The organism is Halomonas sp. E19, assembly GCF_052439355.1.
Lineage (GTDB): Bacteria > Pseudomonadota > Gammaproteobacteria > Pseudomonadales > Halomonadaceae > Halomonas.
Genome location: NZ_JBNFWU010000001.1, coordinates 3483328 through 3538221, shown reverse-complemented (window position 1 = coordinate 3538221; position 54894 = coordinate 3483328). Strand labels below are relative to the sequence as shown.

At 61.5% G+C, this 54894-nt stretch carries 60 protein-coding genes and 8 pseudogenes (2 of these 68 cut by a window edge); 35 read left to right on the top strand and 33 right to left on the bottom strand.

Annotated elements, in window-relative coordinates; all coding sequences use genetic code 11:
• The 3 genes from ACUDAL_RS18585 to ACUDAL_RS18575 all read right to left on the bottom strand — a co-directional run.
• A protein-coding gene (locus ACUDAL_RS18585) for a hypothetical protein (RefSeq protein WP_444679169.1) crosses the window boundary here: on the bottom strand, positions 1 to 348 show its 5' portion. 75 nt of this gene lie to the left of the window's left edge; the window shows 348 of its 423 coding nt (coding positions 1-348); the start codon lies at positions 346 to 348; its stop codon lies beyond the left edge, outside the window.
• Between the two features lie 62 nt (positions 349 to 410).
• Complete coding sequence (locus ACUDAL_RS18580) at positions 411 to 1490, bottom strand: hypothetical protein (protein WP_444679168.1); 1080 nt, start codon at positions 1488 to 1490, stop codon at positions 411 to 413.
• Between the two features lie 1100 nt (positions 1491 to 2590).
• The gene (locus tag ACUDAL_RS18575; protein WP_444679167.1) at positions 2591 to 3382 is read right to left on the bottom strand and encodes a helix-turn-helix domain-containing protein; all 792 of its coding nucleotides are present in this window, start codon (positions 3380 to 3382) and stop codon (positions 2591 to 2593) included.
• Between the two features lie 168 nt (positions 3383 to 3550).
• Here ACUDAL_RS18575 and ACUDAL_RS18570 point away from each other — a divergent pair, with 168 nt between their 5' ends.
• Entirely contained in the window at positions 3551 to 4528 is a 978-nt protein-coding gene (locus ACUDAL_RS18570) for an MBL fold metallo-hydrolase (protein WP_444679166.1), read from the top strand.
• A 123-nt stretch (positions 4529 to 4651) separates the two neighbouring features.
• Here the strand turns inward: ACUDAL_RS18570 and ACUDAL_RS18565 are convergent, their stop codons facing one another.
• The 14 genes and pseudogenes from ACUDAL_RS18565 to ACUDAL_RS18500 all read right to left on the bottom strand — a co-directional run bounded on the left by ACUDAL_RS18565 (position 4652) and on the right by ACUDAL_RS18500 (position 16876).
• The gene (locus tag ACUDAL_RS18565; protein WP_444679165.1) at positions 4652 to 5593 is read right to left on the bottom strand and encodes a tyrosine-type recombinase/integrase; all 942 of its coding nucleotides are present in this window, start codon (positions 5591 to 5593) and stop codon (positions 4652 to 4654) included.
• A gap of 19 nt (positions 5594 to 5612) precedes the next feature.
• Entirely contained in the window at positions 5613 to 6317 is a 705-nt protein-coding gene (locus ACUDAL_RS18560) for a conjugal transfer nickase/helicase domain-containing protein (protein WP_444679435.1), read from the bottom strand.
• 108 nt (positions 6318 to 6425) lie between these two features.
• Positions 6426 to 6796 (bottom strand): annotated as a pseudogene (locus ACUDAL_RS18555) (TraI domain-containing protein); the annotation flags it as partial.
• Positions 6796 to 7362 (bottom strand): TraI domain-containing protein, encoded by a 567-nt coding sequence (locus tag ACUDAL_RS18550; RefSeq protein ID WP_444679164.1) that lies wholly within the window; start codon positions 7360 to 7362, stop codon positions 6796 to 6798. The gene ACUDAL_RS18550 and the pseudogene ACUDAL_RS18555, both read right to left, overlap by 1 nt.
• A 318-nt stretch (positions 7363 to 7680) precedes the next feature.
• The gene (locus ACUDAL_RS18545; RefSeq protein WP_444679163.1) at positions 7681 to 9945 is read right to left on the bottom strand and encodes an SNF2-related protein; all 2265 of its coding nucleotides are present in this window, start codon (positions 9943 to 9945) and stop codon (positions 7681 to 7683) included.
• A gap of 91 nt (positions 9946 to 10036) precedes the next feature.
• Positions 10037 to 11545 carry a DUF6094 domain-containing protein gene (locus ACUDAL_RS18540; RefSeq protein ID WP_444679162.1) on the bottom strand — a complete coding sequence of 503 codons (1509 nt, stop codon included), beginning with the start codon at positions 11543 to 11545 and terminating at the stop codon, positions 10037 to 10039.
• A gap of 61 nt (positions 11546 to 11606) precedes the next feature.
• Positions 11607 to 12200 carry a hypothetical protein gene (locus tag ACUDAL_RS18535; protein ID WP_444679161.1) on the bottom strand — a complete coding sequence of 198 codons (594 nt, stop codon included), beginning with the start codon at positions 12198 to 12200 and terminating at the stop codon, positions 11607 to 11609.
• An 82-nt stretch (positions 12201 to 12282) separates the two neighbouring features.
• Positions 12283 to 12906 (bottom strand): DUF3275 family protein, encoded by a 624-nt coding sequence (locus tag ACUDAL_RS18530; protein ID WP_444679160.1) that lies wholly within the window; start codon positions 12904 to 12906, stop codon positions 12283 to 12285.
• A 91-nt stretch (positions 12907 to 12997) separates the two neighbouring features.
• Positions 12998 to 13537 carry a RadC family protein gene (gene radC / locus ACUDAL_RS18525; protein WP_444679159.1) on the bottom strand — a complete coding sequence of 180 codons (540 nt, stop codon included), beginning with the start codon at positions 13535 to 13537 and terminating at the stop codon, positions 12998 to 13000.
• 77 nt (positions 13538 to 13614) lie between these two features.
• Positions 13615 to 13980, bottom strand: coding sequence for a hypothetical protein (locus tag ACUDAL_RS18520; RefSeq protein ID WP_444679158.1), 366 nt, complete (start codon positions 13978 to 13980; stop codon positions 13615 to 13617).
• Positions 13981 to 14297: 317 nt separating this feature from the next.
• Positions 14298 to 14759 (bottom strand): DUF6998 domain-containing protein, encoded by a 462-nt coding sequence (locus ACUDAL_RS18515; protein WP_444679157.1) that lies wholly within the window; start codon positions 14757 to 14759, stop codon positions 14298 to 14300.
• A 166-nt stretch (positions 14760 to 14925) separates the two neighbouring features.
• The gene (locus ACUDAL_RS18510) at positions 14926 to 15291 is read right to left on the bottom strand and encodes a hypothetical protein (RefSeq protein ID WP_444679156.1); all 366 of its coding nucleotides are present in this window, start codon (positions 15289 to 15291) and stop codon (positions 14926 to 14928) included.
• Between the two features lie 132 nt (positions 15292 to 15423).
• Entirely contained in the window at positions 15424 to 16140 is a 717-nt protein-coding gene (locus tag ACUDAL_RS18505) for a hypothetical protein (RefSeq protein WP_444679155.1), read from the bottom strand.
• A 376-nt stretch (positions 16141 to 16516) separates the two neighbouring features.
• Positions 16517 to 16876 (bottom strand): hypothetical protein, encoded by a 360-nt coding sequence (locus tag ACUDAL_RS18500; RefSeq protein WP_444679154.1) that lies wholly within the window; start codon positions 16874 to 16876, stop codon positions 16517 to 16519.
• A 784-nt stretch (positions 16877 to 17660) separates the two neighbouring features.
• On the opposite strand from ACUDAL_RS18500, the gene ACUDAL_RS18495 reads away from it, so the two are divergent.
• Together ACUDAL_RS18495 and ACUDAL_RS18490 are read left to right on the top strand one after the other, a co-directional pair.
• Positions 17661 to 18101: a LexA family protein gene (locus ACUDAL_RS18495; RefSeq protein WP_444679153.1), complete on the top strand. Its 441-nt coding sequence runs from the start codon at positions 17661 to 17663 to the stop codon at positions 18099 to 18101.
• A gap of 14 nt (positions 18102 to 18115) precedes the next feature.
• The gene (locus ACUDAL_RS18490) at positions 18116 to 18616 is read left to right on the top strand and encodes a Y-family DNA polymerase (RefSeq protein ID WP_119023417.1); all 501 of its coding nucleotides are present in this window, start codon (positions 18116 to 18118) and stop codon (positions 18614 to 18616) included.
• Between the two features lie 144 nt (positions 18617 to 18760).
• On the opposite strand, the gene ACUDAL_RS18485 is transcribed toward ACUDAL_RS18490, so the two are convergent.
• Positions 18761 to 18961: a hypothetical protein gene (locus tag ACUDAL_RS18485; RefSeq protein ID WP_444679152.1), complete on the bottom strand. Its 201-nt coding sequence runs from the start codon at positions 18959 to 18961 to the stop codon at positions 18761 to 18763.
• A 203-nt stretch (positions 18962 to 19164) separates the two neighbouring features.
• Here ACUDAL_RS18485 and ACUDAL_RS18480 point away from each other — a divergent pair.
• The 7 genes and pseudogenes from ACUDAL_RS18480 (at position 19165) to ACUDAL_RS18450 (ending at position 22987) form a co-directional block, all read left to right on the top strand.
• Positions 19165 to 20066 (top strand): annotated as a pseudogene (locus ACUDAL_RS18480) (cation diffusion facilitator family transporter).
• A 101-nt stretch (positions 20067 to 20167) separates the two neighbouring features.
• A complete protein-coding gene (locus ACUDAL_RS18475; protein WP_086509374.1) occupies positions 20168 to 20845 on the top strand; it encodes a DsbA family protein in 678 nt (225 codons plus the stop codon).
• A complete protein-coding gene (locus ACUDAL_RS18470; RefSeq protein ID WP_444679455.1) occupies positions 20842 to 21789 on the top strand; it encodes a hypothetical protein in 948 nt (315 codons plus the stop codon). The genes ACUDAL_RS18475 and ACUDAL_RS18470 overlap by 4 nt, the downstream gene beginning before the upstream one ends.
• Positions 21720 to 22100, top strand: coding sequence for a M23 family metallopeptidase (locus tag ACUDAL_RS18465; RefSeq protein WP_444679151.1), 381 nt, complete (start codon positions 21720 to 21722; stop codon positions 22098 to 22100). Before ACUDAL_RS18470 ends, ACUDAL_RS18465 begins: the two co-directional genes overlap by 70 nt.
• Positions 22101 to 22207: 107 nt before the next feature.
• On the top strand, positions 22208 to 22381 hold the full coding sequence (locus ACUDAL_RS18460; RefSeq protein WP_444679150.1) for a hypothetical protein: 174 nt from the start codon (positions 22208 to 22210) through the stop codon (positions 22379 to 22381).
• Positions 22382 to 22544: 163 nt separating this feature from the next.
• A pseudogene (locus ACUDAL_RS18455) lies at positions 22545 to 22760 on the top strand (hypothetical protein); the annotation flags it as partial.
• Positions 22761 to 22861: 101 nt separating this feature from the next.
• The gene (locus tag ACUDAL_RS18450; RefSeq protein WP_444679149.1) at positions 22862 to 22987 is read left to right on the top strand and encodes a hypothetical protein; all 126 of its coding nucleotides are present in this window, start codon (positions 22862 to 22864) and stop codon (positions 22985 to 22987) included.
• Here the strand turns inward: ACUDAL_RS18450 and ACUDAL_RS18445 are convergent.
• A complete protein-coding gene (locus ACUDAL_RS18445; protein WP_444679148.1) occupies positions 22984 to 23466 on the bottom strand; it encodes a MerR family transcriptional regulator in 483 nt (160 codons plus the stop codon). The genes ACUDAL_RS18450 and ACUDAL_RS18445 overlap by 4 nt on opposite strands.
• A gap of 85 nt (positions 23467 to 23551) precedes the next feature.
• Here ACUDAL_RS18445 and ACUDAL_RS18440 point away from each other — a divergent pair.
• The 9 genes and pseudogenes from ACUDAL_RS18440 (at position 23552) to ACUDAL_RS18400 (ending at position 31479) form a co-directional block, all read left to right on the top strand.
• Positions 23552 to 25744: pseudogene (locus tag ACUDAL_RS18440) on the top strand (heavy metal translocating P-type ATPase).
• On the top strand, positions 25741 to 26244 hold the full coding sequence (gene lspA, locus ACUDAL_RS18435; protein WP_444679147.1) for a signal peptidase II: 504 nt from the start codon (positions 25741 to 25743) through the stop codon (positions 26242 to 26244). The pseudogene ACUDAL_RS18440 and the gene lspA (ACUDAL_RS18435) overlap by 4 nt, the downstream one beginning before the upstream one ends.
• Before the next feature lie 4 nt (positions 26245 to 26248).
• Positions 26249 to 27750 (top strand): annotated as a pseudogene (lnt, locus tag ACUDAL_RS18430) (apolipoprotein N-acyltransferase).
• A 100-nt stretch (positions 27751 to 27850) separates the two neighbouring features.
• Positions 27851 to 28270, top strand: coding sequence for a hypothetical protein (locus tag ACUDAL_RS18425; protein ID WP_444679146.1), 420 nt, complete (start codon positions 27851 to 27853; stop codon positions 28268 to 28270).
• Complete coding sequence (locus tag ACUDAL_RS18420; RefSeq protein WP_444679145.1) at positions 28267 to 28839, top strand: L,D-transpeptidase; 573 nt, start codon at positions 28267 to 28269, stop codon at positions 28837 to 28839. Before ACUDAL_RS18425 ends, ACUDAL_RS18420 begins: the two co-directional genes overlap by 4 nt.
• A 235-nt stretch (positions 28840 to 29074) precedes the next feature.
• Complete coding sequence (locus ACUDAL_RS18415) at positions 29075 to 29368, top strand: hypothetical protein (RefSeq protein WP_086509367.1); 294 nt, start codon at positions 29075 to 29077, stop codon at positions 29366 to 29368.
• 29 nt (positions 29369 to 29397) lie between these two features.
• A complete protein-coding gene (locus ACUDAL_RS18410; protein WP_086509366.1) occupies positions 29398 to 30141 on the top strand; it encodes a cytochrome c biogenesis CcdA family protein in 744 nt (247 codons plus the stop codon).
• 23 nt (positions 30142 to 30164) lie between these two features.
• Entirely contained in the window at positions 30165 to 31028 is an 864-nt protein-coding gene (locus tag ACUDAL_RS18405) for a YCF48-related protein (protein WP_086509365.1), read from the top strand.
• 52 nt (positions 31029 to 31080) lie between these two features.
• Complete coding sequence (locus ACUDAL_RS18400; protein WP_086509376.1) at positions 31081 to 31479, top strand: c-type cytochrome; 399 nt, start codon at positions 31081 to 31083, stop codon at positions 31477 to 31479.
• Between the two features lie 28 nt (positions 31480 to 31507).
• Here the strand turns inward: ACUDAL_RS18400 and ACUDAL_RS18395 are convergent, their stop codons facing one another.
• The 3 genes from ACUDAL_RS18395 to ACUDAL_RS18385 form a co-directional block, all read right to left on the bottom strand.
• Positions 31508 to 31975: a hypothetical protein gene (locus tag ACUDAL_RS18395; protein WP_140162521.1), complete on the bottom strand. Its 468-nt coding sequence runs from the start codon at positions 31973 to 31975 to the stop codon at positions 31508 to 31510.
• Positions 31972 to 34881, bottom strand: a complete 2910-nt coding sequence (locus ACUDAL_RS18390; RefSeq protein ID WP_160113392.1) for a site-specific integrase — start codon at positions 34879 to 34881, stop codon at positions 31972 to 31974. The genes ACUDAL_RS18395 and ACUDAL_RS18390 overlap by 4 nt, the downstream gene beginning before the upstream one ends.
• A gap of 115 nt (positions 34882 to 34996) precedes the next feature.
• Positions 34997 to 35584: a hypothetical protein gene (locus ACUDAL_RS18385; protein WP_444679144.1), complete on the bottom strand. Its 588-nt coding sequence runs from the start codon at positions 35582 to 35584 to the stop codon at positions 34997 to 34999.
• An 81-nt stretch (positions 35585 to 35665) separates the two neighbouring features.
• On the opposite strand from ACUDAL_RS18385, the gene istA reads away from it, so the two are divergent.
• Together istA and istB are read left to right on the top strand one after the other, a co-directional pair.
• Positions 35666 to 37189 (top strand): IS21 family transposase, encoded by a 1524-nt coding sequence (istA, locus tag ACUDAL_RS18380; protein WP_234247281.1) that lies wholly within the window; start codon positions 35666 to 35668, stop codon positions 37187 to 37189.
• Positions 37182 to 37955 carry an IS21-like element helper ATPase IstB gene (gene istB, locus ACUDAL_RS18375; protein WP_444679118.1) on the top strand — a complete coding sequence of 258 codons (774 nt, stop codon included), beginning with the start codon at positions 37182 to 37184 and terminating at the stop codon, positions 37953 to 37955. Before istA ends, istB begins: the two co-directional genes overlap by 8 nt.
• A 6-nt stretch (positions 37956 to 37961) precedes the next feature.
• Here the strand turns inward: istB and ACUDAL_RS18370 are convergent, their stop codons facing one another.
• Positions 37962 to 38714, bottom strand: a complete 753-nt coding sequence (locus tag ACUDAL_RS18370) for a hypothetical protein (protein ID WP_444679143.1) — start codon at positions 38712 to 38714, stop codon at positions 37962 to 37964.
• Between the two features lie 153 nt (positions 38715 to 38867).
• Positions 38868 to 40187, bottom strand: a complete 1320-nt coding sequence (locus tag ACUDAL_RS18365) for an IS1380 family transposase (protein ID WP_444677628.1) — start codon at positions 40185 to 40187, stop codon at positions 38868 to 38870.
• 338 nt (positions 40188 to 40525) lie between these two features.
• On the opposite strand from ACUDAL_RS18365, the gene ACUDAL_RS18360 reads away from it, so the two are divergent.
• The gene (locus ACUDAL_RS18360) at positions 40526 to 40822 is read left to right on the top strand and encodes a hypothetical protein (protein ID WP_444679142.1); all 297 of its coding nucleotides are present in this window, start codon (positions 40526 to 40528) and stop codon (positions 40820 to 40822) included.
• 92 nt (positions 40823 to 40914) lie between these two features.
• Entirely contained in the window at positions 40915 to 41412 is a 498-nt protein-coding gene (locus ACUDAL_RS18355; protein WP_444679141.1) for a sodium:calcium antiporter, read from the top strand.
• A 206-nt stretch (positions 41413 to 41618) separates the two neighbouring features.
• On the opposite strand, the gene ACUDAL_RS18350 is transcribed toward ACUDAL_RS18355, so the two are convergent.
• From ACUDAL_RS18350 to ACUDAL_RS18315, 8 genes are all read right to left on the bottom strand, one after another.
• Positions 41619 to 41951 (bottom strand): DUF411 domain-containing protein, encoded by a 333-nt coding sequence (locus tag ACUDAL_RS18350; RefSeq protein ID WP_444679140.1) that lies wholly within the window; start codon positions 41949 to 41951, stop codon positions 41619 to 41621.
• A gap of 269 nt (positions 41952 to 42220) precedes the next feature.
• Positions 42221 to 43327, bottom strand: a complete 1107-nt coding sequence (locus ACUDAL_RS18345) for a YncE family protein (protein WP_253444271.1) — start codon at positions 43325 to 43327, stop codon at positions 42221 to 42223.
• 131 nt (positions 43328 to 43458) lie between these two features.
• Positions 43459 to 43731, bottom strand: a complete 273-nt coding sequence (locus tag ACUDAL_RS18340) for a hypothetical protein (protein WP_444679139.1) — start codon at positions 43729 to 43731, stop codon at positions 43459 to 43461.
• A gap of 107 nt (positions 43732 to 43838) precedes the next feature.
• Positions 43839 to 44021, bottom strand: coding sequence for a hypothetical protein (locus ACUDAL_RS18335; RefSeq protein WP_119022638.1), 183 nt, complete (start codon positions 44019 to 44021; stop codon positions 43839 to 43841).
• On the bottom strand, positions 44018 to 45613 hold the full coding sequence (locus ACUDAL_RS18330; RefSeq protein WP_444679138.1) for a heavy metal translocating P-type ATPase: 1596 nt from the start codon (positions 45611 to 45613) through the stop codon (positions 44018 to 44020). The genes ACUDAL_RS18335 and ACUDAL_RS18330 overlap by 4 nt, the downstream gene beginning before the upstream one ends.
• A gap of 23 nt (positions 45614 to 45636) precedes the next feature.
• Positions 45637 to 46521 carry a copper ion binding protein gene (locus ACUDAL_RS18325; RefSeq protein ID WP_444679137.1) on the bottom strand — a complete coding sequence of 295 codons (885 nt, stop codon included), beginning with the start codon at positions 46519 to 46521 and terminating at the stop codon, positions 45637 to 45639.
• Between the two features lie 80 nt (positions 46522 to 46601).
• Positions 46602 to 47216 carry a Spy/CpxP family protein refolding chaperone gene (locus tag ACUDAL_RS18320; protein ID WP_444679136.1) on the bottom strand — a complete coding sequence of 205 codons (615 nt, stop codon included), beginning with the start codon at positions 47214 to 47216 and terminating at the stop codon, positions 46602 to 46604.
• A 123-nt stretch (positions 47217 to 47339) separates the two neighbouring features.
• Positions 47340 to 47699 (bottom strand): hypothetical protein, encoded by a 360-nt coding sequence (locus ACUDAL_RS18315; RefSeq protein WP_444679135.1) that lies wholly within the window; start codon positions 47697 to 47699, stop codon positions 47340 to 47342.
• A 650-nt stretch (positions 47700 to 48349) separates the two neighbouring features.
• Between ACUDAL_RS18315 and ACUDAL_RS18310 the strand changes: the two genes are divergently transcribed.
• The 8 genes and pseudogenes from ACUDAL_RS18310 to ACUDAL_RS18275 all read left to right on the top strand — a co-directional run bounded on the left by ACUDAL_RS18310 (position 48350) and on the right by ACUDAL_RS18275 (position 51256).
• Positions 48350 to 48469: a multicopper oxidase domain-containing protein gene (locus ACUDAL_RS18310; protein WP_119023476.1), complete on the top strand. Its 120-nt coding sequence runs from the start codon at positions 48350 to 48352 to the stop codon at positions 48467 to 48469.
• An 81-nt stretch (positions 48470 to 48550) separates the two neighbouring features.
• A complete protein-coding gene (locus ACUDAL_RS18305) occupies positions 48551 to 49414 on the top strand; it encodes a F510_1955 family glycosylhydrolase (protein ID WP_444679134.1) in 864 nt (287 codons plus the stop codon).
• Positions 49415 to 49428: 14 nt separating this feature from the next.
• A pseudogene (locus tag ACUDAL_RS18300) lies at positions 49429 to 49620 on the top strand (prolipoprotein diacylglyceryl transferase family protein); the annotation flags it as partial.
• A gap of 38 nt (positions 49621 to 49658) precedes the next feature.
• Entirely contained in the window at positions 49659 to 50024 is a 366-nt protein-coding gene (locus tag ACUDAL_RS18295) for a cation transporter (RefSeq protein WP_444679133.1), read from the top strand.
• 148 nt (positions 50025 to 50172) lie between these two features.
• Positions 50173 to 50574: a hypothetical protein gene (locus ACUDAL_RS18290; protein WP_444679132.1), complete on the top strand. Its 402-nt coding sequence runs from the start codon at positions 50173 to 50175 to the stop codon at positions 50572 to 50574.
• Positions 50575 to 50691: 117 nt separating this feature from the next.
• Complete coding sequence (locus ACUDAL_RS18285) at positions 50692 to 50934, top strand: hypothetical protein (protein WP_444679131.1); 243 nt, start codon at positions 50692 to 50694, stop codon at positions 50932 to 50934.
• Positions 50913 to 51116, top strand: a complete 204-nt coding sequence (locus ACUDAL_RS18280) for a hypothetical protein (protein ID WP_444679130.1) — start codon at positions 50913 to 50915, stop codon at positions 51114 to 51116. Before ACUDAL_RS18285 ends, ACUDAL_RS18280 begins: the two co-directional genes overlap by 22 nt.
• The gene (locus ACUDAL_RS18275; RefSeq protein WP_444679129.1) at positions 51083 to 51256 is read left to right on the top strand and encodes a hypothetical protein; all 174 of its coding nucleotides are present in this window, start codon (positions 51083 to 51085) and stop codon (positions 51254 to 51256) included. Before ACUDAL_RS18280 ends, ACUDAL_RS18275 begins: the two co-directional genes overlap by 34 nt.
• Positions 51257 to 51337: 81 nt before the next feature.
• Here ACUDAL_RS18275 and cadR read toward each other — a convergent pair whose 3' ends face one another.
• Entirely contained in the window at positions 51338 to 51745 is a 408-nt protein-coding gene (gene cadR / locus ACUDAL_RS18270; RefSeq protein WP_004364961.1) for a Cd(II)/Pb(II)-responsive transcriptional regulator, read from the bottom strand.
• A 250-nt stretch (positions 51746 to 51995) separates the two neighbouring features.
• Between cadR and ACUDAL_RS18265 the strand changes: the two are divergent.
• From ACUDAL_RS18265 to ACUDAL_RS18250, 4 genes and pseudogenes are all read left to right on the top strand, one after another.
• Positions 51996 to 53263 (top strand): annotated as a pseudogene (locus ACUDAL_RS18265) (IS256 family transposase).
• Between the two features lie 29 nt (positions 53264 to 53292).
• Positions 53293 to 54114 (top strand): annotated as a pseudogene (locus tag ACUDAL_RS18260) (cation transporter); the annotation flags it as partial.
• Between the two features lie 3 nt (positions 54115 to 54117).
• The gene (lspA, locus tag ACUDAL_RS18255) at positions 54118 to 54630 is read left to right on the top strand and encodes a signal peptidase II (protein ID WP_004863699.1); all 513 of its coding nucleotides are present in this window, start codon (positions 54118 to 54120) and stop codon (positions 54628 to 54630) included.
• A gap of 21 nt (positions 54631 to 54651) precedes the next feature.
• On the top strand, positions 54652 to 54894 hold the start of the coding sequence (locus tag ACUDAL_RS18250) for an ISL3-like element ISPpu12 family transposase (RefSeq protein WP_444679128.1). 1047 nt of this gene lie beyond the right edge of the window; 243 of the gene's 1290 nt are visible here — the first part of the coding sequence; it begins with the start codon at positions 54652 to 54654; the stop codon falls past the right edge of the window.

Sequence of the window (54894 nt, the reverse complement as noted above, 5' to 3'; positions counted from 1 at the left end):
TACCGAACTTCTTTGTGACGTGGGGACGGAAAGTATTCCCGGCCAAAGCTTTTCGCATACGGCCTGGTGCATGCGATCGGTCAGCCTATCCGCGAACGTAGGAATCAGGAACTTGTCCAGCAACAAGCGGTTATTCATCAATGCCGATGCATCATGGTAGAAGTCGTGGTCCTGCATGCCCAGCGACACGCAGCAGGCCGTGCGATGTTCCCAGAAAAACATGTCGTAATCGTTGTAGCCTAGTCTTGAGAAACCGAACCCTCCTTCAGCAGAGAAAGATTCGAAGCAGCTATCTATGCGCTTCAGCAAATGCCGAGGGTAGAGCACGCGCTTATAGAGATTGCTCATGGCACGAACATCAATCTCAGGGAAATTTCTAATTCCCGTTCGCTTGGAATAGGTAGCCCTGCCTATTTCCGACGCCTCCCCTTGATTTCTATCGCCCCCGCCGGATACCAATGCGACATTGCAACCAGCTTGCGTATTTCCGACACCTTGTGCTTGCGCATGTAAGCCGTCGAGCGATCCAGCAGACCTGCCAACAAACGACACTCCTCCTCGCCGACCTCATCCGTTCTAATTACTTCATGCCTTACCCCAACCTGACCCGCAAAATAATGCACCTTGCGTGCTTCATCTGTTTCAACGGAATTGCCGCAATAAGAATACGTACCAATTCTCTCGTTCCAGTCATGGAAGGCTGAAAGGGATATTCGACTATCCTGCCCCAACGAGAGGCTGACCAGCACCTGCCGACTTTCTAGATAGAGAAGCGCCGACCTCTTCAAGATATCGGCCGACTCCTCGACCAGCTCTTCAAAACTCAACGCATCCGGGACCAATGGCTCACAGGGGTAGAACCTTACTCGCCTCTGTTCCCGCGTGCTGTAATAAACATTGGCGCCGACCAACTCCACATTCTTGTAAGGGCTCTTGTATCCAGGCAGATGCCTGCGCCCCAAGGAGTAGAAAGAGGACTCGATAATCTCCTGCATCTCATGGTCGCGCTCCGCCCCGAGAAGCTCTGCCATCAGCTGGGAGTGCGAGGAGAAACAACAGCCTTTCTTGCTGGCATTGAAATACAAGGGCGCGAGGGCCGCCGCATCGCAGAGAGCAAAAACTTCCTTGCCTTTAAGGAGAAGCAGCTGGAAACGACCCGTCAACTGGTTAATGTAACCGATGACCTCTTCAGCAAGACGAGGCCCCTCCGGCATTCGTTGCACAAACTCCAGCAGACGCCTTCCTATCTCAGGCTCCAGCTCCTGGGTATAGGGATTGACCGCGTTGCCCACAAGAATTACCGCGGCCCCATCATCTGCATGGATTGTTAATTTCGCCTGCGGGTGACAACAAAGCGTGTACGGCCCCAATGACTGAACATGCCAACCTTGCAAATCACGCCACACCGCACTGGAACCGCCAACACCGCTAGGGTACAAGGCAAAGCCACGGGAAAACAAAAGCTCCCCTGCGTTTATAGTATTTTTCATTTTCGCCCCAGTTGTATATCTATGACAACCAGTCCATTGACTGCCATCACGCTTGCAGCATTCTTCTTGACAACAGGCTTACGGATCCATGCCAGAGGTCCAGGCCCGCTGATTTATCCTGTTACCGTAGCCAAGCAGCATGCCACGGACAATATCGACAAAAGCCTATAAGAAAGATGCACCCTGACGGAGTGAAAATACTGCACAGCAAACAGGCGCTCGAAACCTTATCCACGAGACCGCGAGGAAAGCCAGCAGAGCTTTATCACCATGATTCTTATAGCTTATAAGAAATCATCCCGCTGTCGGCACCTGCCGCTCCAGCCGAAATCGCCTATCGTGATGCTGAACAAATATTTAAAACTTTTTTCTGATTTTCCAGCGCCTTCCGGAAAACAGCATTATAAGAACCATAAGATAGAACCGTTCAAAAAGAGCAAGGAACCATTTTTCTAACTTGCAGCGATGATTCCCTTGGTTTCAACTATGCAGGAATTTGTTGTCCGCATAAAAATTTCTACCCAGTCACTCGTCTTTGTCCCCGTTGGGGCTGAGCACTCTTGAGCGAGGGCAACGGAGAAGCATGTCCGGTCAAGGCTTGGTGTCGATGCCGGCTCACCAGCACGTTAGCTGGGAAGCTGGGAAGCTGGGAAGCTGGGAAGCTGGGAAGCTGGGAAGCTGGGAAGCTGGGAAGCTGGGAAGCTGGGAAGCTGGGAAGCTAGGAAGCGAAGGCTTCGGATACCGTTGTAGTGCCCATGCGAAGAGCACAAAAAAACCGCCTGATGGGCGGTTTCTTGTTCTGCAATTCGGCGCTGATCCCGTTGGTGCCGGCACCAGGAGTCGAACCCGGGACCTACTGATTACAAGTCACACCACCAAAAAACCGATAAAAATCAGCACATTACGCCTAACGCAAGGCTTCGTGAAATGCGTATGGGGACAGCCTGGGAGATCAGGAATTATCACCAGCATCACACGGCATCATCGAGTAGCTATTGAAGAGGATGAGGCTGCCAGTGTCAACCTGCATCAGGGCGGGCTAATTCAGACAATCGTATGATGCAGGTGAGTTGACGGATTGTGCGGCTCCCCCGATGTCTCTACCTGATGCCAAAAGCCCTTCGCCACTCCCTGGGACTCACGCGGAAACGTTGCTGGAAGTGCTGTCTGAGCGAGGTCGCCGTGTTAAAGCCGCTGCACTCTGCCACCTGATCGATCGGCAAGGTCGTAGTTTCCAGCAGCTCACAGCTTCGCCTCAGGCGCTCGTTGATCAACCACTCCCCCACCGTCATGCCAGTGGCGCGGTGAAAATGGCGGGTGAAGGAGCGACGACTCATGTTGGTGCGAGCGGCCAGTGCATCGATGCTGTGCGATTCCGCCAAGTGTGTGCGCAGGTAGTCGAGCAGTAGGTTGATCTGGGAGTCTTGGGTGGAGGCGGCCATCGGCTGCTCGATAAACTGCGCCTGCCCGCCCTCCCGGTGGGGCGGCACAACCAGCAGCCGGGCCAGTTGGTTAGCGACCCGAGCCCCATGGTACTCGCGCACCAGGAACAGGCAGCAGTCCAGCCCGGCGGCCGTCCCAGCAGAGGTCACCAGGCGATCGTCTTCCACATAGAGGGCATTGGTATCCAGCGCAATGGCGGGGAATCGATGGCTGAAATCTTCCTCGGCCAGCCAGTGGGTCGAGGCTCGCCGACCATCCAGCAGCCCCGCATAGGCCAGGGCATAGGCCCCATAGCAGAGCCCTACCACATGGGCGCCCCTCTCATGGCAGCGTACCAGGGCCTCGAGTAACTCCGGCGCCGGTGGCTCACCCAGGTCGTGCCAGCCGGGAACCACAGCGATATCCACCTTCTCCAGCAGCTCAAGACCACCATCGGGACGCACCGTCATGGCTCGCTCGGCTTCTAGCTGTTGTCCCGTCGGTGCCACGATGCACAGATCGAACAGGGTCCCTCGGGGGACGGCGTGCCGAATACCATATAGGGTACCGAGAAATGGAAGGGGCTGAAGTGCGGATAGAGAATCAGCCCCACGCGGGGAAGCGACATAATGCCTCTCTTGGCCCAATTCTTTCGATTATTGTCTCCTGGGCCGATTATCTGGCCAAGCAGATTCTCCTACAGTGTGCTCCATCCAACACCATACGCGGAGAACCTCGATGTCATTCAAGACGCTTGTCAGCCCCTGCTTCTGGCCGCCGCCCTCGCCAGCGGCGCGTCCTACGCCGCACCGCTAGCAGAGGACACAGCCCTGCAGGTGCAACATATCCGCAATGCCACGGTGAAGATCACCTATGGTGAGACCACCTTCCTGATCGATCCCATGCTGGCCGAAAAGGGTGCCTATCCCGGCTTCGATGGCACCTATCGCAGTGAGCTACGCAACCCCTTGGTGGAGTTGCCGATGTCAGTGCAGGAGGTGATCGATGGCGTAGACGCGGTCATCGTCACCCACACCCACCTGGATCACTGGGATGATGCTGCCCAGGCCCTGCTGCCCAAGGATATCCCGCTGTTCGCCCAACACGAGTCCGATGCCGAACTGATTCGCTCACAAGGCTTCGAGGACGTGCGAGTCCTGGATGGCACTGCCGAGTTCGGTGGGGTCGATCTACACCGCACTGGGGGCCAGCATGGCTCCGAAGCCATCTATGCCATCCCCGAGCTTGCTGAGACTCTCGGCGAAGTAATGGGCGTGGTCTTCGAGGCACCGGGCCACCAGACCACCTATGTGATCGGGGATACGGTATGGCATGATGCTGTCGACCAGGCACTGGCAAAGTACCTGCCTGAGGTAATCGTGCTGAATGCCGGCGCCGCCGAGGTCAATGGCTTCGAGGGCGACCCAATTATCATGGGCAAGGAAGACACCCTGCGCGCCTATCAAGCGGCTCCGAATGCCACCATCATCGCAGTGCACATGGATGCTGTGAATCACATGACCCTGACCCGTGAGGAACTGGGCGACTATGTGCGGGAAAAAGATTTGGAGGATCGCGTGCTGATCCCTACCGACGGCGAAGTCATGTCGTTCTAATCAGCCATTGGGACTAGAGAAGCCCTCTTCCAACATAGCGGCAGATATCCACCCAGCCCTTGGCAGCACCAAGGGCTGGGTTTGATGCGGAGAAGTACAAGATCAGTCTTGACGTCAACCGCTCTAGAGACGCCCTTCCAGAGCACTTCGCAAGCTGCCGATATCAACCTCGACATACTCGAGCGTCGTGCTGATGTTGCTGTGGCCGAGCAGCGCCTTGACGATGTGCAGGTTGCGATCCGGCTCTCTCATCAGCTCAGTGCCCAGGGTATGGCGGAATCGGTGCGGACTCATCTGGTAGCCGCAAATCTGGGACAGCTTCTGATAGAAGCTCTCCACCTGCCAGGAGTCCATCGTCTCCATTCGGTGCCGAACGCTGAATCGGTTCACATTGAAAATCTGCTCACCACGCTTGATCCCCACCATCTTGGCCGAGTTCATCAAGTTCTCCAGGTGCGGGTAGAGAGCATTGGAGATGGGAACAAAGTGTTCACGGTTGTTCTTGGCCCCCTGCCAGGTAGCGGTAAGCACACGACTTTTTAGGTTGATATCCTCTGGCTTCATCAGCAACAGCTGAGTCAGACGGATGCCCGTATGGTAAAACGTCTCGAACACGATCTCCCAGAACCATACAGGGTGAAGTGCCGTAGGCTTTTCTCGGTAGATCTCCATCTTTTTATACAGGCTGATGGCTTCACGTGCCATCTCGACCTGCCGCTTGCTCAGTGTCTTCTTCCGCTTTCTGGGAGAGCTGACCTCCATCTTGGCAAAAGGGTTGTAGGAGATATCGATCAAGGCATGATCAATCGCATGCTTGAAGAGGATTCGGTTGTGCCGGCAGTAATTATTCCAGCTTGAGTGCGCGAGGTTTCTACCCGCCTCCGAGAAGCAGAACTCCCTCCACTCCCTGACATCATCACGAGTCACTTCAGCAGGCAGCTTATCCTGGCCCACGAACCTGCGGAATAGCTTCACCGGAACGCCATAGGAAATACGGCTCCTTTCGGTCAGCCAGCGCTCAGAAAAATAGGATTGCAGCAAGTCGTCAAAGGTAAGTGTTTTCATTCTTCAGGCTTCCCATCAATCAGGTCAATAAAGGGGTTATCAAACACCTCCTTACCCCCTCCATCAGGTCATCTTTACCCACAAGATACCCAGAAAGCGTGCTCGATTTCTTATTTGGGCCGACCACCTTTACCTTGTGAAAACTTCCGCCATCCTTGTTTTTCTTGTGCAGCTTCAGCTTCTGGAATGAATCCTGAACTTCTTTCCAGCCTTTCTCTTCTCCGCTCACCTCCTGACAATAGCGCTTGAACACCTTGGGGCTGACCACCATCAGCATCCCATCCACGGCATGCACCAGGGCCTTGGAGTCGTTCATCAATACCTTGTGAGTCTTCAGCCCGTCTCGCAGCCAGGCGAGAAACACTTCCCCGGATGATGGCTGTCCGAGCGGTGCCTGCTCCGCAAGCTTCTCGGCACCCGTATCAGGGTTACGACTTGGCTGCCGCTCCAAATCTGGCGCTGCTTTCTCATCGCCGCCTGTGGCGATATCAAGAATGGAGGCTTCCAGATCATCCTGGATTTTCTCGGTGCGACTCGATTCAGTCCGCTCGCTTGAAGTTTCTGGAGTTTCAGGCTTGTCACCTGACTCCTGATCTTCACGCTGTTGCCTAGCTGGCTGACTACCTTCACCACTCTCACCAACGTCAAGGGACTCGACACTCCCCGAGAAAATCTCAGGCTCCTCATCACCGCTCCAAACGAGCGACTTATGAACCTTGAGCATGGAGAGATCGGTTCGCCATTCCCCCATCTCGACCCTACACTTCCAGACCGAACGCCCCTCTGGATTCTCTATAATCAGGCCATGGGACTGCATTTCGTCATAGAGGCGAGACTCATTGGATGGCACACCCTCGATACCATGGGAAAGGAGGTAGCTCTTGATCTCTCGGGGTACCAGCGGCGTCACCAGCCACAGCGCCTCGGCGGTGACAAACCCCTGAGCGCCTTTTTCATTCAGGCGGATCTTTTCTGTGACGATATGGCGGATGGCGCCCTTGAGCTTGCTCTGTAGAGATTCCTGGGCGCCTTGTCGATATTCGAGACCTTGCCACCCAGCGACTTGGCGACGCTGGCCCTGTCGGCCTGGCTGACGATTTCCCCTATCACCCCGGAGCGCTCCGCGTGCCCACTGATGGCGTACATCACCAGTCCAAACAGCTCCGGCTGGCTTTTCAGCCACTCGAGGCCGGCATTGCCCATCACCTCCTTGCACAAGAGGGGTTGGCCGCAGCGTGAAGGAAGTAGTCTCGCCCCTTGATATAGCGAACGCGATACTGGTCGGGAATGATGCCCTCCCACAGGCACCACCTTCGGCCGGATTTCAGGTGTATATCGACGTCGACGATGACCTTGGCGATATCGTGCAGCAAGCAGGCATAGATGACCGCCACGCTCCACAGCTCCCCCGTAGAGGACTGTTTTTCGGGTGACTCCTTCGGAGGGAGCAGGTGCTGTCGTCGGAGCCTGAGGCCAAACACACAGGTTTCGAGGCCATGGTCCAGCATGCCACCCGGGTAGCTATGGTGGTAAGATTCCGAGGCTGGCAGCAGCTGGACACGCTCGGCGTATCGCTGCAGCGGCTCCTTGACGTAGGCCTCGAACACCGGCGCCGTCAGCGAGGTGCTTTCCTGTATTGCCCGGAGCAACTGCTGCCGATAGGGCGTGGCCAGAAGCTCAGCGCCGGTGCGCGGGCTTTCCCAGCCTGCGTCATCCTGGACGCTGTCGGTCGCGCTGCGGCGGCCGCGTAGAATATTGAGAATCCGCAATTTTCGCTCCTCTGGATGCAGTCCGTGCATCACAACGCTGAGCCCTGACGGGCACCAGCAGAAACGCTAAATGCGATGAGAGAGGTTTACTCCGGGGCACTCCTTGCCCTGGTGCAATAGCCGTGGGATGCGACCCAAGCGCGCACGATTATAATTATCGGGCAATCAATCTCATCCAGGTTATGCCCATATTATTTATAAGCGATGTATTAACTTACCGTCTCAGCAGGCTTACAACCAAAGTCTCATCCAGCAAGCAGTCTCCTGCCACAGTGACAAAAAGCCCCCTCCGAAGAGGGGGCATAGGTTGGGTAGCGGTCAGCTGACCAGCTGCCTGGCCAAGGCCATCTCCACGGAGTCTCCATCCGTGTTGAGGGCATCCAGACCAGACTCAGGCACGTCTCCCGACGTGCTCTGGGCCACGGCAATCTTCTTGGCCATCAGCGACAGGCAGGCGATCTGTGACGATCCCGCATAGCCGAGGTAGAGCACCTTCACCGGCTGCTGCTGGCCGATCCGCCAGGAGCGGCGGGCGGCCTGCTGCAGGGTGTAGACGTTCCAGCCCGTCTGCATGAAGACGATGGTGGGGAAGTCCAGCAGGTCGAGCCCGGTCTTCACCAGGTCCGGATTGGTGATCAGCAAGTCGACACCGCGGTCGACCTGATCGGCAATCCAGTCCTCGCGCCGCTGGGTCTCCACGCTGGAGCGCAGCACCGCGACCTTGAAGCCGGCCTGGGTGAGCATCGCCTTGAGTCGGCTGCTGGTATCGCGTTTGCCGGTGTAGGTCGTGTAGACCAGCACCTTGCGACCCTCGGCCTTCTCTCGCCGGCAGATCGCCACCAGCTCGCGCTCCTTGGGCATCGGCTGCTGCTCGCCATAGAGGCTCTTCACGAACGCCAGCAGGCTGCCCGAGCGCGGGTGCTTGACCGTCTCCGGTCGGAAGCAGCAGTCCGGCCAGGCCAGCAGCGCATTGAGCACCACGCCCAGCAGGGTGGTGTCCTTGCGTGCCAGCGCCTGTCTAAGCTCGGCGGTCAGTTGCCCCTCGAGCCGCCGGTAGGCAAAGGCCTGCTCGTCGTCCATCGGCACCTCGATGAAGTCTTCATCGTAGGGCGGTAACACGTTGCCACCGATGTCCTTGAGCTTGAGGAAGACGGTGAAGGGCAGCACGTAGCGCATGATCCCCTTGGGGCCGAAGCCCGGGGCCTTGACGGTCCGCACCGACAGCTTCTTGCCTCGCGCTGTCTTGTGCGAATCGCCATCGCGCTCGGTGTAGATGTCCTTCAGCACCCCGTGGTCACGCAGGAACGACATGGCCGCAGGGCCCATCGATCCGCGCCCGTTGGGGCGATAGCCATCCTCGAGCATCTTTGGCGTGAGGATGCGGAACAGCAGGTGGAACAGGTCGTCGGCGTAGCCACCCATCAGGGTGCCGGTCAGCAGCAGCGACTTACGCGCCTTGGCTGCCAGCACGCCCATGGCCTGGCCCTGGGCGGATCCGGCGTTCTTGTACTCATGCCCCTCGTCCACGATCAGCAGATCGAAGGTGTGATCCGGCAGCTGCCGTTTGATGAACTCGGTCGGCTGATAGCCGCCTTCACCAAAACCGAACTCCATCGTGGCCATGGCGCGCTCCATGCGGGCCGCCTGCCGGTCGGAGAACACCAGCTCCCCGTTCTCATCCATGAGGTTGATGAACTCGTGGATGTTGTCGCCCAGCAGCGTGGCCAGGAATTCCTCGCCAAACTGCTGCACCAGGCGCTCCGAGGAGACCTTGCCGATGGTGGGCAGCTTGCGCAGCGCCTTGAGTACCAGGTCGCGCTGCAGGCTGCCCGTCGCCCGTTGGGGTCGCATCAGCGTCCAGAGAGGGCTGTGACAGTGCCGGCACTTGTGGCGCCGCTCCTCACGGAGAAACTGCGACAGCGATACCACCTCGTTGTCGCAGTCGACCACCGTGCCACCGCACTGGGGACAGGCCGCCAGCTCGCCGCCCGGCACGCGCTTGCGCGCCGCGACGGGACGCCAGTGGAAGCCCATGCGCATGCGCACACGCCCCAGGATGAAGAACTCCGGCCGCCCATCGGACGGCTGGCCCAGGGCCTCACGGAGCTTGAGCAGCTTGACCAGGGTATCCGGGCCGTTCAGCACCCAGACCCTGGCCTGATTGACTGTCTCCAGGATCTCCCGCCGCCACTTGTAGACCAGGTGGGGCGGTGCGATCACCAAGAAACGCCGATAGCCCTCGCCATGACAGACCGCCGCGGTGGCGATGGCCATCATGGTCTTGCCGGTGCCCATCTCGGCGTTGATGATGCCCGCCGGCTCGTGCCGATCGAGCAGCAGCGCCGAGATGGCCTGGACCACCTCGGCCTGCTCGGGGAAAGGCGCCCGCTTGAGGGCATCCATGATGGCCTGACGACGAGGGTTGGCCTCGCCGTCATAGACCGGGGGATGGGAGCGGTTGAGCGAGGCCAGCAGGCCATCGCCAAATTCCTCCACGAAGGCGTTGAGGTCCACCTGAGGCCCGAAGACCTCGCCAGACTGCGCCATGCCGGCCGGCGCCGGCAGCTGAGTGATGTCGTTCATGTCCGTCTCCTTGTTCACAAGAAAACGGCGGACACTCCCCTCCTGGCGGGTTGGAAAGGCCCGCCGTGGGGAATGGCGCCCGGGGCGCCGGTCAGTAGTCGTCTGGCAGCAACAGCGTGGTGGCGCTGCGGTCCGCCTCGGTGATGATCCAGACCGTGAGCGACTCACCGATCCGGTAGGACGAGAGCAGCCTGTCACCGTGAACCAGGGCCTGCTCGTTGCTCTGGCGGTCCTCCTCAGGCACGTCACCCCAGTCGCCGGTGACGTGTCGTCGGAGCAGCGCCATGGGCGAGACCTCGCCCTGCTCCACCAACTCGTTGACGGCCCGGGTCATCACCACTCGCCCCACCTCGAAGCGGCGTGGATCCGGCCTCGCGGCACGTTCGGCGACCCGGTTGAGCGGCTCAGGGGCATCGCCTGCCTCGGCGTCTGCCATCTGATCACCCTCTTCCGGCTCGCCATCATTGGCCGCCGGCGTCGAGGTAATGGTCAGCAGCTGCCCACAGCGAGGCGAGTCTGGCGTCATCTCCCAGGCGCGGATCACCGGCACAAAGCGGTCGGTGAGCACGCGGGTCTCGGTGATGGAGCCATCCTCCCGCTCGGTGAACTCGGTCTTGGCGACCTTATCCTTGTGGGTGTTGCCCTTGACCACCAGGCAGCGGCCGCTGGGCGCGGTCACCACGCCGGAGATGGCCCCGGCCGCCAGCGACAGGGCCAGATGCCAAGAGGAGAGCCGGCGCACCGGGGGACGCGGCGACAGGCCGGTCTTCCCGAACACGCTGCCCACCTCGGGCCAGAGCCCCTGCAGCTTCCCGACCTCATCGGCCAGCTGATCGGCATCGAGCGACACGCGGTAAAAGTGGCGCAGCTCGCCCTGAGCCGCCGGTACCGCGTAGGGTTCGAAGGGCCACACCGCCGGGATCACCTCGGGTATGACCTCCTTGCTTCCCACGCGCAGCAGCTGGGCGCGCATCGCCTTGACCTCCTGGCTGCGCTGCGCCTCGCGGCGTCGCACCCGGCGGCCCAGGACCACCACCTGCTGAAAGTCATCCACGGCGGCGCGGAAGACCCGCAGCTCGGTGAAGTGGTTGACCAGCCAGCCGGTCAGCTCCTTGTCCAGGGCGTAGTCGGGAACGATCAACACCATCACGCCCCCGACCTGCAGGGTGCCAACGGTGCGCTGGTAGAACAGCTTCTCCAGGCGCCTGCGCCCCTTGCCCTGATAGCTCTCGTAGCCGGCGTGGTCGGCCAGCAGGTCGCCATAGGACGGATTGAGCCACAGGCAGCCCATGCTGCGCGGTGAGATCACCGTGTCCATCAGGTCGCCCTGTAGGCCTCTATCCACCAGGCCATGCATCGAGGCGGCCCGCTCGGCGTGATACTCCACGGCGCAGGCCTGAACGCGTTCGCGCCCCAGGTGGTGGGCAAGCTCAGCGATGGCAGCGCCCTCCCCGCACAGGGGTCGAGCACTCGCATCCGGCCGGCGCTTGCCGGGCTCAGCGCCTGAAGCACCCGCTCGAGCGACGCTTCGTCCGTAGGGAAGTAGCCATTCCTGGCGAAGTTGCGCGCGATGCGCTGAAACATCAGTGCCATGCGACATCTCCTGTCGGTTGGGTATGGTAGGCGCGGCCAGAACGGCCGCACCGTGGTGGAGCGAGCGCTCAGGGCTCGGGGGTGAGCACGCCGGCGCGGATCATGCCGCTGAGGCGCAGGGCCATGTCGTTCTCATCGAGAGAGATCTCCCAGGCCTGAATCGGCCCCTGTGAGAACGAGGCCGGCAGTACCGCCTGCTGGGCATGCAGCAGCGTCATCACCGGCCCCTGCCAGTGATCCAGCAGGGGCAGCGGGCAGAGCTCGCGCACGCGTGGCCACAGCTGGTCATCCACCGGGCGGGCGCCCTCCTCGTTGTCGAGCAGGACGATGCTGTGCAGGTTGGCGCGATCCGGCGTGATGCAGCGCTGATCGAAGAGCCATACGTGCACCAGGGTGCCGAAGCGCGTCTGGCGCAGCCGGGCGGAGCGCCGGGAGTAGCGGTCCATGTCGCCAAAGATCATGGGGTGGCGAGTGTCCCCCTGGCAGAGATGCAGGGCATCCAGGCCGTTGTCTGCCGCTGGCAGCGTCAGCCTGGCCAGCAGCTCCTGCAGCGCCGTATCCCGCCCCCACAGGGAGAGGAACAGGCATTCGCGCTGCCGGCCAAGGCAGAACGCATCGGCGTACAGGTCCAGGCACTCTTCGAGGGTGTAGAGCTCGGGCATGGTGGCCTCCATCGGTTAGCGAAGAGCGATGGGGACATCCCGAGCCCAGGGCATCGAGATGCCCCGGTGGGGAGTGGCTGCCTCAGGCAGCGGCTTGCCAGGTCTGAGTCGGCGCCTGGAATCGGTAACCCAACTCCTTCAGTCGACTCACCTGACGGCGGAACAGCGCCCGGTCCACAGTGGGATCGAGCTTGACGCTCTGCCCCAGCGGCCAGAGCAGGCCGAAGAGCTCGGCGTCGGGGTTGGCCTCTTGGCCAGCGGCGTGGGTCTCCGGGGCTTGGGGCCCTGGCCCCTCACTAGCATCAACCTGAGGCGACGGCGTGGGCGGTGCCATCGGCTCGCCCGACCCAGGCGCAGGCGGGGCTGGCGGCACGGGTGGCGCTGGAGCGGCCTCCTCCTCCAGCGGATCCATCTCCGCGGAGTCGAAGCGCGGCCCATGCTGGGTCACCAGCATGCCGTCCTCGGTCAGCAGCATCTCGCCGACCTTGGCGCGAACCTCCACCACCAGCCGGCCACTGGCGAAGTAGCTCGCCGGGCGAATCTCGAGCAGCAGAAACTCGCCCTCAAACACCCCTTCGCTGAACTGGTCCAGCTGAGGATCCTTGATGACGAACTCGCCGATCGAGGCCGCCAGCCGGCCCACGTTGAAGGGGCCGTTGCGGCCATGAATGGTGCGGACGGTTAGCCGTCCGGGGATCTTGATCATCACCAGACTCCTGTTCGACAGGATGCAAAGAGCGGACGGGGCCGGCAGCGCCGGCACCCGTCCAAGAAGTCACGGGCAAGCGCCCGAGGTGTCAGAGATAACCCCGCTCCGCGAAGGAGACCGAGTCCGAACCGCCCACCACGATGTGGTCGAGCACGCGTACCTCGATCAGACCCAGCGCCTCCTGAAGGCGCTGGGTGATGCGTCGGTCCGCATCGCTCGGGTCGGGCTCTCCGCTCGGGTGGTTGTGGGTGAAGATCACCGCTCCGGCGTTGTGGTGCAGCGCCGCCTTCACCACCTCCCGCGGATAGACCGAGGCGGAGTCGAGGGTGCCGTGGAACAGCTCGCTGAACTCGATCACGCGGTGCTGGGTGTCCAGGAAGATGGCACCGAACACCTCATGGTCATAGCCGGCCAGCTTGAGCCACAGGAACTCACGTACCCGATTGGGCGTGTTGAGCTTCATGCCTTTGGAGACGGAACGCTCCACCAGCTGCCGCGCCGCATCGATGACGCGATCATCGGGGGCCGCCAGGTAGTTGCCGTCGCTGTCGCGCACGAACAGCTGAGGCGCATTGGATGGGGAGTAGCGAGACTCTGCCGGGAGGGCAGCTGCTGAAGTGTGTGTCATGACCAGAACCTCCGGACATGACCGAGACCGCCCCCTCCGGGAGCGATGTCCCGGTCGGGGTGGATAGTGAGGAAAGGTTACGCGGCGAAAAGCTGCGCGTGGTTTAGCTCGTCGTGGCGTGCCACCAGCAGGTAGTCACCGTGCTGACGGTCGTTCTGCACAACGAGAGCCTCGAGCTCCAGGGCCAGAGGCTGGTGGGAGTTCCCGCTGGGCGGAATGCGATGGTGAGTCAACCGCACCGCCTGGGTCCCTGCCGGGTACCCGGACAGCTGGCTGGCCACGTTCTGCAGCAGCAGCTGGAATCGTTCGATGGGGCTGACCCCATGTCCCGAGACAACAAGCTCTGCGACATACATGCAGTCGTCCATGACCCGCTCGCTGATGCGGACCTTGCCCACAAAGCCATGGTCACGAGCCAGAGACGACATATCGTAGGATTTCATGGTGGATCTCCTGTGGTAATGCACACAGGGGACACACCTTCCCCACCGGGGATGTGGATCCCCTGGTGGGTGATGGCACATGAGTGCCGAAGACGAGATGCGGCATCCAGCCCGGATGGGCGGCCTCGTCTCGGGATGCGCGAGGCCTTGGGAGGTGGCGTACCGCCAAGCGGCGCACCCTCAAAACGCCTGGGTGCCGGGGTGCCTCGGTTGGTGCCGGTCGAGACCACCGGGCCGCCATGGGCGGCGCTTGCACCAGTGAGCTTACGACACGAGCATGGGGAGTCAAGCAAGCCTATCACATGCGAAAGCGCAGACTACTCACCGATCGGCACGACCATCGGAAGCCGTGCGTCAGCCGCCACGCTGCCAATCAGCTTCGTGAGCCGGGCCAAGGACACCTGGTACTGGCCGTTGCGAGGCAACGGCTTATCGGCGAGCTCTTGCCAAACCAGCTCCCCAGGGCCGTTGTAGGCCTCCGTGAAGCCGCCGTGCCGATCCAGCTTCAGCACCAGAAGATGTTCAGGGCAACTTCTTAACGCGACTCGGCCACCCTGCGTGGCCTTGATCTCCACGAACCGCCCATCACATACAGCATCGACTCCGGGTGACGACGCTGGCAGTAGCTCCAATCCATAGTGATGCGCCGCCAGGCACTCGCCAAGGCTGCCAACCAGGTGGCCATCCGGGGTGAAGTGCCTACCCGGGAACATCGCCTCCAGCTCATTAACAACTCGATATAGCTCGGCAACAAGCTGAGGTAAGCGTTCCTTATTCACTCAGACTCTTCTCCCTAAAATGGCTCGCGATGGCAGCTCACGGCCAAAAGCGGTCTTTGAGTGAGTGCTGATGTAATGCCCCAATTTGCCGCGCAGCAAGCGCTTTGAGGCCTGTTGTTCAAGGGCGATGCTTGTTGTGTCGGCCAACATTATCTTGTTAAGACTCTTAATCAATCCTTCGCCCCAATATTTTGGCAACCACACCGACTATACCTTTTTCAGTACGCTGAGCATTGGCACCAAAGAAGTGGTTGCGGACGGCGAAAAATGCACCCACTAATAAACACGCGTGCCCGACCCAGCTCGTGAGCCGAATGATTCGAGCGTAGCGCGCCTCAACAACAGGATAGAAATGGCTGCCCTCTTGTGCCGCAAGCTGCCCTTCAAGATAGCCGCCTATGCCAATATAAATTAGCAAGTAAGCCACAGCACCGAAAAGTAAAGCACCCCACCAGGGAAGACGAGAAGCGATTTGAACGACATCAATTACTACAGACCCTAGGCTGTTTTTTCTTCTATATCTGCGACCCATGACTCCCCCTATTGATATTTAACGTCCGAGTTCAGGTGCTTTTGGAGCGACTGCCGTTTTCTCGGTAGAAAAAATGGATGACGGATCAAACGTCACCTGCATCGACTGGTTAGGCGCATGCCAGACCATAGCTCAAAACACCACCAAAAAAGCAATAATAACAACTATTACGATGATTGTGATCTGAGAAATAGAAATCCCCGATTTTCCGGCAGGTGCCAACGGCGTTGCCGCAGTGCAAGAACGAGAGGGCTCTCTGGGCGACTTTTCGGTGGCGGCCTTCAATCCGAACTCGGCGTCAACTAAATCCGCAGCATATTTGTACGCAGCAGTTCTTTTGCTTCCGCCTTGCCGTGTATAGCCGTCGCGGTCGGTTCTCTCCCCAAACCAGAGCAGAGTACTGTCCGAATAGCGCTTTATTGATTTCATGGCCTTCGTATCGGCCACAAGCTTAGACGCCACTGCATTTATTTTCGGGTCATTTAACGAAGCAACTGCTGTAGATTGGGAACCTAAGCGATCTTGAAGGACATTGAACGCAAACCAAGCGGCCAGCTCGTGTTCACGGCTGGAGGCCGACAACGCTGTGAAGATACGACCATATACGGCCCCCTCACCTGAGTATTGAGTGGTTTCAATGCCGTATTCATCAGCAAGCTTTAAAAGCTTCGGCGAAGCCTTGGAATCTTCATCGACCTTGCAAGATAGAAGGTCGCTGAGTTCAGCTTTTGTCGCTTCAGCTGGGATTCTTATCCCTAATTCCTTGGCATATGCAATCTGCCGTTCGGTCGGCGACTCGGGAGGAAGCTCCTCAATGCCGTCCACTGCCGTCCCGTTGGTCTCTGCCATTTTCCGAGCCGAGATTTCGTCTTTGGCCGTATAGGTTCGCGTTCTTGAACGTCCTGACTCTTTACCTGTGCCTCGGACCTGGTATTTCGGCATCTCAATCTTCTCCCAAGCGCCTAACTGTTCAACCTATGAATCTAGTGAGAATTAAGTATAGCTTGCCAGCATAACAAAGATGAACATCACTGCAGCATTTGGCGGAACGGCCGCTCAGGGTCGTCAACTGCCATAGACGTCTTATCAGTATTATCTAGGGTTACAGTTCCGGCCAGGAGCAATATCAGCTCTGACACAACGCGACGGCACGCGCGGTTACACCATGGAGATGAAACAGCAAGGCAGTTGCCATCGCCGTGACTGGCATTGTTAGCGGAAAAGCTTAATCATCAATATCTTCGCCTCTATATAATTTGTCTTCTTGTATTTCTTCAAGGTCTTCTTCAGTTAGCTGCCTTTCGGAGAGGGGGATAATTATATTCGCCTGATCTATAACAGCTTCTATTGCAGACTCAAATCTTGGTTTGTCAATATCGTTCAAAGGCGACCTGAGAAAATCATCAGGTAGCTCGCTCTTTAATCCCAAATGATCGTCGTGGCGAGCAAAGACTTTATCGGTATTTCCAAGTTCAACTAGAGCATCGACAAGCTCTTCCACTGTCTCGTATTCGGTATTTGGGCTGAAGGGGCCGCCATCTCCCAATGTCTGCGCAACAACCTCTAATTCTTCAAATTTTTTCATGAATCGACACCTCTATTGGATTCTTACTCATCATAGATTTACCAAACCGACCGAAATTGCCTCATCAGCTACTTTTGCCATTATAGGTATTGAGATTTTGCTATCGGAATCGACGAGCGCCCATTTGTAAGTTCCAACGAATTTTAGTTCATAATTTTCTACAAGTTTTAGATTTGGGTTCGCGCGTATAGCTATAAGAAGTGCGTGGACAGAGGCGATTATTGAGCATCTGTGTTCCGGAGGCAATATCTTCTCGTTGCGCATAAAAGTTTCACCGCACGCATTGCAAATATTGTCTCCGGTCTTCTGCCCAAACATCACTTCTTTTGATAAATATGAGTGAGGACAAACTGCTTGCTCTTCTAGTTTTTTTGAGGTCGACATACTTTCTCCCTAAAGTTTTTACAGCTATTAAGCCGCGCGTCATGATCATTAACGAACACCCAAGCGCATCCAATAATATTAACCGCCTCCAGCTTACCAGCCACTTCACTGAAAAATTTATAGTAAGTATAGCTCGCCGGCATGGCACCAATGAGCAAGCTAACTGCATTTTCAGAACCGTCCGCTTTGGGTCGTGAGCCGACTTCCCGCCGGAGCCAGTAGAGAGGTCCTGCATTGACGAGTATGAGTTTCCATTTCGCACTCCCTTGCTATGCCTAATCCTCAGTCAGATTAGCAGCATCATGCTGCGCCTGCTCGCGACCTTCGTGGTGCAAGGGCTTGGCAGGTTGGGTCGCCTGCCTGATACTGTATAAATATCAGGTATAGAAAGGAGCTCGTCATGCCACACCCCAAGCTCATCCCCGCGGACCCGGCGCCGCCGGCGCAGCCCCTGCCCTTCCCTCTGCCCCTGACGCGCGCCGGGCTGTCGGGCTTTCCGAGCCCTGCCCAGGACTACGAGGAGCGCACCCTGGACCTCAACGAGCGGCTGGTGAAGCGCCCCTCCTCAACCTTCTTCATGACCGTCACCGGCGACAGCATGGAGGCACTGGGCATCGCGGAGGGCGATCTGCTGGTGGTCGATAGCGCCATCGAGCCGCGCCCCGGGCACATCCTGGTCGCCACGGTGGAGGGGGAGCTGGTGGTGAAGCGCTACGAGCTTATCGGCAACCGCCCCTACTTCACCTCGGCGAACCCCGCCTACCGCCCCATCCCCGCTGCGGACCTGGAGTGCCAGGCCTGGGGCGTGGTGCGCGCGGTGGTTCACGAGTACACCGTCTAGCCGGGGTTGGGCCCATGATCGGATTGATCGACTGCAACAACTTCTACGTCAGCTGCGAGCGGGCCTTCCAGCCGCGGCTGGAGGGCGTGCCCGTGGGCGTGCTCTCCAACAACGATGGCTGCGTGATCGCCCGCTCCAACGAGCTCAAGGCGTTGGATGTGGCCATGGGCACACCTGCCTTCGAGCTGCAGCCACTGCTCCGCCAGCGGCGCATCGTGCTGCTGTCGTCGAACTATGAGCTCTATGGGGATATGTCCTCCCGGGTGCAGCAGGTGCTGGAGGAGTTCTCTGCCGGCGTGGAGCCCTACTCCATCGACGAGATGTTCGTGCGCTTCGACGGCTTTGCCCCTGAGCAGATGCACCGTCACGCCCAGGAGCTGTTCACCAAAGTACGGCGCTTCACGCATATCCCGGTCAGCGTGGGGATTGCGCCGACGCGCACCCTGGCCTTATCCGTAGAAAAGCAAACCTGGCTGGAAGCTCGATCAAGTCTGTTTCCTGACTTGTGCAAGTAGTGATATTCAATAGAGTATCCTGTCCTGGCCGTTCACCCGGCACAGCAGGACAACTGCGTCACGTCCTTGGGGAAAGTCTGAGCGCAGAGATTGAGCCACTCCACCATGGTCAGGTAGGGAAACAGTGATCTTGCTCAGTCGCGGTCAGTCACCATTGAACTCACGGAAGACCTCCGGTATCTCCTGCCCCCCAAACTGCCGAGAGGACGTCATGGACATCTCGACTTCCCGGGAGGTCGAGATGTTGACGACGGCCGGCGCGGCCTTGTCGACCAGCTCCGTGAAGTCTGGCAGTCGTGGCTCGGCGAGGGCTGGCGTCACCATCAATAGTAAAGCTAGGCTCATCAGCCAGGCGTGCGAGTGCGGCTTGGGTATCAAAATGGGCTCCTTCCGGGGCATGGAACATGGTAACCGTGTTTGGTACGGCGCCCACTACGCAAAGTTCCATACGCCTAGCCCCGGCTCGGTCTTCATTAGAATTCGGGCTTGAATCTTGAGTTGCTATAGGTTTTATACTGCTGGGTCATCAGGTGACACTAGGATGACGCATGGGACATCATCACGATCATCCCCATCTTGACCCCACCTCTGGTGACCGTCGGATGAGCATCGCCATCTGGGCCAACGGGATATTGACTGTTGCTCAGATCGTTGGGGGTATCCTGGCGGGAAGCCTCGCGCTGATCGCGGATGCGCTGCATAACTTTCCGACATGGCTGCCCTTATCATTGCATTTGCTGCCCGCAAGATCGCGAGACGGCCGCCAGACTCTCAGATGACGTTCGGCTATGGGCGAATCGAGATTGTCGCAGCGCTGATCAACTACACGACCCTCATTCTCGTTGGGTTTTATCTAATTTATGAAGGCGTGATGCGCATGATCGACCCGCCAGAGATTCAGGGCTGGATAGTCGTCATCATCGGCATTGTCGCTCTTCTTGTCGATGCGCTAACGGCCTTGCTCACCTGGTCGATGCAAAAACATAGCGTCAACATTCGGGCTCTCTTCCTGCACAACCTGTCTGATGCGTTTGCGTCCATCGCTGTGATCATTGGCGGCTCGCTGATTCTGCTATACGACATGCGCTGGGTAGACCCCGCGATTACGATCAGTATTGCACTCTATATTCTCTATCTTGCCTTTACGGAGATAGGTGGCCCCATCCGGACACTGATGCTGAGCTCGCCACCCGATGTCGATGGTCAATCAGTCATTGATGCCCTGCGTAGCGTCGAAGGGGTTGAGGATGTGCATCATGTTCACCTATGGCAAATGCAGGAGAATACCGCCGCACTTGACTGCCACGTGGTGACGACGGAAGAAGGCTGGCAGCAGCTCGAGGCGATCAAGGCGGATATCAAAGCACGCTTTGACATTGGCCACTCCAGCTTGGAATTCGAGCATATTGATCATGCGCATCAGGGAGCCAATCTTTATGGGCATGGATAACACGCCACTATTCGCCGACTTGGGCACCCATCAGCGGTTGAGATCCACTCAGCAGTCCTCTCGTCGTGCTTTTCGCTTAACCATTTGAATTGGAGAAGTAAATGTACAAAAAAGCGACTTTTATCCTGGCCGGTGCGTTGATGCTGATCGCCATCATCGTGATCGTATCGAGACCCTCGCTGTTGGGCATGGGCGCCGAGGCGGCCAACCAGGATGGAGCTCAGGTCGAAAACTCTCTGGTGCGCTCACACTCGCCTATTCTGGGGCCGGAAGAAGCACCGGTGACCATCGTGGAGTTCTTCGACCCGGCCTGTGAGGCCTGCCGTGCCTTCTACCCGCTGACCAAGCGCATCCTGGAAGAGTACCCCGACCAGGTGCGGCTGGTGGTGCGCTACACGCCCTTCCACGGAGAAGTGTCCGAAACCGCCATTCGCGTGCTGGAAGTCGCCAGGCACCAGGACGTCTTCCAGCCGGTGCTGGAGGCGTTGCTGGCCCGCCAGAGCCAGTGGGCGGCTCATGGCAGCTTCGATGAAGCTGCTATTCTGGATATCGCCAGCCAGGCCGGTCTAGATAGAGCTGCAGCAGAGGAACAACTTGATTCACCCGAGGTACAAGCGGTCTTCGACCAGGACAAGGCTGACGTCAAGGCCAATCAGATCCGCCAGACGCCGACCTTTTTCGTCAATGGCGAGCTGGTGGACCCCTTCGGCATGCAGGAGCTGGTCGACGCCGTCAATCGTGAGGTGACCGAGGCCTCTGGCGAGGACGATGCGTCATGACGCGACGCTGGATGCTGGTAGGGTTGATGGGGCTGGGCCCTCTGCTGGCCGAAGCCCATTGGCAAGACAATGCCTCGCTATCACCGAGCGAGCCGACATCGGCCAGGGCACAAGCTATCCCGCAGGAGGGATCATCACCCTCGGCTGTTCAGCCGCCCGAGCGCGTCGCCCAAGAGCTAACCGTGGCACCAGGGGATACCCTGAATGCATTGCTGCAGCAGCTTGGCGCGGATTCCGACACGCGCACCCAAGCGTCGAAATCGCTGGCGGAGAGGTTCGACCCGAGACGCTTGCGGCCTGGAGACCGTCTCACTTTCACCTCTCTGACGACCGGACAGCCGGTGTCGGTGACCATCGAGCGTGATTCGGGTATTCAATACGTCGTCACGCTTGGGGAGCGGCCGTCGACGCGGATTGTCCCGCCTCGTCTCGACACCCTGACTCTGGGCCGTGAAGTGGACGTCGAAACGTCACTCTATGCCGCCTTGGCGGCAGAGGGGATACCCACGCGTTTCGCCGTGGACCTCGAGGTGCTGTTAGGCGGACTCATGGACACAGCCCGAGATATTTCGGGCGCGGAGCGCCTGCAGTTACTGTGGGAAGAGGATCGCCGAGAGGATGGCACGCGAGTTGGGCCTCCCCGTCTGACCTATATGGGGTTGGCTGACCAGTCGGCACGACTGGAGATGGTATGGCCAGCGGACCAGAGAGCCACCGTGATGCTCTACAAGGACGGTAGCCTTGTGGAGACGAAGCGGTTCCCGGTGGTCGGCGCACGCCTGACGTCCGCCTTCGGCAATCGACGCCATCCCGTATACGGGGGGTACGTCGTCATGACGGCGTCGACCTTGCCGCGCCTCGCGGCACCCCGGTCATGGCGACGGCGCCGGGGCGGGTCTCCTTCATCGGTCGCCGTGGAGGTTATGGTCGTGTCGTGGAGGTAGAGCACGAGATGGGCACCCTCAGCCGCTATACGCATCTCAGCCGCTTCGCCTCCGGTCTGTCGGTCGGGGACGTCATCAATGCCGGCGACACGCTGGGGGAAGTCGGGGCCTCCGGACTCACCACGGGTCCCAACCTGCACTACGAAGTGAGAGTGGGTGACCGACCTGTCGATCCTCTGGAGGAGGGGCAGCGCATCATTCTGGGGGAGTCACCGGCACCCCAGGATTATCGAAGCGTGCTCTTCGAGGCTCGTGGTCGTCTGCAAAAAGCCATCGGTACGTCCGGTCTGGTCGCCTTGGATAATCGATAGGCCGACAGGCAGGCTTGTTGTATGACACGCATCGGTGGCCATGTAATGGCTATTGTCGTGTGACACAACATTCCCTGCAGTACCAATCCTCCAGAAGGGAAGGGTCTATGGAAGGTGTCTCTCCGGTCACACTGGGGTTCCTGGGTAGTCTTGCCGCCGGTTCGATGACCGCCATCGGAGCGCTACCTGTCCTGATCAGCAAGGCGCCCGATCGTGCCGTTCGCGACCTGGCACTCGGATTCGCCGCCGGTGTCATGCTGGCGGCGTCCTTCTTTCACTGATCATTCCCTCCCTGGAAGCCTCTGGACTGCGCTATGGCGGTAGCGTCTTGCCTGCCGCCATTGCCTGCGCGTCGATACTGATGGGGATCGGACTGGTCGCCCTGCTGAATGAGCGACTCCCCCACGAACATTTCGAACAGGGGCGTGAAGGGCCGGAGGCTGCATCGTTGCGCCGAATCTGGTTATTCATCTTCGCCATCACGATCCACAACCTGCCAGAGGGTCTGGCGGTGGGTGTGGCCTTCGGAGCAGGGGGAAGCGAAGGGGGACTTCCCTTGCTATCGGTATCGGCCTGCAGAATGCGCCGGAAGGCCTGGCGGTGGCAGTGGCATTGCTGGGTGAGGGGTATTCACGCTGGCGATCCTGGACCATTGCCTCCCTCACCGGGCTGGTCGAGCCGTTGGGTGGCCTGCTGGGAGCGGGAGTCGTCAGCATGTCGCAAGTGCTGCTCCCTGGGGGCTGGCCTTCGCCGCCGGCGCCATGCTCTATGTCATCAGCCATGAGATCATTCCCGAGACCCACCGAAGCGGCCACCAGAACAAGGCGACGCTGGGGCTCTCGGTGGGATTGGTACTCATGCTGTTCCTGGATGTCTCGCTGGGCTAGCATGCCGACCCGTCCAGGCGCCTACCCCAGATCGTGAGCGCCTCCGTGGGCCTGGTCGCTGATACAAAGCTGATGATCGCCCAACACTTCAATGATCCGGCAGCTTTCGACCTTCCCCCGGCACACTGGCTCACCATCCGTCTGAGCTCGTCACGCAGAGCGGAGAGCCGCTGCAGCCGCGCCTCGATCTCCTCCAGGTGGTGCTTGGCAATGGCGTCGACCTCCTGACACGGCATGTCGGGTTGGTCTGACATGGCCAGCAGTTCACGCACCGCATCCACCGAGAAGCCGAAGTCCCGGGCATGGCGAATGAAGGTCAACCGCCTGACAGCCTCCTCGCCGTAGCGTCGCTGCCCACCCACGGTGCGCGACGCATCGCCCACCAACCCGATGCGCTCATAGTAGCGCACCGTTTCAGGCTTGCAGCCGGCGCGCCGTGCCAGCTCGCCGATGCCGATGGCAGGGCTAATCTCCGGCATCCTGATGTTCCTCCCGTATGGCTTGAATCTATAGTTGCTATAAGGTTTATACTGCAAAGGATAACGCATCGCCAGGAGTGTCACCATGAAGAATTCAGCACCCATAGCCACGGCCACAGCCTCGACGCTACGGGTGGAAGGCATGGACTGTGGTGGGTGCGAGCGCAAGGTCGAAGCTGCGCTGGGCCGCCTGGAGGGCATCGAGGAGGTGTCGGCCAGCTCGGTCACCGGATCGGTGACGATTCACCCTCAGCAGAGCACGAGGTCCTCTCATGAGGCGATCGAGCGGACCCTTAACGAGCTCGGTTACCGCCTTGCCGGCGAGGATGAGGGAGGTAAGTCGGATGCCTCCCCAGCCTCTTGGTGGCAGACCGCCAAGGGACGCCTGGTAATCGTCACCGGGGGCCTGCTGACTCTGGCCTTCGTTCTCCGCCTGACCTGGCCGGCCCTGGGCAACTGGCCCTTCGTCGCCGCCACCCTGGTGGGGCTGGTGCCCATCGCACAGAGTGCCTGGGGCGCGCTGAAGATGCGCAACCCCTTCACCATCGAGATGCTGATGAGCATCGCCGCCCTGGGCGCCCTGGCCATCGATGCCGCCGCCGAGGCGGCGGTGGTGGTCTTCCTGTTCGCCGTGGGCGAATTGCTGGAGGGGGTGGCCGCCTCAAGGGCGCGACGCAGCATTTCGGCCCTCGCGGACCTCACCCCGTCCACGGCGAGGCTGATGGAGGATGGGGAAATCCGGGAGGTCTCGGCCGCCACGCTTACGCCCGGGCAGCGAGTCCTGGTGCGACCGGGCGACCGCGTCCCCTGCGATGGGCGTATCCTGACCGGCGAGTCCGATGTGGATGAGTCACCGATCAATGGGGAGTCCGTGCCCTGCTCGCGTGCCCCGGGTGACGACATCTTCGCCGGCACGGTCAACCTCGATGCCGCCCTGGAAGTGGAGGTAACCCGCGGTGCCGAGGACAACACCATCGCCCGGGTCATCCGCCTGGTGGAGGAGGCCCAGGCCGCCAAGGCACCGGTGGCCCGCTTCATCGATCGCTTCGCTTTCTACTACATGCCGGCGGTGGTGGGGCTCGCCCTGCTGATGGCGGTGGTGCCGCCGCTGGTCTCGACCATGGCCTGGTCGGAATCGGTCTATCGCGCCCTGGCCCTGCTGTTGATCGCCTGTCCTTGTGCCCTGGTGATCTCGACCCCCGCGGCGATCGCTGCCGGCCTCTCGGCGGGCGCCCGCCGTGGGCTGCTGATCAAGGGCGGCGCGGTGCTCGAACAGCTGGGTAAGCTCCGAACGGTGGCGCTGGACAAGACCGGCACCCTCACCGCCGGTACCCCCAAGGTCACCGACGTGGAGGATTGGGCCACCGGCCAGGGCGCGCAGGAGATCCTGAGGCTGGCCGCCGCGCTGGAACGTGACTCCAGTCATCCCATCGCCACCGCCATCTTCTCGCATGCACAGCAGCTGGGCCTTTCCATCCCCCAGACGAACGGCAACCGAGCCCTTCGGGACGTGGCGTCGCTGGTCAGGTCGAGGGGCGTGAGCTGAGCTTGGTCTCCCCCGGCAACTGACAGAGCAGGCTGCACTCGATGACGATCTGAGCGCCCGGATCGCCGAGCTGGAACACGCCGGCAAGAGTCTCGCCCTGCTGGTCGAGAGCGAGCGTCCGCTGGGGCTGATCGCAGTACGCGATGAGCCGCGTGAGGACGCCCAGGAGGGGCTGACGGCGCTGTCACGCCTGGGCGTGCAGGCGGTGATGCTCAGCGGTGACAATGCACGTACCGCCGCTGCCATCGGTGGCTCTCTCGGCATCGAGGCGTATGGCGAGCTGATGCCCGAGGACAAGGCCCGGCGCGTGCAGGCGTGGCAGGCCGCCGGCCGGGGCCTGTAGGGAAGGTGGGTGACGGGATCAACGATGCCCCGGCGCTGGCAGCAGCCGATGTCGGCATCGCCATGGGGGGCGGCACCGACGTGGCACTGGAAACGGCGGATGCGGCCCTGCTCAAGAACCGCGTCACCGGCATCGCCGAGCTGATTGACCTGTCTCGGGCCACGCTGCGCAACGTCAAGACCAACGTCGCCCTGGCGCTGGGTCTGAAGGCCATCTTCCTGGTGACCACGGCATTGGGCATTACCGGCATGTGGATCGCGGTGATGGCGGATACCGGCGCCACCGTGTTGGTGACCCTGAACGCCATGCGGCTGCTGGGCTATCGCTTCTCGCCCGTCACCGCCACGAGTGGCTCGGCAAGCCCGCGCTACCAGGAAGCCACGTCATGAGAACGAAACGGATAGCGATGGCGCGTCAGGGCCTGTACTGGTTGGCCCTGGCGGGCCTGGTCGGCCTGGCCGACCAAGTCATCAAGTGGCTGGTGCAGGCGCTGATGCCGTATGGCCAGACCGTCCCGCTGACCCCATTCTTCAACTGGGGTCACTGGTGGAACACGGGGGCAGCCTTCAGCTTCCTCGCCGATGCGGGTGGCTGGCAGCGCTATCTTTTCCTGGGCCTGACGGGGATGGTGGCTATCGTTCTGACCATCCTGTTGTGCCGGCCCAGGCCCCGTCTGGAGGCGCTGGGGTACAGCTTGATGCTGGGTGGCGCGTTGGGTAATGGCATCGACCGCCTGGCACGAGGGTATGTGGTGGACTACCTGGACGTTTACTGGCGTGAATGGCATTGGCCCGCCTTCAACCTGGCGGATATCGCTCTGTTCCTGGGCGTAGTGGCCTTCGCCATTACGACCTTGCGTGAGCGTCCCTCCTCCAGATTGTCTGAGTGACGGCATGGTTGCAGACAACCTGTCAGTCCCGCACAAGACGCTTGCCGGACGGGTCACGCCGGCTCTCGGCTGTTTGCTGGCCCTGGTCGCCGGAGGGCTGACCACCCTGAGCGCCGCGCCCTTCGCGCTGTGGTGGCTGGGCCCGATAGCGGTGGCCCTCGTCTATGTCGGCATCCATGCTCTGACACCCTCTCAGGCCGCCCTTCGCGGCTGGTGCTATGGGGTAGGCCTGTTCGGCTCGGGGACCTCCTGGGTCTTCGTCGCGATCCACGACTATGGCTATACCGGGGCGCCCCTAGCGCTCTTCCTCACCGGTCTGTTCGTGGCCGGCCTGGCGCTGTTCTTTGCCGTGCCCTTCTGGTTCTATCGTCGCATAACGGGCCGGCGGCTGGCCTTCCTCAGCTTCGCCGGCGTCTGGGTGCTGAGCGAATGGCTGCGCACCTGGCTGTTTACCGGGTTTCCCTGGCTGCTGCTGGGCACCTCCCAGGTAGACTCGCCATTGGCGGCCTGGGCTCCGGTCGGTGGGGTCTACCTGCTATCGCTGATCACTGCGCTGACCGGCACCCTGGGCGTGGAGTTTCTGCGCCGACGCTGGTGGGCCATAGTGCCCATCGCCGCTCTTTGGTTGACTCCCTGGCCCTGCCGGCCCAGTGGACCTCCCCGGCCGGCGAGCCGCTGCGGGTCGCCTTGCTGCAGGGCAACCTGGATCAGGCGATCAAATGGACGCCCGAGGGCCAGCGCGAGGCGGCCAGTATCTACACGGTGTTGACCCTTGCCCAGTCCGGCGACCTCGACCTGGTTGTCTGGCCCGAGGCGGCCCTGCCGATGTTCGAGCAAGAGGCGCGACCGATCCTCGAGCGGGTGCAGTCCAATCTCGCGCCCGACACCGCCCTGCTCACCGGCATTCTGCAGCGCGACGGAGGCGACTACTACAACAGCGTGATCGGCCTGGGGAACGCCGAGGGCCAGTATCGTAAGGCGCGCCTGGTGCCCTTCGGCGAATACTTGCCGCTTGATCGTCTGCTCGCCGGTACCATTGCCTTCTTCGACCTGCCCATGCCAACCATGACGCCCGGGCCCGAGGCTCAGGGGCCGATCCACGCCGCCGGGACCACCATCGGCAACGCCATCTGCTACGAGATCATCTATGCCGACCGGGTCGCCGAGCAGGCGCGCGATGCTGAGCTACTGCTGACGGTCTCCAACGACACCTGGTTCGGCCGTTCCATCGGCCCCCTGCAGCATCTGCAGATGGCCCGCCTTCGCGCCCTGGAGAACGGCCGGTACCTGATCCGCGCCACCAGCAACGGCGTGACCGCCATCGTCGATCCTCAGGGCCGCGTCACGGCCCGCGCACCACAGTTCCAGGCGACGAGCCTTCGCGGCGAGGTGATGCCCATGGTGGGAAACACGCCGTTCACCCGAACCGGTAGCTGGCCGACCTGGCTGTTGGCCGCCTTACTGGTGCTGCTTGGATGGCGATTCAACACACATCGGTCTGGATGATAAGGGTCCAGCCGAAAAGGGAGAGGATGATGGCGTTGTCGAAACCTCACTCAGGTACGGCGGGGAAGCTTCGTTGTGGCAACTCCGAACACGCACACTGGTGGGAGTGCTGGCAGGCTGGCTCGCGCTCATCGGCGTTGCTCAGGCCCAGGAGGAGAACGAGTGGCCCCGCGGCCACTATCCATTGCCTGAGGAAGGCAATGTGATCGGCGACACCTACCGCATAACGGTGGAGGATCGAGAAGATACCCTGCTCGATATCGCCAGGCGACACAACCTGGGGTACAGGGAGATCGTGCGCGCCAACCCGGACGTGAGCATCTGGATTCCCGGCGAGGGTACCGAGGTGACCATACCCGGGCGCTTCATCCTGCCCGCCGGAGAGCGCACTGGCATCGTCATCAACATCGCCGAGCTGCGCCTATATTACTATCCCGAGGTGGATGACGACGAGACACCACGTGTCGAGACCTATCCTATCGGCATCGGTCGCGAGGGCTTCGATACCCCCTCGGGGTGACCAAGACCACCATGAATATCAAGAACCCCGCCTGGTATCCCCCCGAGTCGGTGCAGCGTGAAGCCAGGGCACGCGGTGAAGAGGCACCCAGTGTAGTGCCCCCAGGCCCGGACAATCCGCTGGGAGACCATGCCATTATCCTTGGATTCGATGGCTACTTGATCCATGGCACCAACCAGCCGGATGGTATCGGCATGCGTGCCAGCCGTGGCTGTATTCGCATGTTCCCTGGGGACATCGAGTCGATTTTCGACCGCGTGCCCGCCGGCACCCAGGTCCAAATCGTCAACCAGCCCATCAAGATCGGCTGGTATGAAGGGCAACCGCTGATTCAGGCATTCTCGCCTCTGGAGGGAGAGGGGCACAGCATGTCCACGTTGGTAGAGACCGTCACACGCCTCAACCAGCGCAAGGCCGAGGGCTGGAGCTTCGATTATGAACAGCTTCGCGGCCTGCTGAATGATCCCAGCGATCGAATAGTAGCCCTGAATCCCAGGCCGGAGCCGGATAAAACGCATGATACTGATTACAAGGGGATCTACGCAGAAATCGCGCTGCGCAGACTATGACAACGACAAGGCGAGTCTTGTCGGTCTCGTGACACTGGGTATTCGGTCGTGGCTGATCCAGGATCTATAGCGCTCTACATGACCATTGGCGTTGCGTTTATAGCCCCACCTTGCCGCATGGAACGGTAGGTTCCTAGGCTTGCTTTTGGCATACCGATTCTGGGGAGGGAAGGGCTATTGACCTCGACGTTGCTCTGGGCTACCTACTGCCTTGGGAGTTCTCGCTGGCCTGGCCATGGGCTGGGAGCAACTGGTCCTGTTGGGTATCGCCCCCCTGCTGGTGAGCCTACTGCCCTGCCTCATCATGTGTGGGCTGGGGCTGTGCATGATGAAATGCCAGGACAAGAAAGGGAAAGCGACCGACCAGGGCGAAGTCTCCAACGTACAGGCCAAGGCGGAATCCTCTGAAATACAAGCCGAGGTAGAAGCCTATCCGGCAGCGCCCAAGCAAGCGGAAGCCGCTATTCCCCACGAAGCTGACCAGCAGGTGTCATCATCAGAGCACCCCCTGTCCAAGCTTCAAGCCTAGCCGCGGGATAAGGAGGGGGATAAGGAGGGATGTGGGAAGTCGCCAACATCGGCCTGATCACGGCGTTTCTGGCAGGCCTGATCTCATTCGCGTCGCCCTGTGTCTTGCCGCTCGTACCCGGGTACCTCTCCTTCGTCGCCGGCCGCTCGCTGGGGCAGCTACAGGAAGCGGACCGGCGCGAACGGTTCCGGGTGTTGACCCAGTCGATATGGTTCGTGCTGGGGTTCTCTACGGTCTTCCTGATGCTGGGCGCCAGTGCCACGGCCATCGGTCGCTTGCTGCTGGCCTATCGCCAGGAAGCCAATCTGGTCGGCGGTATCATCGTCATCCTGTTTGGTGCCTTCATGACCGGCCTCATCCCGCTGCATGGGCTACAGCGAGAGTGGCGCTTTATCGGCCGGCTCAAGGCAGAGGGTGGCGGGCGTAGTGCGGCGTATCTGCTGGGCGTGGCGTTCGCCTTCGGCTGGACTCCCTGTATTGGCCCGATCCTGGGCGCCATCCTGACCGTCAGCGCCTCGACGGCCAATGCTTCGAGCGGCATGGCGTTACTCGGCATTTATTCGCTAGGCCTGGGGGTGCCCTTCCTGCTGAGCGCCGTTTCGCTCGATCGCTTCTTGCACCACCAGAAATTCTTGCGCCGCTGGGGCCGAGCCATGCACCTGGCGGCAGGACTGATCATGATCCTGATGGGCATCTTGATGATGACCGGAAAACTGACCGAGCTCTCGTATTGGCTATTGCGCACCTTTCCCGCCTTAGGTGCCATCGGCTAACCGTTATCCAGGGAAATAGTGATATGAAAAAAATGATGAGTCGCTTCTGGCATACCCTATCAATCACGAGCGGGGCCATCATCGGCCTTGGCATCGCCTCCGTGGCCGCAGCGGCCGAAGATGTCTTGCCGGCGCTGGAGTATGACCTGACCGGAGCTCGTCTGCTCAAGGTGAATTCCAGCCAGCTGTTTGAAAGCACGAACGGTGGCGACTCCTGGCAGGCCATCCCGTTGCCCGAGGCCGTAAGGACCGGGCAGTTGGTGGTGGCGCCGGCTGCCGCTGAGCAGACGCTTTATATCGCCGGCCCATCGATTGGAGTGCAGCGTAGCGACGACAATGGCGACAGCTGGTACCGGGTCGATGAGGGCCTGCCCAGCCGGAACGTCATCGCTTTCAGTGCCCACCGACATCAAGTCGAGACGCTCTACGCCAAGATCGCTGACGACGGCATCTACCAAAGTGACGATGCCGGCGAATCATGGCGGAAGAAGGATAGCGGCCCTGTCCAACCTGTTCGCCGGCTCGTCCACTCCGATATGGAGGGCAGCATGCAGACCGGTTGGCTCTATGCGGTGTCTGACGATGCGGTGCGCCTGTCGATGGATTGCTTTTGCGGCTGGCGACCGACCGGAGAGCTCGATGCCGATACCGTCTACGATGTGGCCTACGAGTTCGACGAGCCCGAACGTGTCTATGTGGCCACGGATCGAGGCCTGTGGGTCAGCGACAATGGTGGCAAGGCGTGGCTACGGATAGAAGGCGACGCTCCTGAACTCGTCGCGATCACTCTGGCGCCAGAAGGTACCCTCTATGGTTTGGATCGCGTGGGGGAACTCGTGCGCAGTAATGACCAAGGCCGGAACTGGAGGGCGATTCCCGATGCGTAACCGCGGGGTCCTCGTCACAACCTGGCTGCTGTTAAGTACTGCCGGGCAGGCCATGGCGGATGATGCCCCTCTTTCGCACGATGCCTCTCAGCCGATAGAGGGGGAGCAGATTTACCAGCAGCATTGTGCCAGCTGCCACGGCATCGATGGCGAGGGGATGCCGAACTGGCAGCGACCCAATGCGATGGGTGAGTTGCCGGCCCCACCACATGGGCCAGAAGGGCATACCTGGAAGCACTCCGATGCCATGCTGTATCGGATGGTCTCCGAAGGGTGGCGCGACCCCTGGAACGAGACCGAACGACTGACCATGCCGGCCTTCGAGGACGTGCTCACCCCTGCCGAGATCCGCTCCGTAATTAATTACCTCAAGACGCTATGGACGCCAGAGCAACAACGTCATCAGGCGGAAGAAAGCGAGGGAGCCTCATTTCCGATGCAAAGTGAGTAGCTGTGGGGTCTAAGTATTGAAAAGGTGATTATAGACCCAAGTTTTCCCGAAGAATCTGATCGCGCAGGACGCCATTCGATTTTTCCGATAAAGCCAGCTTCCGCTCAACAGCGAGAATGCGAGCGGCCAGCTCAGCCTTTGTCAGGCGCATCAAATAATGCATACGTCGCCGCTCCGCATCGGTGGGTCTTTCCACATCGCTGTTCAGTAGGCGTCCAATGGTACGCCGCCTTCGAACGGGTTGAGCAGCTTCCTCGTATAATTGGCAGCATTCAGGATTTCGAAGAATGGTGGATTCGGAAATCCCCATTCCCGTATCGGAGAGTTCACGCGACATTCTCGCAATCCGTCCCAGCGTCACAGGACTGCCGGTCTCCTGTAGCCGGCTGATTGCTTGACGCACGATCGCCACGCTTCGATTGCGACGTTGCTGATGACTGCGTTTCAAACCGGCCATTGCAGCCTCGGAACGTGCCTTACTGGATTGTCGCGTCATCCCTCCTTCCTCCCGATGGTCAGTATGACGGGGTCTGCTGCCGCCTGATCAGCTCGCTCAAGAAGTTCCATCTCGGCCAGCACATCATTGCAGCTCGCCATGGCTTCCTTTGCCTTGCGCTCTTCAGCGGGCAGATTCTGTGCTTCCGCCATTTCCGCCATCTGCGCACAGGCCTGCCGGTAGATGATGACTTGGTCACGCTTGCGCCAGTCGGGCGCATTCCCGGCACAGCCGATGCAGGCGAACTTGATGGGACACTGACTGGCCACTGTGCAACGTCCACCGATAACCGGGATCAGTGCACCCACCTGCTCCTGCGCGGCTTCGACCTGCCGCCGGATTTGCGCTGGGGATCGTATGTGGGTACGGGACAGGTCCACACGGCTTTCAAAGATCTTCCGTTGCAGCTCCACCAGCCTGGCCGGCGTCGGCTGGGAATAGTATTCGGTCACTCGTATATCTCGCTGCTTCATGAGGAGTGCGATCACATCCACAGGCGTGTTCAACGCCCGCATCTCCGTGGCAAAGCCGTGACGCAGCAGGTGGGAAGTGACCCGCACGGCCTCACCGTCAGGCGTTTGCAGCGAGATACCGTGCAGCATGATGGACATCGTCGCATTGATGTCCTTATGGCTGAAATGTCTTCCGGCGTGCTGCCATAAGTAGGGCGCCGGTCGAAGTTTATGCCGCAAATTCCTAGTAGCAGGGATGGTCTCCAGGCTCTGCTCCCGCTCTCGCTGGAACTTCCACCAAGCGTGTAGCGCTCTCATGCAGCGCTCGTCAATATAGTAGGGCTCTTCTGCCCGGCGTCCCTTGGGAATTGCGCGAAAGGCGATCGCTTCACGGCCCTTGGCGAGCAGCACTCGTGATAGATGCTCCTGACTCAACCTGATTTGCAGGAACTCGTTCATGCGAGCCCCGGTCTTGGTCATGATCTGAATGGCCGCATGCCCGACGAGAGCGCCAAGCTTGAGCGCATCAAGTGGAATAAAGAGCATGCCAATATCTCGCGAGATACGTTCCAACCAGTTATTGGTTGATGCTCCCCAAGTCGATTGTGGAGGGAGCTGAAATGAGCTTCTCGAGTAGCCATTTCGCGTCAGAAAATCAGGATCGACAACCTGAGAGCGCAGCACATTCGCCTGCAGCAGTTCGATGAACCAATAGGGCTCTACAGCATCAGCGTCATCACGGGCATGGCCGCCCTCATAGCTCAGGAAGTAACCTGCCTGGTCGCATACCGCCGCACGCATGCGCTGACGCTGATCCTGATGATAGTAGAAGTCTTCTGCCACGGGCTCATGCACAGAACGCAATGTCGCTGCGTCCCAGAGCCTGAAATGCTGCTGTGTCGGTCGAGTGCGGCCTGAGGCCGATACCGTCTCATCGGTGATCGAGAATGATATCGGCAGGGCCTCTCCCTTCCGTTCATGATGGGCAATGGCATCTCGGAAGGCTGTGTACAGTCGCTCGACCTGAATGCATCGACGCTCGGCTATATCACGGAGCAGATAGAAGCGATCATGTACAACGGCGGTAGCGGCCTTACGGCGCATCCTCTGCTCGGCTCTTACTTCTCTATGAATAGTGGAGCGGTGCCAGAAGTGGTCATCCTTCAGAGCAATGAGTTTCCAAGGCGCTACGGCCCGGCGCTGCTCGGGTGTCAACTTGAGTAGGTAATCCTCTTGTTTGCGCAGCAAGCGGAAATAGGTCTGCAGAAATCGGCCGCGCTTGGGCGTACCCTCTTCCGGCAATACCTCACCATCATGGTATCTTTGATAGAACGCCTCGGGGTCCAGCTCATCGATATCTGCAAGTTCCAACCGTTTTAGATAGCGCGACATGCTGGCAAAGAAGGTGATGTCGTTACGTCGGTTGCCATCGGCGAAGGTCATGACGAAGAATGCCACATCCCGTAGTTTCGGTTGCGAAATGGAGTGGATCATTCGGCGCTGGGACTCATTGAAGGGCCGCCCCATGGTCGGTGATTCCAGAAAGGTCAGCGGCAGGTGGTGGAGTGCCGGTGTTACTCTGTCAAGCACCATCTCCAGAGTGATCTCCTTCCATACCCGCAATGGCCTGGCCTGATGCCCCGTCTCTTCTTCCCAACGCCGGATTTCTTGTTTAATGTGACGATCATTGTGCTCGGAAATCCGCAGTACCTCGCTGTAGGCTACCGTATGTCCCTCGCGGTGTAGGTGCTCAATGGTCAGACGTGTGAGCCGCGTGAGCACTTCACGTGAACGCCGCGTATTGGGAAGCGAATAGCGAAAGGTATTGAAGTCCCGACGCCAGCCCTCATAGGCCTCACGACTGTCGACCGGGGTGCTCAGGAGTTCATCGGCCAATGCTGCCACGTAATGGCGCGAATACCCCGACACGGTGGCTACGCTGTACCCGAGGCACCGGCTGATATCGGCCAGCTTGAAGGGAGTGCCGAGCCGGCGACGACGGTCCAGTTCCGCCGTGATCGATTCGTTTCGCTGGTTCAGCGCATGATTTTCGCCCACGAGGACGGTGGTACCGTAGGTGTCGAGAGATTTCCAGGCAACCGTGCGCGCTACCTGATGACCGGTCTCCTGCTCCCAGAGAACCAACTCCTCATTGAGGATCCGTCTTCGCCCTCCCGTAATGGCTTCAACTGCGTTCACCGTCATCAACGTGTTCTCGCGATGCAGTTGTTCGATGACCAGCCGCACAAAGCGTCGGAACAGCACCGGACCACTTGTTGTGCGCGTAATAAAGGGGCGAAAGGTGCGGTAGTCACGTACCCAGCGTTCATGAGCCTCTCGGTTCTCGACCACCGTCTGCAGCAACTCCGCTGCCAGGTCACGAACATAACGCTGGGTAACGCCACTGATCGTCTTGCGATCGTAGCCGGTAACCGCCATCACCTCCCGATTCACGAAGGCCTCACCCCGCTCGCGTCGACGATCAAGCTCGGCACGTATCGTAAGCCGCCGATGCTCCGGATTGGCGCGGTGTTGCCGGGCCGGCGGCGTCATGGTTTCAGCATCTCATCTAACATTCGCTGGCTCTCGGTAAGTGACTCGGGGGAGAAGCCGGCTGGGAACGGCGAGCGCGATCATGCCGGTGCTCACGTTCGATGCGAGCATGAATGCGATGAGCCAGCTCCGGCAGATTATGTCGGCAGATAGCTTGGTCATAGATTGGCAGCATGTCGCTTTTCCAGGCCATGAGTTCACGTAGGGCACCACGCAGGCTCAGCAGTTCCTCAGCGGATCGGGCACGCTGGTGGATGTCGTTGAGCGCCTGTGTCACGAACCAGTGGCGGACCTGATGGCAACGCACTTGTAGGCCGGCGGCGTTGAGAGCCGGTGCCCAATAGTCGCGGCGGAAGTGGTCCGGGTTCATTGATGTGCCACGTCGAGTCAGGAACAGCGGAAGGTGATGAAGAGCTTCCACAGGCAGTGTAGTGAGTTCCGCCAGCCCATACCCTCGGGGATCTAGCCGAGCACGCTGCTCGTCCACATAGTGTCGCAGGACCTTGGCCGTGCGGTCGGTAATGAACAGCCTTTTCACTCGGCGTCCATGACTTCCCTTGCTGATCGACAACATCTCTCGCATAAAACCACTATAGAGCGCCAATTACTCTGGCCGGCCGACGACAACTACTGTGACCGGTTGCCCTAAGCTTGACCGCTTGTCCCGACCCACCAGGGAGCCGGTATGGCGGTCACCAGCCAACAGGTCACGCTCTATATGTCGCAACGTCAACAAGGCCAGACTCAGGAGGTCGCCGCCGCCAAGGCAGGCCTCTCCGTCAGAACCGCCCGCCGCCTCGAACGCCGGTCCGAGTCCTCAGAGCCGCCGGCACCACGGCACTGGCGAACCCGACCCGACCCTTTCGCCGATGTGTGGGAGACCGCGCTCGTCCCCCAGCTGGCCGCCGCCCCGGGCTTGCAGGCCCTGACCCTACTGGAGTGGCTGCAGGAGCAGCACCCCGGCCAGTACCCGGACAGCCTGCTGCGGACCCTGCAGCGCCGGGTCAAGGGCTGGCGAGCCGCGCACGGCCCGGAGAAGGAGGTGATGTTTCCGCAAACCCATGGCCCTGGGCTACGCGGCCTCTCCGATTTCACCGAGCTCAAGGGAGTCATCATTACTGTGGCAGGGGAGCCATTGGATCACCGGCTCTACCACTTCCGCCTGGCCTACAGCGGCTGGTGTGATGTGCGGGTGGTGCTCGGTGGCGAGAGCTACCCGGCGCTGGCCGAGGGTCTGACGCGTGCGCTGGAGCGCCTCGGCGGGGTCCCCGCAGAGCACCGCACCGACAGCCTGTCGGCGGCCTTCCGCAATCTGGGCCGGGAGACGGAAGCCGACCTTACCGAGCGTTATGCCGCCCTGTGCGCTCACTACGGCATGACCGCCACCCGCAACAACCCAGGGCGTGGCCATGAAAACGCCAGCATCGAGTCGCCGCATGGCCACTTCAAGCGGCGCCTCCAGCAGCGCCTGGCACTGCGTGGCTCCCAGGACTTCGCCAGCCTCGATGACTATCAGGCGTTCCTCGATGAGGTGACCACCGCGATCAACCGCCGCAACGCGACCCGTATCACTGTCGAGCGTGGTGCCTTGCAGCCGTTGCCCAGCCGGCCAGGGACCGACTACACCGAGCTGACGGTGCGCGTCACCACCTCCAGCACCATCCAGGTGCGCAAGGTGCTCTACTCGGTGCCCTCCCGGCTGATCGGCGAGCGCCTGCGCGTGCATCTCTACGACAATCGCTTGGTGCTGCACCACGCACAGCAGGCGTTGCTGACGCTGCGGCGACTGCATGCCACGCCGCAAAGCGGTCGGCTGCGGGTCATCGACTACCGTCATGTCATCGGCTGGCTGGTCCGCAAGCCCCGGGCGCTGGCGGGACTGACGTTCCGCGACGAGCTGTTGCCGAGCGAGGAGTGGTGCAAGCTATATGCCCTTCTGGCCGCCGCCTTGCCAGTCGCCGAGGCCTGCAAGCGCATCGTCGGTGCCCTGGCGCTGGCCGCCGAGCAGGACCAGGCCGAGACGATCGCCAGCCACTGGCTGGACGCCCTGGCGCGTGGGAAGAGCCCGACGCTGGCCGAGCTCCAGGCCCGTTTCGCCGCCACGCCGAGCGCCACGATGGCGTTCCCCCAGGTGACCCAACATGACATCGCCAGCTACGACCACCTGGTGCCCCGCGTGCCGGTTGCGGAGGTGCGCTGCCATGCCTGATGCCCAGACGTTACCGCTGCTGCTGCGACAGCTCCGCCTGCCCACCATGGCCGCCTGTTGGCCCCAGTTGGAGACCCGCGCCCGAGCCGAGAACTGGAGCCTGCCACAAACGCTGGCCGCCCTATGCGAGCACGAGCTGGCCGAGCGTGAGCGACGCCGGCTGGCCCGGCACCTCAAGGAGGCCCGGCTGCCGGTGGGTAAGACGCTGGAGTCCTTCGAGTTCGACGCCATCGCGGCCGAGCAGCGCCGGCAGCTGAGCGCTCTAACGGGCGACACGCAGTGGGTCGACCAGGCGCACAACCTGCTGCTGTTCGGGCCCTCCGGCGTCGGCAAGAGCCACGTGGCGGCCGGGCTCGGGCATACGCTGGTCGACCAGGGCTACCGGGTGCGCTACGCCACCGCCTCAAGCCTGGTCCAGGAGCTCCAGGCCGCCAAGCAGGCCCTGCGCCTGAGCGACGCCCTGATCAAGCTCGACAAGTACGCCGTGCTGGTAATCGACGACATCGGCTACGTCCAGCGCAGTGAGGCCGAGACCTCGGTGCTGTTCGAGCTGATCGCGCATCGCTACGAGTCGGCCAGCCTGATCATCACTGCCAACCAGCCGTTCAGCGCCTGGGACAGCATCTTCCCCGACAGCATGATGGCGGTGGCCGCCATCGACCGGTTGGTACACCACGCCACGCTGATAGAGCTGAGCGGGGAGAGCTATCGTAAGCGTGCTTATCAATGTCAATTACAAGGAGGAAAGGGCGGGTCGTCAGCCTGACGACAACTACCCCACCCAACCGGCCATTCTAATTGTCGCCAACCGGCCAAAGTAGTTGACGTCGCATAAACCACTCTGCACCCAGTCCGCCACGCTGAGTTGACAAGCCTCGTGCACACGGCAGCCGGTATCAAAAAGGATACGTACCAGGCCGGTTTCGCGTAGTGTCCACCCCCACTGCTCACCAGCTGACATGACCCTGTTCATCAGGGCCGGTTCATCCAGGATCTCGGGTAACCATTGATTCCCCTTCAGCCGGAAGTAACTGGCGGAAAGGCGCATCTCTCGAACGCCGTCTACGCCACTGTCAGCCGGCATGGGCATTCGACCATGGGCATCGACAAACACCTGGAGTTGCCGGCGGCGCTCCTCCTCGATGTATCGGCGGGCACCGTCGGCATCCATCGGATTGCCATGGTGATAGCGACCGTGCTCATGCAGTACCGTGTAGAACGATCTCAGCGCCGCCAGGAGCCGTTCCAGGCGCCGGCCAGTCTGCCAAGTCGGTTCGATCCGACGGGTTTCGAATCCGCAGCGATCTCGACCCAACGCCACGATGCACTTCATTTCCGAAGCGAGGAAGAAAGCCAACAGTGCCCGCACCTGAGTAGGTGGACCAAGCAACTGCCAACCCTGTCGAAGCACGACGGGATGATCTGCCGCCCAGGAAGCAAAGGAGACCACTTCCCTCGTGTAGGCTCTTGCCGTCAGCGATGCATGATGACGCACGGACAGGCAGGCATAGCCCGGATGTTGCACCGGGTCAGTCAGAAGTCCCCAGATGCCAGGCTCGGTGGGGATAAAAGGGATCTGGGGTGGAGTTTGGCTGCTTTTTGATCAAGTTCCTGTGCTCAGGGCGCACCTCCCCCCACCCCCATGTCTTTTCTGTGCCGGGGACAGCACGCCGCGACGCTATCCCGGCACCAGCTTGCTGGCCAACATCAGGAAGAGGTCCTGCTCCGGATACTGGCTGTTCAACATCAGCCGAATGGTCCGTGTGTTGCGAGTGATGACGGCGCCGATCTTCAGCAGCTTCAGGCGGATGGTGTTGACCTGGGCTTGGGCGAAGGCGGTGCGCTTAAGGTAAATCCGACGCAGCCGCTCCAGGAGCAGGTAGGCCAGCCCCGAGAGCAGCAGTCGGTACTGATTGGACCACCATTGGTGGCAGCTGGTGCGGTCTGAGAACAGGAGCTGCTGCTCCTTGATGCGGTTCTCCATCTCGCCTCGGGCGCAGTAGCGGTGGTCGTAGAGCCACTCTGCGCTGCAGCCGCGCAGGTTGGTCACCACGTAGCGGGTGTTGAAGCCACGCCAACTGGTCTCGGATTTGACGACCACCTTTCGTCGGCGCTTCTTCCAGCTCTTGGCGGCGTACTCGATGAAGCCGAAGACTCGCTGCTTCTCACGGGTCTTCTCGAAGCGGATAGCTGACTCGTAGTCGATATCCAGGGCTAGCTTGGCCAGCCGCGGGTTGCCGGCGAGGCCGACGATGTAGTCGACACCGTGGCGCTCGCACCAACTGAGGATCAGCGGGCGGCAGAAGCCGCTGTCGCCGCGGAATACGACCTTTACCTCAGGCCACGCCTGGCGCAGCCGCCGAACCAGCAGGGCAAGAATGGCGCCGGCGTGGTGGGCGGCATCTCGGTAGGCCGGGCGAAGGTAGCTGACCAGCAGCTGATCGCCACAGAACACGAACAGCGGCAGAAAGATGTAGTGGTTGTAGTAGCCGTTGAAGTGCCGCCCGAGCTGCTGGCCGTGCACCCGGTCGTCGGTGGCATCGAAGTCGAGGTAGAGCGGCTTCTTGGGTGGCCGCCGGAACGAGCGGATGAACTGCTCGATCATTTCCTCGTGGATGGTGACCGCCCAGTCCCGATCGGCTTGCTGCTCGAAGCGACACAGCGTGGACTGGCTGGCCAGCACGCCGTCGGTATCGACGGCGGTCTGCAGGGCGATGTCGTGACGCAGCGCCTGGTGGTCGTTGAGATCCTCGTAGCCCAGCGCCAGGCCAAACACGCGCTGCCGAACCAGGGTTTCGGTGCGATGCAGGCAGCGTTGAGGATCGCGGTCATCACTCAGCCGGCGAGCGATAGCGCGGGTCAGGCCCATCTCGCGGTCGAGCTGCCGCAGCAGCAGGATGCCACCGTCAGAGGTGACCTCGCCGCCATCGAAGCTGGCGGTGATCTGACGGCCTTTGCAGCGTGGAAAGGTGGCGGTGGGCGTGGTACATTTTGTCATGGCGGCTGTGTCGGCTAATTCTTGGTTAGGCTCTTGAATTATAACCGATTTTCAGCCGCTTTTTTCATGCCTGGTGCAATATTCGGGATAGAGGGTCAGCTCCGGGTGCGGTAACCCATCGCGATCCACCACATGAAAGGGATAGCAACCTTCGGCATGCAGGACTCGATAAACCGGCATAAACGGTTACCTCCCCAGAGCCAAGAATACTGTTGCTACCTGCACATGTCCGATGACTGTACTACAGTAGCTTTGATGAGAAAGAGTCCACTCTGGAGTATAGAGCCAAGCTGGCCAACCGAGCGGCCAAGATACTGCCGGGCTACGGCGGCGTCTGCGTGTTGAGAACCGGCAGCGAGACATATGAGACGCTGCTGCGTCAGGTGGAGCTGGGCGATGTATGGGGCGTCGGCCGCCGACTGGTGGAGCGCCTGGCGTTGATGGGCGTACACAGCGCCTGGGATCTCGCCCTGGCCGACCCCAAGCAGATTCGCCAGCGTTTCTCGGTCACCCTGGAGCGCACCTGCCTGGAACTGAAGGGCATTCCCTGCATCGAGATGAATGATCCTGGTGAGGCCCGTCAGCGCATCATGACGTCACGCTCCTTCGGGAGTGTCAATGGCCATCAGAACTGACCCTCCAGTGGCCAACAAAACTGACCCGCCCGTGATCGTCAGCTGAGCGTCTTCTGCTTCAGCCGGTAGCTCTCCCCGCCGAGCAGGTAGAGGTGCGAGTGGTATTTGCTCAGGCCCTTGGCGTGAGCGACCAGGTAATCGGCCTGACTATCATTGCGGCGGGTACCTCGCTGCCTGAAGTGGTCACCTCGATCGTTGCCGCACTGCGTGGTGAGCGCGACATTGCCGTGGGCAACGTGGTGGGAAGCAACGTGTTCAACATCCTCGGAGTGCTGGGCCTGACCGGGTTGCTGGCCCCCACCGGCATTGCTGTCCCTGATGCGATGGTGGGCTTCGATATTCCGGTCATGATTGCGGTGGCCGTGGCCTGCCTGCCAATCTGCTTCACCGGCGGGGTGATCAGCCGCTGGGAGGGCGGCGTGCTGTTTGCCTATTATCTGGCCTATACCCTCTACCTGATCTTGGCCGCCACTCACCACGATGCGCTGCCGGTCTTCAGCGTCACCATGCTCTACTTTGCACTACCGCTGACGGCCCTGACGCTGGCGGTGTTGGCGGTGCAGGAGCGCCACCGGAGGATACGGCCTTGAATAATGGGTGGGACAAGTCGGGGCTATCAAGTCCGTGGACGCTATCGACTGACGGAGAACACATTCACCTCTTCGGCGGGTAGCGGTTTGACGAAGAGGTGGGCTTGGCCTGCGTTCCATGTCAAGGCGTAGTTGTGCTTCTAATAAACAGTAAAACCGCTTCACTCAAGAGTGAAGCGGCCTTTCTCTACTGCCATAGTGATGGATTACAGGGTCATGAAGGGTTTGGCCTCACCGCCGCGGAACTGGTAGACGTCCCAGTCGCCCCGCTTGGGCCCAGGCATGCCGGGGGTGCCGATGGGCATGCCGGCCAGGCCGATGCCGCGGGTGTCCGGGCGTTCCTCGAAGAGTTTCTCCACCGCCTCGAAGGGCACGTGACCCTCGATGGCGTAACCCCCATCTGAATGGTGTGGCAGGACCCGAGGCCATAGGGCAAGCCGACGCGCTGCTTGATCTTGCCCACCTCGATATCGTCGACGATCTTCACCTCGACCCCGCGGGCCTCGAGCTGGCGGGCGTACTCGTCGCAGCAGCCGCATTCCGGGTTCTTGAACAGGGTCGCCTTGTCGGGCAGGGCGGCGTGGGCGGTGCCGGCGCCCAGCAGCAGGGCGGCGGAGAGCAGCAGAGTGGAGCCGAAGCGATTCATGAGCGAGCCTCCGGAAGGTCACGGGATGTGGGGCGGGGCGTGAACAGATACTTGGTGAGCGAAGCGATGCCGAGACCGAGCAGCAGCATCATGGCGACGGGCATGATCCAGCCCAGGGGCCCATCAGGGCGGCACATTGCGTCATCATGGTCCTGTCTCCTCTCAGTGGTTTACCCAGGTCACGCCGTTGGGACCCTGGCCGGTGTCATAGCGGCTGATCACGGTCCCGGCCTCCAGGTCGATGACCGACAGGCTGTCGTCATAGAGGCTGGTCACGAAGGCGAAGCGCCCGGAATCATCGACGCTAACACCGTGGGCACCGGCACCGACCTCATGGGTGGCCACCACCGCCAGGCTGTCGAGAGCGATGACCGAGACCCGGTTATCGGGCTCGTCCTCAGTGCCCTCATTGGCCACCAGCATGTAGCGTCCATCCGGGGTGGCGTGTACCTGGATCGGCAGCCGGCCCACCTCGATGCGCTCGACGACCTCGCGGCGGTTGGTGTCGATGACGGCCACGCGGTTCTCGTCCCGTAATGAGACGAAGACCCGGGTGCCATCCGGGGTGAAGCCCACTTGCACGGGAGCCTGGCCGACCGGCAGGCGAGCGACCTCTTCCCGCGCTTCGACATCGATGATTGATACGCTGCCATCCAGGACGTTGGCCACATAGAGCTCCTGGCCATCGGGACTCAGACGCAGTCCGTGGGGATACTCACCGGTGGCGATGGTCGCCACGCTCTCCTTTGCCTCCAGGTCCACGACCGAGACGCTGTTGTCCCCCGCATTGGTGACGAAGGCGAATCGGCCTTCCCGGTCACTGACCACATGGGCCGGGTGGCTGCCCACGTCGATGCTGGCCAGGGGAGCGCCGCTCGGGTCATGGGAGGGGTAGAGCTTGAGCTTGCCGGGGGCATCACCGTGGGCATGGCCGCCGTCATGGCCATGGCCGTGGTCGTCGGCTGCCGGCTCCCCCACGGCCATCAGGTAGCGGCCGGAATCGCTGATCTGAACGTTGTGGGGCGCGATGGCCATGGCGTGGGTGCTGGTCCCGCCGCTCGATAGGTTGATGTGGGTGAGAGAGGCACCACGCTCGTTGGCGGTAACCACCGTGCCCGCCGGTACCGCGTCGGCGAGTGTCGGCATAGTGGAGAGGGCTAGCCCGGCGGCCATGAGCCAGCCGAGGAGCCGGTGGTTGCCGGTGAGCGTCAATGAGGAAGGCAGGAATGCCTGGCGCGCCGTTGCGGCCGATGAAAAACGGATAGACATGATGTACTCCTGAGGAACGTAACCATAATGCGAGCGGTGTCGCAGCGAACGGTGTCGCGGTCCGACGGCCGGGCCGTCTTCGTTCGATCAGGCTCTGGGAGGGCGCCGCGGGGGCAGGGGGCGGTGGGTGATCACGGCCAGCGCCGGGGCGAGGGCCGGGAAGTGAGGGCAGCCGTGGCCAGGTCGATGGAGGGCGGCAGCGCGGCGCAGCTGGCGCAGCGGTGCTCGTCCGGGGTATCAGCGTCGAGCAGCTGTACCTGCGCGACGAGGCCGCAATCGGCCTGGTGGCTCTCCATGGCGCCATGGCTCGACAGCGTGACCATCGCCAACAGCAGCGCGAGCAGGAGGGCCAGCAGGCGGCCTCCTGTGCGCTGTGTTGCTGATGTCCGAATGAGCCGGTGCATGAGGAACTCCCTTGAGTCAGGCCTTCAGCTTGCCTCTTGGTGGCTCGAGCTGCATTGATCCAAGGCAACTTCCCGGGCGAATCGCGAAGCGGGAACGAGGACGCGGGTCATTCATCGTTTCGGTGGCTGTGGCGGTGCATGAACAGGTGCAGGCCGAGACAGAGCCCCATCGGCAGCAGCAGCAGCCAGGTGCCGGTGCCGAAGGGGTTGCCGCGCCACAGCACGATCAGCATGGCCACCCCCATCAGCACCAGGCAGGCGGTCATCATTGCGTGGTGCAGGCGGTTCATGTCTTCTCTCCTTGCGGGTTGGCGCGGGTGAAGCCCCGCTTGAGCAGCAGCGAGTTGCCGATCACCGAGAGCGAGCTGGCGGTCATGGCGATCACGCCGATCATCGGGTGCAGCAGGCCCACGGCGGCGATGGGAATGGCGGCCACGTTGTAGGCACTGGCCCAGATCAGGTTTTGAACGATCTTGCCGAAGGTGGCGCGCGAGAGGTGCATGGCCTCCACCACCCCGGTCAGCTCGCCGCGCACCAGGGTCACGTCGGCGGCCTCGATGGCCACGTCCGCCCCGGCGCCGATGGCGATGCCCACGTTGGCCTGCTTCAGCGCCGCGGCGTCGTTGATGCCGTCCCCCACCATGGCCACGTGGTTGCCGTGCTTCGCCTGCAGGGCGCGAATGGCGTCGACCTTGCCCTCGGGCAGCACCCCGGCCTGGACCTCATCGATGCCGACCTCCTCGGCCACGGCCCGGGCGGCACGCTCGTTGTCGCCGGTGATCATCACCACGTGCAGGCCCAGCGCATGCATGCCGCGGATGGCCTCGACCGACTCCTCCTTGAGGGTATCGGCCACGGCCACCAGGCCCAGGGCCTGGCCGTCGGCGGCCACGATCACCACGGTGCGCCCCTTCGCTTCGAGCTTGCCCATGGCGTCATCCAGGGCCTCGAGGCCGGCCACGCCTTCCTCCTCGAGCAGCCGGCGATTGCCGATCAGCACGCTCGCGTCGCCCACCCGGCCCGAGACGCCGCGGGCACCGGTGGAGCGGAACTCGCTGACCTCGCCGGGCGTCACATCGCGTTCCTTGGCACCGTCGACAATGGCCCGGGCGATGGGGTGCTCCGAGGCGTTCTCCACGCTCGCCGCCAGGGTCAGCAGGCGCGACTCCTCGACGCCCTCGGCGGCCACCACCTCGGTCAGCGTCGGTTCGCCGCGGGTGATGGTGCCGGTCTTGTCCAGCACCATCACCTTGACGTCCTTGAAGGTCTGGATCGCCTCGCCGGAGCGGATCAGGATGCCGCGCTCGGCACCGATGCCGGAGCCCACCATCAGCGCCGTGGGCGTTGCCAGGCCCAGCGCGCAGGGGCAGGCGATGACCAGCACCGCCACGGCGGCCAGGATCGCCAGCACCGGGGTGGCGGCCTCGGGGTTGACCCAGGGCAGGAAGGTCGCGCCCCAGTCGAGGATCGGGCGCAGGGCGTCCGGAATGAGCAGCCACACCACCAGGCTGGCCAGGGCGATCAGGATCACCGCCGGCACGAAGCGGCCGGTCATGCGGTCGGCGAACTCCTGGATCGGCACCCGGGAGCCCTGGGCCTGGTCGATCAGGCGCACCACCTGGGCGAGGAAGGTGTCGCCGCCGACCCGGGTCGCCTTGACCCGCAGGCGCCCCTCCTTGTTGATGGTGGCGCCGATCACGCTGTCGCCGGGGCTCTTGTAGACCGGGATCGATTCGCCGGTGGCGATGGACTCGTCGAGGTGGCTCTCGCCCTCGACCACCTCGCCGTCGGTGGGGACCTTGTCGCCGGGGCGCACGATCATGATGTCGCCGGGCGCCAGCTCCTTGACCGGCACCTCGACCTCCTCACCGTTGCGCTCCACCCGGGCCGTCTTGGCGCCCAGGGTCAGCAGGCGGCGAATGGCCTGGGAGGCGCGCCCTTGGCCAGGGCCTCCAGGTAACGCCCCAGCAGGTGGAAGGTCATGATGGTGGCGCCCATCTCGATGAACGAGGTCATGGGGGTAATGAAGCCGACCAGGCCGATCAGGTAGGGCGGCAGGCTGCCCATGGAGATCAGCACGTCCATGTTGAAGGTGCCGTTCTTCAGCGAGCGCCAGCTCGAGCGGTGCGTGGCGGCGCCGCCGTAGAGAAAGATCACCGGGAAGGCCAGCAGGGCGACGATGGCCAGGTAGCCCGGGATCGGCTGCCAGAACATGTGCGGCATCATCAACAGCATGATCAGGGTGGCGGGTATGCCGGCGATGATCAGGCGCTTGCGCGCCTGGGCGAGGTAGGCCTCCTCGATCTCGGCGTCGCCGTCGCCCGCCTCCTGCTCCTCGGTCTGCACGGCGGCCACGTCATAGCCGGCCCCCTCGACGGCGCGCTTCAGCGCCTCACCATCGGGGCCACCGGCCTCGATGGTCACACTGACGCGGTGGCTGGCGATATTGGTCTGGATCTCGCCCACGCCATCGAGGCGTTCGAGCGTCTTGCGCACGATGCCGGCGCAGTGGTCCGAGCCCATGCCGGGCACCGTCAGGCGAATCTGCTGCTGGCCACCACCGCTGACGGCGGCCACGTCATAGCCGGCACCCTCGACGGCTCCCTTCAGGGTGTTGCCGTCGGGTCCGCCTTCCTCGACCGTCACGCTGACATGATGGTTGGCGATATTGGTCTGGATCTCGCTCACGCCATCGAGGCGCTCGAGGGTCTTGCGCACGATGCCGGCGCAGTGGTCGCTGCCCATGCCGGGTACCGTCAGGGTGATCGTTCTGGACCTGGTGTCACTCATCACGTGCCTCCTGCAGCTGTCGCCGAGTGGACGGCCAGGGTTGGCCGTCCTTGATGTTGCGTATTCAGTGACTCCGCCGATCAGTGATGGGCATCGTGGTCCTCGGGATCCACGTCGGCGGGCGCCGCCTGGCGGAGCTGCTCGCGCTGCTCATCGGTCATGAGGTCGTGCATGGCGTTACGCATGCGCACCATCTCGGCCATCATCTCGCCGTGCAGCTCGGCCATGCGGCCGTGGAGTTCTTGCACCTGCTCAGGGTCCGGACGTTCGCCGTGCATCTCGGCCATCAGGTCGTCGCGCAGGTTCATCAGGCGCCCCTTGCGCTCGAACTGGGCCGGGCGGTGCTCCTGCATCAGTTCGCGCATCTGGCTGCGCTGATCGGAGTCGAGCATCGACATCATGCCCATGCCCTCGCCCATCATCGGGCAGGGCATCATGCCGCCGCCCATCATGCCTCCCATCATGCCGGGGCCCATGCCGCCCTGGCCGCCGCCGCCCATCATGCCCCCCATCATGCCGGGGCCCATGCCGCCCTGGCCGCCACCACCCATCATTCCGCCCATCATGCCGGGACCCATGCCGCTTCCCTGGCCGGGTTGAGAGTCCGGCATGCCCTGGGCAAGGGCGATCCCAGAACCACTGGCACCGATGGCCAGCGCGAGTCCGAGAGCGAGAGTCTGCTTGCGAAGTTTCATGATCGTTCTCCTTGCTGCTGATTGGTCCCGTCGAGGGCCAATGCTCACAGTATTCCGGCTATGTGCGGCGCAGAGGTCAATGCCGCGCGATTACGACTGTGTGTCTGGGAAACCACCCAGATCTCAGGACCGGAAGCGCTGCGTCAGCAGGTAGAGGGGAACGACGTGGGGAGAGGCGGGCCCAGGAAGGGTCTGACCAAGTGCCGAGGTGAGGTGTATAGACGGCCCGGCGGCGGGGACGATCGGAGGCCACGGATCGGGGGTGACATCGGGCGCCTCGCTCCGGGGCAAAACACCTGATACAGAGCGCCAGGCGTGGTCATGGTGGCAGTGGGGCCCCGCGGGAGGTGAGGTGAGCCAGGCGTCCGTCGATACCTCGCCGGTGGCGAGCTCGAGGCTGGTCGCAGCCACCGGGTTGCCCGGGTGGTCAAGCTCCTCTGCATGGGCCTTGGCCAGGGGTGCGGCGAGCAGCAGTGCCAGCACGAACAAGGCAGCAAGCCAGAGGGAGATTCCTCTCCGGCCGTGATCTGCACACTGTTCAGGCACCTGTGGCTGCATGACGGGGGCTCGCTTCTCGGTACCGCGTTGACCTTACCCTAGTCCAACGGCGCGCCCTGTCCATTGATTCACATCAAAGGAGCTCCGTTGGTAAACCTGCGTGCAGGGCTCAGGTTGCGGCTCTCTTCTTGGCCGTGAAATACTCGCGCTTCCATTGGCTCACAAGGCCGCTTGTCCCTAATGCGCCGACTCTCCTATCACTGGCTACTCAGCCTGCTGATGGCCCTGGTGCTGGCCATTGCGCCGCCCGTGGCCGCGGGCGGGCATCACGGTGATGCCTCCTGCCTGGGGAGTCAGCTGGAGGAGCGTTCGGCCATGCAGGGGTCGGCGGACTGGGACCTCTCGGCAGCCGCCGACCCGAGCGAACCGGATGCCTCCCTGGCCTCTCCTTGCTGCATGCCCTGTGCCCAGTGTGGCGCCACCTTTGCTCGGTTGACCATTGACGCGATGGCCTCCCCCTTCCCCTGTCCGGGCCCGACCTGGGCTATCCATCGGGACCTCCTGCTCCCTTCGAGCGGCCTCCTCGTACCTGAACCTCCCCCTTGAAGGCGCCGTGGTCGATCTAGCCCTTCCACGTGCATGGCACCCACTTCCAGGTGATCGCCACCCGTGATGCCGACAGCGACTGGCTGTTCCACTGCCACATCATCGAGCAGGAGGCGCTAGGCATGATGGCGACGATCCGCGTGAGCTGACCTTGCCGTATGGTGTTTCGGCGCCATGTGGTGGTTCGCATGGCGCCGGCCACACCTGACGAAAGATAAGGAAATGACGTCATGACCCATTATCGATGGCCACTTGTCATGGCCGTGCTACTGACCCTGCTGGCGGGTTGCTCCCGCGAGCCGAGCGGTATCAGTCTCGAGCAGCTGCGACAGCAGACCCACATTCACGGCCTGGCCTTCGACCGAGCCGATGGCGAACGACTGTGGCTGGCCACCCACCACGGCTTCTATGCCGTGGGTAGCGATGGGATGGCCCGCCGGGTCTCCGAGGAGACCCATGATTTCATGGGATTCGCGCCCCACCCCGAAGAGGCTGAGACCTTCTTTGCGAGCGGCCACCCTGCCAGGGGAGGCAACCTCGGGGTGGTGATGTCCACCGATGGGGGTCGAAGCTGGTCCCGGCATGCTTCCGGCGTTGATGGCCCGGTGGATTTCCATCAGCTGACCATCAGCGCGGCCAGCCCCGACACGCTCTACGGAGCCTATGCCGGCCAGCTCCAGGTCAGCGAGGATGGCGGGAGCAGCTGGCAGGCTCGAGCCAAGGCACCGGCCGGGCTGATTGCCCTGGCCGCCTCGAGCCGTGATCCCGATCAGCTCTATGCCGCCACTCAGACCGGGCTCTTGATGAGTCCGGACGGCGGTGAGCGCTGGCGCCAGATATACCCCGAACGCCGCCCAGTGAGCCTGGCGGTGGCCAGCCAGGGGACGCTCTACGCCTTCATGCTGGACGTCGGCCTGCTGCGAGCCGAGGAAGCCAGCCGCGACTGGGAGGTGGTGAAGCGGGGCTGGGAAGAGCGCTATCTGATGCACCTGGCGGTGGATCCGAACGACCCCCAGCGTCTGGTGGCGGCCGATGACCTGAACCGGCTGCTGATCAGCGAGAACGGTGGACGCGACTGGTCGCGTCTCGAGTGAGCCGGGGGTAGCGCATGCTGCAATATCCCCAGATTGACCCGGTGGCCATCAGCCTCGGCCCGTTCGCGATTCACTGGTACGGCCTGATGTACGTGGTCGGCATCGTCGCCGCCTGGTGGCTGGGCCGCCTGCGCGCGCATCGCCTGGGCCTGACCCATGATGATATCGGCGACCTGATCTTCTACGCCGCCGCCGGCGTGGTGCTGATCGCCGGGTCGCGTCGTCAAACCAAGGAGGTAACATCATGAGCCATCACGATCATCGTGTCGGTGTATCCGAGATCCACCTGGTAACCCGGCACCTGAAGCTCGAGCCCAACGATGAGGCGGCGATAGGCGCCGCAGTGGCCGACATCGATGCGCTGTACGGGCTGGATAGCGTCTTCTACGACGCCAAAAAGCACCGGCTGGATTTCGCCTATGACGCGACGCGGCTGTGTCTCGACTGCATCGAGGAGATTCTCGAGAAACACGCCGTGACCATCAGCCAGGGGTGGTGGAACCGGTTCAAGGAAGAGCACTACCGATTCGTCGATCAGAATGTGAAGGACAACGTCCGCCAGGAGCCTTGGAGCTGTCATCAGTCGCCGCCTAAGGGAAGGAGGAAGTGACAGGACGAAGGCACGGACTCGCCAGGGGCGGAGGCGGCCCGGTGAGGCAACTTCTGGCCACTCCGGAATTCAACGTGGTGCTGTTCGCCTTGCTGCTCAACTTCCCTGGGAGTTCCTGCAGGTCCCCTTCTTCGCCGAGATGCCGGCCATGGCGCACTGGGACGCCGTCCTGTTCTGCACACGGGCGACCCTGGGTGACGTGCTCATCGCCCTTGTCGCCTACTGGGTCGTGGCGGGGGTGCGGCGCCGGCGCGACTGGTTGCGCTGCCCAGATGCGCTTGCGCTTCTCGGCTTCGTGGCGGTGGGCGTCGTGATCACGATCGGCCTGGAATGGCACGCCACGGTCCTGCAGGATCGCTGGCAGTACGGTGAGCTGATGCCCACCCTGCCGCTGCTGGGAACGGGGTTGGCCCCACTGCTGCAGTGGCTATTGTTGCCGCCGCTGATCGTCTGGCTGGCGCGTCGCCAGCTGCTGGGCGTGACCTATCTCCAGCAGGTTGACCCTGCCAGCGCCGCTTCCGCCGACTCGGCACGAGAGAAACGGCGATGATAAGCGTGAGGTTTCTGAACGGACGTCAGAGCGGATGCCGCAGGTGAGTGGGACGCGAGAACCACCCGCCTCAGGCCGGGTGCCGGCCAGGCGACGTCGGCCCTGGCGCTGCAGCTGGTGTTCCTCGAGGACTGGCACTGGGCCACCGAGGCACTGCCCGAACTGCCCTGGGCGCCGGTGGTGCCGAGCCACCACGGCATGCCGGTGCTGATCCTGCCGACCGGGCCCGCGGATCGCTTCGAGACCGCGAGCCTGATGATCCAGCAGGCGATCCATGCCGCCCATGAGCGAATCTGGATCTCCAGCCCCTACTTCGTGCCCGACGAGGGGTGCTCTCGATGCTCAAGCTGGCCGCCCTGAGCGGCGTGGACGTGCGGGTGCTGATCCCGGAGCGGCCGGACAATCCGCTGACCTACTTCGCCGCCTACGCTTTTCTCGACTCGCTGCTCGAGGCGGGGGTCGAGGTCTATCGCTACGAGGGGGCTTCCTGCACGGCAAGGCCTGCCTGGTGGACGACATCGGCGCGGCGGCAGGCACCGTGAACCTCGACAACCGCTCCTTCCGCCTCAATTTCGAGGTCACGGCGCTGGTGATGGACCCGTCGTTCGCCGCTGAGGTCGAGTCGATGTTCGAGGTGGATTTCGCGCGGTCCCGGCAGATGCACCCAGCAGAGATCGGGTAAGCGGATTAAATGGTTGATCTTACCTTTGCATGAGAGTGAGACAGACCGGCATCTCATCGGATTATCTGGTTGATGCTTCACCTACTGCTGGTGCATGTTTCCTTCGCTAATTCCAGCAAGAACCCCACACGCCTCAACTTCCCGGTCATCGTTGCAACTCGCTCTCAGTGAAACGAGTTGTTTCTCAAGCGCTTGCAGAGCGGTTATCTGCGACCGCACATGAGAGATGTGATCATCGAGCAAGGCGTTGACGGCGGTACAAGGCTGATGAGGGTCGTCCTGATAGCTCTGTAGTTCGTGAATCTCAGCCAGTGACAGGCCCAGGATTCTGCAGCGACGGATGAAGGCCAGCCCCTCACCATGCTTCTCGGTATAGACACGGTAACCGTTGTCCTGCCGATCAGGCGGCGGCAACAAGCCCTGCTGTTCATAGAAGCGGATCGTCTGTGTTTCGACCCCTACCAACTGCGCCAACTGACCAATGCGCATCAGCCTCCTCCCCAACGGATTCTTTACTCTATTGACCTTATAGTAGCTTTATAGTTTTAAATGGTACCACAACATTGTTCAAGTGGAGTCGTATCATGAGCAAATCCTGTGGTGGCGCCTGTGGCGGTGATGCAACGTCCGCAGCGGATACCGATATACAGGCCTGAGCTATGGTGATTTCTGGTGTATGGGAGGAGGTAGGAAGGGTGGCGTATCCTGTTGATTGATCACGACCAAGATCTCAATCAACATGAGTGGATACGCCATGACGGATTCTACCCTCCGGGCTCTTTCACAACCAGAACCCCCGGTCACTGACCCGCTGCACGAGCTGCTTCGTCAAGGTGCCCGTGACCTGATCGCCAAGGCCGTCGAGGCTGAACTGGCCACCTTCCTGGCACAGTACGCCGACCAGCGGCTCGATGATGGGCGCCAAGCGGTGGTCCGCAACGGCTACCTGCCCGAGCGCACCGTCCAGACCGGGGTCGGGGATGTCAGCGTGCAGGTGCCCAAGGTGCGCGACCGTAGCGGTGGTGGCGCTCGCTTCAACAGCAGTCTGCTGCCGCCCTACCTGAAGCGGGCCCGCAGCATCGAGGAGCTGATCCCCTGGCTCTACCTGAAGGGATCTCTACCGGCGACTACCAGGAGGCTTTGGCGGCGCTGCTCGGCGACCAGGCCAAGGGTCTGTCGGCCAACACCGTGTCACGGCTCAAGAAGCAGTGGGAAGACGAGCATACCGAGTGGAGGAAGCGGGACCTCGCCGACCGACACTACGTCTACTGGTGGGCCGACGGTGTGTATAGCAACGTCCGCATGGGTGACCGCCTGTGCCTGCTGGTGATCATTGGCGTCACCGAGCAGGGCCGCAAGGAGCTGGTGGCCGTCGAGGACGGCTTTCGCGAGTCGGCGGCCAGTTGGGAGACCTTGCTGACAGGGCTACGAGAGCGTGGCCTGGCCCAGGCTCCCAAGCTGGCAGTGGGTGACGGTGCCATGGGGTTCTGGGCGGCGCTGAGCAAGATTTACCCGGAAACCGACCATCAGCGCTGCTGGGTCCACAAGACGGCCAACGTGCTGAACAAACTGCCAAAATCGGTGCAGCCCAAAGTCAAGGCGGACCTCCATGACATCTGGATGGCCGAGACCCGCGACGAGGCACACAGGGCCTTCGATCGCACGGTGAAGCGTTTCGAGGCCAAGTACCCCAAGGCGATGGGGTGCCTGGCCAAGGACCGGGACGAGCTGCTGGCGTTTTACGACTACCCGGCAGAGCACTGGGTGCATATCCGCACCACCAACCCGATCGAGTCGACCTTCGCCACGGTCCGCCTGAGGACCAAACGGAGCCGGAACTGCGGCTCCCGGGCGACGACCCTGGCGATGGTCTTCAAGCTGCTCCAGAGCGCTCAAAAGCGATGGAGGAGGATCAAGCACTTCCAGAAGCTGGAACTGGTCGTCAGCAACGTCAAGTTCCAGGACGGGGAGCAAGTAGTTGATCAATCAGACAGGAATGCGGCCTGATCGCCATCCACCAGATTTGACGATAACTCGAGGCGCCAGGGAGATGGGTCAGTGTTTATGCCGTGCCGAAGATGGACTGTCCATCAGAAGAACGAATGATTCGCCTAGCCCTGAACGGCTTTGAGGAGATTCGGGCGCTGTCCTTCGACTTGTCGAACCGCCGGCTGAAGGTCGTGCATGACGGCGAGGTCGAGCCCGTCACATCGAAACTGAAGACCTTGGGGCTAGGCGCCTCGCTTCAGGAAAGCGTTGCTGCAAATCCGGAGACCATCAAGGCCGCCGAGTTTTCGGCAGCTTCTGCTAAGCAAGAATCCGGGACCCTGCGCTGGCTGCTTGGCATCAATGCAGTCCTGTTCGTGGTGGAAATGACTGCCGGCCTGATCGCCCAGTCCACCGCCCTGATTGGAGAATCCCTGGACAATTTTGCCGATGCGGCAGTGTATGGGCTTGCCCTTTATGCAGTCGGACATAGCGTAAAGAAGCAGGTGCGTGCCGCGCACCTTGCTGGTGTACTGCAACTGATCTTGGCTGTGGGCGTGCTCGTAGAGGTGGTGAGACGCTTTGTATTCGGTAGTGAGCCAGAATCGATGGTGATGATGGTTATCGCATTCGTCGCATTGATTGCCAATACCAGTTGTCTGCTGCTGATATCCAAACATCGCGAGGGCGGGGCGCACATGAAGGCAAGCTGGATATTTTCAGCCAATGACGTGGTGATCAACCTGGGTGTCATCACCGCCGGCGCCTTGGTCGCGTGGACCGGGTCCAATTATCCGGATCTGATTATCGGCACCATCGCGGGGGGCATTGTACTTAACGGTGCCAGACGCATTTTGGCGTTGAAGGGTTAAATAATGCTCATTATTGGCAAAAAGCTCTCGCCGTATGCCCTATTGTCCATATCGGGCCTGCTGGCAGCGTCTGATCAGGCTGTAAAGTGGCTGGTGCAGCAATCAATGGCCTATGGCGAGTATGTTTCGGTGACCCCGTTCTTTAACTGGGTGCACCTATGGAACACCGGTGCCGCATTCAGTCTTTTTGCGAATGGTGGAGGCTGGCAGCGCTACTTTTTTATCGGAATCGCGGTAGTGGTCTCGATTTTTCTGATCAAGCTGATCCTTGAAAATCGTCATAAAGGAGAAGCCATCGCTTACAGTCTTATCCTCGGTGGCGCCATGGGCAACCTGATTGACCGGGTCTTTCGCGGCTATGTTGTGGATTCCTTTGATTTCTATTGGCGAGACTGGCATTGGCCGGCCTTCAACCTGGCTGATATTGCAATTGTCCTCGGTGCCTTACTTTTCGTTTCCAGCAGCTTGTTGGGTAAAAAAGCAAACACCAATGCCGAGCCGGATGGATCTGACTGACACCTACGCCTATACAACACCATGACCGAACTTCCCGACAACATCCTTCACCTGCCGCAATACCAAGTACTGGGCTGCAAATCAACCGACGACGAAATGCACTTCCAGGTGGACGTGCCCGATCCCATCGCCTGCGAGGAATGCGGCGTGCAGGGTGAGTTCGTACGGTTCGGCAAGCGTGACGTTCCCTATCGTGATCTGCCCATCCACGGCAAGCGGGTCACTCTCTGGGTGGTCCGCCGCCGATACACCTGCCGGGCCTGC

Coding starts and splice junctions, on each gene's coding strand:
- ACUDAL_RS18580 (WP_444679168.1), bottom strand. CDS start 1,490: ATGAAAAATACTATAAACGCAGGGGAGCTTTTGTTTTCCCGTGGCTTT.
- ACUDAL_RS18575 (WP_444679167.1), bottom strand. CDS start 3,382: ATGACGGTGCGTCCCGATGGTGGTCTTGAGCTGCTGGAGAAGGTGGAT.
- ACUDAL_RS18565 (WP_444679165.1), bottom strand. CDS start 5,593: ATGAAAACACTTACCTTTGACGACTTGCTGCAATCCTATTTTTCTGAG.
- ACUDAL_RS18560 (WP_444679435.1), bottom strand. CDS start 6,317: ATGCTCAAGGTTCATAAGTCGCTCGTTTGGAGCGGTGATGAGGAGCCT.
- ACUDAL_RS18545 (WP_444679163.1), bottom strand. CDS start 9,945: ATGAACGACATCACTCAGCTGCCGGCGCCGGCCGGCATGGCGCAGTCT.
- ACUDAL_RS18540 (WP_444679162.1), bottom strand. CDS start 11,545: ATGTCGCATGGCACTGATGTTTCAGCGCATCGCGCGCAACTTCGCCAG.
- ACUDAL_RS18535 (WP_444679161.1), bottom strand. CDS start 12,200: ATGCCCGAGCTCTACACCCTCGAAGAGTGCCTGGACCTGTACGCCGAT.
- ACUDAL_RS18530 (WP_444679160.1), bottom strand. CDS start 12,906: ATGATCAAGATCCCCGGACGGCTAACCGTCCGCACCATTCATGGCCGC.
- radC (WP_444679159.1), bottom strand. CDS start 13,537: ATGACACACACTTCAGCAGCTGCCCTCCCGGCAGAGTCTCGCTACTCC.
- ACUDAL_RS18520 (WP_444679158.1), bottom strand. CDS start 13,980: ATGAAATCCTACGATATGTCGTCTCTGGCTCGTGACCATGGCTTTGTG.
- ACUDAL_RS18510 (WP_444679156.1), bottom strand. CDS start 15,291: ATGGGTCGCAGATATAGAAGAAAAAACAGCCTAGGGTCTGTAGTAATT.
- ACUDAL_RS18505 (WP_444679155.1), bottom strand. CDS start 16,140: ATGGCAGAGACCAACGGGACGGCAGTGGACGGCATTGAGGAGCTTCCT.
- ACUDAL_RS18500 (WP_444679154.1), bottom strand. CDS start 16,876: ATGAAAAAATTTGAAGAATTAGAGGTTGTTGCGCAGACATTGGGAGAT.
- ACUDAL_RS18495 (WP_444679153.1), top strand. CDS start 17,661: ATGCCACACCCCAAGCTCATCCCCGCGGACCCGGCGCCGCCGGCGCAG.
- ACUDAL_RS18490 (WP_119023417.1), top strand. CDS start 18,116: ATGATCGGATTGATCGACTGCAACAACTTCTACGTCAGCTGCGAGCGG.
- ACUDAL_RS18485 (WP_444679152.1), bottom strand. CDS start 18,961: ATGAGCCTAGCTTTACTATTGATGGTGACGCCAGCCCTCGCCGAGCCA.
- ACUDAL_RS18475 (WP_086509374.1), top strand. CDS start 20,168: ATGTACAAAAAAGCGACTTTTATCCTGGCCGGTGCGTTGATGCTGATC.
- ACUDAL_RS18470 (WP_444679455.1), top strand. CDS start 20,842: ATGACGCGACGCTGGATGCTGGTAGGGTTGATGGGGCTGGGCCCTCTG.
- ACUDAL_RS18465 (WP_444679151.1), top strand. CDS start 21,720: ATGGCGACGGCGCCGGGGCGGGTCTCCTTCATCGGTCGCCGTGGAGGT.
- ACUDAL_RS18460 (WP_444679150.1), top strand. CDS start 22,208: ATGGAAGGTGTCTCTCCGGTCACACTGGGGTTCCTGGGTAGTCTTGCC.
- ACUDAL_RS18450 (WP_444679149.1), top strand. CDS start 22,862: ATGCTCTATGTCATCAGCCATGAGATCATTCCCGAGACCCACCGAAGC.
- ACUDAL_RS18445 (WP_444679148.1), bottom strand. CDS start 23,466: ATGCCGGAGATTAGCCCTGCCATCGGCATCGGCGAGCTGGCACGGCGC.
- lspA (WP_444679147.1), top strand. CDS start 25,741: ATGAGAACGAAACGGATAGCGATGGCGCGTCAGGGCCTGTACTGGTTG.
- ACUDAL_RS18415 (WP_086509367.1), top strand. CDS start 29,075: ATGGGCTGGGAGCAACTGGTCCTGTTGGGTATCGCCCCCCTGCTGGTG.
- ACUDAL_RS18410 (WP_086509366.1), top strand. CDS start 29,398: ATGTGGGAAGTCGCCAACATCGGCCTGATCACGGCGTTTCTGGCAGGC.
- ACUDAL_RS18405 (WP_086509365.1), top strand. CDS start 30,165: ATGAAAAAAATGATGAGTCGCTTCTGGCATACCCTATCAATCACGAGC.
- ACUDAL_RS18400 (WP_086509376.1), top strand. CDS start 31,081: ATGGCGGATGATGCCCCTCTTTCGCACGATGCCTCTCAGCCGATAGAG.
- ACUDAL_RS18395 (WP_140162521.1), bottom strand. CDS start 31,975: ATGACGCGACAATCCAGTAAGGCACGTTCCGAGGCTGCAATGGCCGGT.
- istA (WP_234247281.1), top strand. CDS start 35,666: ATGGCGGTCACCAGCCAACAGGTCACGCTCTATATGTCGCAACGTCAA.
- istB (WP_444679118.1), top strand. CDS start 37,182: ATGCCTGATGCCCAGACGTTACCGCTGCTGCTGCGACAGCTCCGCCTG.
- ACUDAL_RS18365 (WP_444677628.1), bottom strand. CDS start 40,187: ATGACAAAATGTACCACGCCCACCGCCACCTTTCCACGCTGCAAAGGC.
- ACUDAL_RS18350 (WP_444679140.1), bottom strand. CDS start 41,951: ATGCGGCTGCTGCGACGAGTACGCCCGCCAGCTCGAGGCCCGCGGGGT.
- ACUDAL_RS18345 (WP_253444271.1), bottom strand. CDS start 43,327: ATGTCTATCCGTTTTTCATCGGCCGCAACGGCGCGCCAGGCATTCCTG.
- ACUDAL_RS18340 (WP_444679139.1), bottom strand. CDS start 43,731: ATGCACCGGCTCATTCGGACATCAGCAACACAGCGCACAGGAGGCCGC.
- ACUDAL_RS18335 (WP_119022638.1), bottom strand. CDS start 44,021: ATGAACCGCCTGCACCACGCAATGATGACCGCCTGCCTGGTGCTGATG.
- ACUDAL_RS18325 (WP_444679137.1), bottom strand. CDS start 46,521: ATGAGTGACACCAGGTCCAGAACGATCACCCTGACGGTACCCGGCATG.
- ACUDAL_RS18320 (WP_444679136.1), bottom strand. CDS start 47,216: ATGAAACTTCGCAAGCAGACTCTCGCTCTCGGACTCGCGCTGGCCATC.
- ACUDAL_RS18305 (WP_444679134.1), top strand. CDS start 48,551: ATGACCCATTATCGATGGCCACTTGTCATGGCCGTGCTACTGACCCTG.
- ACUDAL_RS18295 (WP_444679133.1), top strand. CDS start 49,659: ATGAGCCATCACGATCATCGTGTCGGTGTATCCGAGATCCACCTGGTA.
- ACUDAL_RS18290 (WP_444679132.1), top strand. CDS start 50,173: ATGGCGCACTGGGACGCCGTCCTGTTCTGCACACGGGCGACCCTGGGT.
- ACUDAL_RS18280 (WP_444679130.1), top strand. CDS start 50,913: ATGCTCAAGCTGGCCGCCCTGAGCGGCGTGGACGTGCGGGTGCTGATC.
- cadR (WP_004364961.1), bottom strand. CDS start 51,745: ATGCGCATTGGTCAGTTGGCGCAGTTGGTAGGGGTCGAAACACAGACG.
- lspA (WP_004863699.1), top strand. CDS start 54,118: ATGCTCATTATTGGCAAAAAGCTCTCGCCGTATGCCCTATTGTCCATA.